Below are 57671 nucleotides of genomic sequence, written 5' to 3' on the forward strand. Positions count from 1 at the left end.
TTCCCCAAAGGCACCAACTTTACCGATGTCACCGACCAAGAGGTCGCCGAGGCGGAAGCATTGCTGAATAACCGGCCACGGGTAGTGCTCGACGGGTTAACTCCCCGGGAGGTAATCTCTGGTGTTATCCATGATGCAATGACCGCCTGACCCTACCTCCCGAAAAATGGCATGAAAGTGTCATAAACTCACACAGTTTCACATTTGCAGCCCGCATTCATGGGTTATTCAACAAACTTGGCGGCAGCCAACAGCAGATACGCGTCAGATACCGCCACAACTAGCCCCCGCCGCCCCGACTACGCCTTGTCCAGCCACTCCTGAGCGACCAACTCAGGGCTGGCGCCACCAGCCACAGCCCGGGTCATCAGCTTTAAGTCCTCAGTGCTCAGCGAACCCGCAATCTCATTGAGTACGCGGACTCGATCATCCCGGTCCAACGCTGGCTTGACGTAGAAAGGCACAAGCCATTGCGGCAAGTCAGCCCCAGCATTGTCAGCTGACACATCTGCGCACCCCTGCGCCATGCCCGCATCGGTGGCCATAACTTCACCTGGCAGCGACCGCGAAAACGCGTCATACACACGGTCCCGCCACTCGCCGCTGAATTGCTTGTCCGGGGTGGAGTCTTCGGCGTACTCTTCAGCCAGTGAAGCCGCCGACGCGGGGTCACTCAGGCCCAGCAGCTCACCCGTGCAACCGAAAGAGACCAGGACCGCTTCACTGCGTACGGCCCGCAACCGGTCGTCAGCATCGCGAATGCCGACGACCTCTGCTTGCCGCCCTATCCTCTCAAAGCTTTGCGCATACACGTACGCAAGAGCTGCTTGCTCAGGGTTGCGTAGGTCTGCCCCGACAGTCACTACCGCTTCCTGCTCGGGAGGAACTGGCATCTGCGGATCCAAATCAGAACATGCGACAAGACTGGACCCCGTTGCCCCAGTGACCAACGCCAGGGCGGTAAAAGTGCACGCAGTAGCCGTGGAGCTACCCTTGCACCCCATTGAGCGGATGTGAAAGTGGAACCCGGCGTTCGCACGTCTAAAATCAATCATCGACACCAGCGTAACCTACGAACGGATTGTGAGGTCACCCAGAATGGGCGAAGAGAAAAGCCGCAACAACAGCGCTTCGGCGAAGGCTCGCGATCCGCGAACTAACTCTGTCAGTAAAAGCCCAACACCGTCGGCCACAGCAAAACCTGGCAAAGCTGCTCGGGCGACGAATGCGGCTAAATCCGCAGCGAAGTCGGCTGTCTCAAAGGTGACGCGCAGCAACGGCTCGTCGTCAAGCACGGGCCAGTCGGAGGCGGTACGCGATGCCCTGCGCGATTGCGGCGTCTACATCAGCGGCAAGCGCTTGCCGGGCACCTACGACCACTTCTCCGGTCTGTCCGAGGTACGCAGTTTTGGCGAAGGCTTCACGTGGCTGTCATTGTCGCGCCCCAACGCGACACAGATGGACGCCATCGCTGAGCTTTACGGGCTGGATGAGCTGACGGTGGAGGATGCACTGACTAACCGCCAGCGCCCCAAGATTGAGATCCACGATGATCACGTGGTTTTTGTAATTCGCTCGATCCACTACTCCCCGGAAGGTCTCGCGGATGACGAAAATGAGATTATTCGCTCTGGCCAGCTGATGATTGTCATCGGCCCGGAGTACGTCATCACCATTCGCATGGGCATGCCGAGCTCGGATATGCAGCGCATTAGCGCACGCGTGGAGAACACCACCGACGCCATCGACTACGGCCCCGCGGGCGTGCTGTGGGCGCTGACGGACAACCTCGTCGATGCGTACCTGCGCATCGCTATGCAGCTGGAAGATCGCGTGGAGATCATGGAAGACGAAGTCTTCGAGCCGAACTTGGATTCGGATATTGAGGACATTTACATCCTCAAACGAGAGATCCTGGAGATGCGCCACGCGATCGACCCGCTGACACCGGCGCTGCGTTCCCTGATGAATCTGCGGGAAGACATCATGCCTAAGGACGTCAGCCGTTACCTTTCAGATGTGCTCGACCACCAGCTCGCCGCCGCGGACCTCGTCTCCGGACTCGACGAACGCCTCTCCGCCCTCATCGACGCCGCCGCCGTGAAAATCCAGCTGCAGCAGAACCAGGATATGCGTACCATCTCGGCGTACGCGGCTATTCTCGCCGTGCCGACCGCCCTGGCTGGTATCTACGGCATGAACTTCGACCGTATGCCCGAGCTGCACTGGGAGTACGGCTACTTCTTCGTCCTGGCCATCATGTTCGCCATCGTGGCGTTTTTGGTGTGGGTCCTGCGCCGCAACAAGTGGCTGTAGACTCTGCTTCTGGCAGGCATCGCTTTACGACGGTCATTGCGACTCATCCCCCGCGTTTAGCTGGGTAGCTTGTTGCCCGCGTTTAGTTGGGTAGTTCGCTAGCTCTGCGCTGATGGTTCCTCTAAGTGGGGAGCTTTCCCCATTGGGGACTGGCCGCGCTGGACAGGTTAGTAAACTTAATTAAGGTTTAAAAAAATTTCTTACTGATTTTAAGGCACCTTAATGAGTAACAACCCCTGGGAGCTCCCACCACCCGAGGAAAATGGTTCCGATTCCTGGGCACTTCCTGCAGATGACCACGATAAGTCGCGTCCGAGCTTCGATTCGGCTGGAACTCGGGACTCTGCTGAGCCGGAGTCGGTTGAGCGGGAGCCGGAGTCAGTTGCGTCGGAGCCAACGCCAGTTGAGCCTTCGGAGCAGCCAGCATCGGAATCGCCGGTCCCGTCAGAATCGCAGGAACCTGTTGCTTCCTCGGAGCAGGCAGCACCCGAACCGTCGGCACGACAGGATGACGCGCCGGAGTTAGCGTGGAGCACGCGCGCTCCCGATCCCGAAACCTTGCAGTTCGCTCCCGAGCGAGCCCAAACGGAATGGACGCAGTGGGGAGAGTTCAATCCGGACCGCCAGATACTTCCGCAGTCGTCTGACCAGTATTCTGACCAATATTCCGAGCAGGCGCCGTCGGACACAGAGCGCGGCAAGAAGAAATCCGGCCTGAGCGGAAAAGTGTTAGCACTTATCGCTGTTGTCGTTTTGGTCATCGCCGGCGGCACCACTGCCTTTTTCCTTACCGGTCGAGGCAAGAGTCTTGCGGCGATGTCTTACATTTCTTCCGAAGACCCTGGACCGAGTCCTTTTATGGATTCCACGGTCAACGAAAAAGCGGTCGCAGCGCCAAACAACTTGAGCTTAGTTAACACTTCTTCTCAAGGTGCTGTCGCCGGAAACGACCCCAACCTCTACGGCGGATCCGGCCAGCTCAGCGTCTGCGATGCCGATGCACTCGTTGCGAACCTCAACGACAACGACGACCTCAACGCCGCATTCGCCGAGGGAATCGGCATCAATGCGTCTGATGTGCCGAGGTACGTTAAGTCCCTGACCCCAGTTGTCCTGCGCCAGGACACGTGGGTCACCAACCACGGCTACGACAACGGCCGAGCAACTCCTTACCAGTCAGTTCTGCAGCGTGGCACCGCAGTCATGGTCGACGCTTACGGCGTACCCCGCGTCCGTTGCTCCTGTGGCAATCCCCTCGCTGAAGCATGGAACGGCTACACCGCGCCAGAGGCTAGTAAGGCCAACTGGGACGATTACGAACCGCGAAGTGTCGTGACCATCTACGAAACCGACATCACCATCAACAACATCAACGTCATCGATATTGAAGATGGCACATCAATCAATATCGACATTGATGATGACGATGTCTCTACGCAGGAAGAGGTCCTTGATGCCGTCACCGAAGACACCCCAGTAACGAGCCCTAAAGACATGGGAGTGCGTCCCGACGGCAAACTCCTCGGCGAGCTAGGCCTAGCCGAGGCCGAAGACGACGCATCCGAGCGCCCCACCGGCGCAGACCGCTTCAACGACTACCAGCAGTGGGCCGAAACCGGCTGGAGTGGAGTTGGTGGTGACCGCGCAACTCGTTCAAACGGCGCCAACGATGCTGACGGAACGATACCAGTAGATCCTGCCGAATTTAAGAAACAGGTTGGATTAGAGCTCTTTGGGGATTACTACATCGAGATTGAAAATCGCGGAGTTGGCTGCTTCATCAACCCAGCCACTAACGGCATATTTTGTTACATCGATGCACTGGCCAATTCTGGCCAACGTGGCCCATATGGTGCCGTTGACGGTGCAGCACCTGACGGCGATGGACCACTCAACTTCCTCGTCTTTAGTGGTCCGCCCGGCGGCTTTACTGCGATGGCATATCAACTTGAGAGCCCACTGAACGGCATACGCCCCGAGCGCCGGCTTCGACCTGGGGAATCCGTGACAATAGGTGACTACACTTGCTTTAATCTGGAAGAAACCATGGGTTGTGAAGCACCTGTAACACGCTTCGATATGGACGCCACGGGGGATGTTTACATCGATAACGCTGAAGTACCTGTTAACAGAAATTAATCCCACGCCAACGAGCGAACAACCTACCCGCGGTTCCCACCGAGAGCCCGCTGCGCCAACAGGTCACGGGCCCGCTCGGCATTGCGGGGATTGCACAGGACATCGTAGCGACGGGCAACAATCTCCGTAGTGCTAGAGAAATCCCGCTTGCCGTTTTGCATTGCGTACGGAACTGCGGCCAGCACGATGCCGAAGATGGCGCCCATACCGAGACCAACAATCAGCGGGCTAACCCAATCCTCCTGGAAAAGGCCCAGAATTAGGCCGAAGAACAGGCCCATCCACAGGCCGTACAGCGCGCCGCCGCCGAGCACCTTCGGCCAAGTCAGCCTGCCGACCACGCGCTCCACCTGCATCAGGTCAACGCCGACGATGGTGAGGTCGGAAACCGGGAACTCATCGCGATCACTGAGCGAATCCACCGCCGCCTGCGCGTCGGAGTAGTTGGTGAAACTGCCCACCGGCCACCCCTCGGGCACCTGGCGCTGAGGCAACCGGGACTTCATGCTCTGTTCCCGGCCGCTCCCCCAACCGCTGCCCGCTTCCCCATTTGCCATCGGTACTCTCACCGTTCCCTTGCAGTTGTTGTCACAGTAAATGGTGACTCAGTTGCTGAAAATATTGCTAAAACTATCGCTATAAAGCGTTCTATCAAGGACAACGTCTGACGGTTGGCAATTGTTCCGCCGTCTGGTCCACCGCCCATTCCACCGCCACCGCGCTTGCCGGAGGGGTTGGTCGCTGTGACCGTCGTAAAGCGGAAAACTGCTGATTTTGTCAGTAGTTCTTTGTCTTACGGGGTCTCACGATAAGATTCACTACATAATGTCTACGATTACTGAAGCTGAAGTTCGCACCGCCCTGGCGCAGGTCGAAGATCCTGAGGTACGTCGCCCGATTACCGAGATTGGCATGGTCAAGTCCATCTCGGTGGCGGACAACAATGACGTGGCCGTGGAGATTTACCTCACCATCGCCGGTTGCCCCATGAAAAACACCATCATCGAGCGCACCGAAGAGGCGCTGAACGGTATCGAGGGCGTTGGCAACGTCACCGTCACCACCGATGTGATGAATGACGAGCAGCGCCGCGAGTTCCGCAACGCCGTCCGCGGCACCGCCTCCGAGCCGGTGATCCCATTCGCCCAGCCGGACTCCCGCACCCGCGTGTTCGCCGTCGCCTCCGGTAAGGGTGGCGTCGGTAAGTCCTCCGTGACCGTGAACCTCGCCGCCGCGCTGGCCGCGAAGGGCCTGTCTGTCGGTGTCCTCGATGCCGACGTCTACGGACACTCCATCCCACACATGATGGGCTCCGAGGAAAAGCCGCACCAGGTCGACGACATGATCATGCCTCCGCAGGCGCACGGCGTGTCACTAATCTCTATCGGACACTTCGTCGACGACAACGCACCGGTTGTCTGGCGTGGGCCAATGCTGCACCGCGCTATCCAGCAGTTCCTCGCGGACGTGTTCTGGGGCGACCTGGACGTCCTGCTATTCGACCTGCCCCCGGGAACCGGCGACATCGCCATCTCCGTGGCGCAGCTCGTGCCGAACGCTGAGCTGCTGATTGTTACTACCCCGCAGATGGCCGCCGCCGAGGTCGCAGAGCGCGCCGGCACCATTTCGCTGCAGACCCGCCAGCGCATCGCCGGTGTCATCGAGAACATGAGCTGGATGGAAATGCCCGACGGCTCCAAGATGGAGGTCTTCGGCACAGGCGGCGGCGAGACCGTTGCCCGTCGTCTTACCCAGATCACCGGCGGAAAGGTCGAGCTGCTCGGCCAGGTGCCGCTGGACACAGAGCTACGCGAAGGCGGCGACAAGGGCACCCCGATTGTCCTGTCCAAGCCGGATTCGGGCGCGGGCGAGGCCCTGAACGCCATCGCTGACAAGCTGGTTGTTCGTCGCGAGTCGCTCGCAGGCAAGTCGCTCGGCTTGGGCGTGACTCCGAAGTAGGCCTTCGCTTTACGACGGTCACAGCGACGCCCCCTCCCCGGTATTTTCGGTGCCGGGAAGGGGGCGTCTGCTTTTGCGGCTGCGGTGTCTGGGGCGTATGTGTTGCTGGTGGTGTTTTCGGTGGTGTATCCGCCGAAGCGGCTGCGTGCACTTACTGACTAGGTTTATGACACTTTCGTGGCAAAATTTGTGCTCAAAGTGTCATAAACCTAGTCAGTAACTTGCGGTCGGGAACGGTTTGCGACCGCTATAGGTTGTCGTCGTCGACCCAGGCCTGCACCCCACGGGGCTGCTGAGGTTGTTGCGGTTGTTGCGGCTGCTGTGGTGTTTGTTGCGCTTGCTGTTGGCGGGCCTGGGCAACTGGATCCTGCCACGTTCCCGGCTGCGGGAGCGGCTGCTGCGACGGAGCCGGCTGCACTGGCTGGTTCGCATTGGACTGCTGGTACTGCTGACCCGCAGGCCCGGCCGCTCCTGCCGCTCCTGCAGCTCCGGCTGCACCAGTTCCGCCACCACCCGCTGCGGGCTTACCGGAGAGCATGTCCAGGTAGGTGTCATCGCCGTCGAAAAGCGTCCTGGTGATGGCGGTCTTCGGGTTGAGACGACGGAGATCGTTGAGCTCCTGCAGCGGCTTGCGAAGATCGTCGAAGTCTTCGCCGAACTCGTCCGAGAGGTTATCGCGTGCGTCATTGATTGCGGTGCGCGCAGCCATAAGCAATGCGCGGACGTCCTCAATTACCTTCGGCAACCGCTCAGGTCCGATGAGAATTAGTCCGAGGATAAAGAGGACAAGAATCTCGCCCCAGCCAACATTAGAAAACACGTTATACCACCTTAGTTACAGTGCACCTCGCATGCAGCATTGCGTGGCCAAATCCACCAAATCTGCTAAATCCGCAGAAACCAGCCGAAACCGGCCGAAACCAGCGCCCCCTTTACTCCGGCGTGATCTTCGCCTCCAGCTCGGCTCCGTGACGAACGATTTTCAATACCGCCTCATTACCAGCGCCAACAGTCCACAGCGCCACCGTGAGCTCATCTGCGGACGATACCGCGCGGTCTCCCACAGCCGTAATCACATCGCCTTCCTGCAGGCCTTCCCGGTCGGCAACGCCTCCCGGCAGGATGCTGGCAATCTCGGCACCAGTCAGTGCGCCATTGGAAACCGTGCGCGCTGTCACGCCAATCCCCGGATGAACCGGCTGCTCACCGGCGATGAGCTGCTCAGCGATGGCAACGGCTGAATTGATTGGAATCGCAAAGCCCAACCCCTGTGAGCCACCCGAACTACTGAAAATCACCGTATTAATACCGATAATAGCACCGCGGATATCCACCAGCGGACCACCCGAGTTACCCGGGTTGATGGAGGCATCGGTCTGAATCGCATCGGCGTAGCCGTCCGTGTCAGTCCCTTCAGCGGCCAGGCGCACCGGCCGATTAAGCGCCGAGACAATGCCCGAGGTCACCGTGCCGCCGAGCCCCTGCGGCGAGCCCATCGCAATCACTGTGTCACCGACCGCAACCGCGTTGGAATCACCAAGCTGCGCCACAGTCAGCCCCGCAACATCTTCGACCTTAATTACGGCGAGGTCGGTCTTCGGGTCGCGGCCAATAATCTTGGCCGGTACCTCTTTCAGCTTTCCGCCGTCCCAAAACGTTACGGAGACCTGCATATCCTGCCGGTCCGCCACCGCCGAAACGACGTGGTTATTCGTCAAAATATGACCGTCACCATCAATGACAAACCCCGAGCCCACGCCCGAGACCTCACCGGCACTGACCGCAATCGACACCACGGCGGGACGAAGAGCCTCCGCCACCTTGCCGATTTCAGTCAAATCACCGTTGCCCGGCCGCCCCTCGATCTGCTGCAGCTCCACACGCTGGTAGTCCGAGCGGAAAGTCTTGCCAGCCCAACCGCCAACAAAGCCACCAACACCGCCAATGAGCAGCACCACGGCCGACGATGCCGCAATCACACGCCACGGCACCTCGCGGCCAAAAATCACTTCCCGCGCGCTGACGCGGGGAGCCGTCTTCGGGCGAGGCTTCTTTTTCGCTTCGGGTTTGCGGGCTGGACGCCCCGTCGTCATGCGTGACGACGAATCCTGCCACGGCGAATACTCTTGGGCGGTGGCACTGGGGTCGTCGTCAAGCTTCTGCCCTGGAGAACGCTGTAACCCGCCAGTTGCGGCGGCACGATCGGCGTCCGGGGCAAACGCGGAATCATCGAAAGAGCGATGTTTGCCCACTAGTGACTACCACCTTTACGAAAACCGCGAACGATCTGCTCCAATGCAGCGCTCAATGACTCCGGCGGACGGTGCGCGAGATGCCGCGCCGACCGATGGGGGTCTGAGTCCTCGCAACTGCCTGCGAAATCAGCAATACGAGCGCGCAGCTCAGCTGGAATGTGCAAGGGCGCACTATCACGCAGACGCCTGGCTGCCTGCCGCTGCTTCGCGACCTCCCGGCGACACTCCGGGCATGCCATCAGGTGCGCCTGCGCACGACGCTCAGCTACGACCGACAACTCGCCGTCAACAAAAGCGGCAATTGCCTCGGTGCCGAGATGCTCCGTTGACAAAAAACGCTTGTCATCGCCCTGCTGAATCACAGACTGCAGCACCTCCAGAAATCGCACCTATTTAACTAGCCCCACAATAGCCGCTCCCGCGGATTGAGTGCGGGAAATCTAGCCTGCGGTGACCGACTCCGGCAGCTCCTGCCGCTCCTTCTCCAGGCGCTCCAACGTCGCCCGCAAGCTGGAACGTGCCCGGTGAATACGCGAACGGACGGTGCCCATCTTGAGCCCAAGGGTGCTGGCAATTTCCTCGTAGGTCAGCCCCACCACATCACAGAGGACAACCACCGCGCGATAATCCGGCTGCAGCTCAGCCAGCGCGATTTCCAAATCCGGGTCGAGCATCGCGTCATCGACGGCCTGCTCCGGGGTCTTCAGCGTACCCGGGACGCGGTCGTAGTTCTCCGGCAACGCCTCCATCCGGATGACCTGCCGATGCCGGACCATATCCAAAAACAGGTTAGTGGTAATCCGATGCAGCCAGCCTTCAAAAGTGCCGGGACGGTATGACTTCAGCGAGCGGAACACACGCATGAATGTTTCCTGCGTCAGATCTTCCGCGTCCTGCTGGTTACCAGTCAACCGATATGCGAGCCCATAAACACTATCCGCGTGGGCCTGAACCAGCTCCGACCACGACGGCATCTCCCCCACACCTGCGTCAAAAGCCGCGGTGCCGGACAGTTGCTCAGTTACGTCAGCGGACGCGGCGTCCTCGCGGCTGGCGCCTGCGCTGACTCGTTCGGACTTGACTCGTTCGGGCATGAGGTTCAGTGTTCCTTACCAACCTTAGGTTTGTAGTGACCTTACCCTGAAAATAGTTTGAGAGTCCAGACAAATTTGAGGCTTGTTTACCCACCTAGTCCGGCACTGACCGGCGCGCCCCGCTACCCTGCCCGAAGTTTTTTCCTACGCTATAAAGCGTGTCCGAAACGAGTTCTTCTGCTACCCCGCTATCCGCACGTGACGCTATTGCACAGCACGTCAACAACACGACCGTAGTCTCCGAGGCCCTTGAAAGCGCCCGAGAGAGCGCTCGCGAATACGGAGTTGCCGTCCCCGATACGATGACCGGCGCCGCTTTGACCTCGCTCATGGCTCTGACCAGTGCCCGCCGCGACGGTCACCCCGCCGCTGTCATCGCATCGCCTGCGGCAGGCGTAGTCGGTTTGCACCTGGCCGCCGGCCTCGGCGATGACGGCGTTCTCACCTGCATCGACCCGGAGCTCGAGCACCAGTCTCTGGCAAAGTCCGCTTTCCGAGCCGCAGGCATCCGCCCCAACCGACAGCGCTTCCTGCCCTCGCAGCCACTGGAGGTCATGGATCGACTGGCCGCCGACTCCTACGACTTGGTCTACTTGGACGTCGCCCCGGCGATCCTCCGCGCCGCCCAGGAAAAGGCCTGGCCGCTGCTTCGCTCCGGTGGCGCGCTCGTCCTGACCGGCGCGCTCCTCGACGGCACTGTCGCTGACTCGTCACGCACTGACCGTGACACCGTCGCTGCCCGCGAAGCCGACGAATACATGCTCCAGCTTGACGACGCTTACGTGATGCGCCTGCCCCTAGCAGCTGGCACCACTGTGCTGGTGAAGAAGTAGTTTTCTACTGTTGGCCGGCCGGCTGGCTGGCGGCGGTGGGCCGAGCCGAGTTACTGACTGCGTTTATGGCTGGTGGCGGCGGGTCGAGCCGAGTTACTGACTGCGTTTATGACAAAAGTGACCCGAAAAATGGCTTGAAAGTGTCATAAACTCACACAGTTTCACATTTGCAGCCCATGCCCGTATTCACATGCGCACCCCATATTCACAGGTGCAGCCCGCAACTTTTAGGGCTGCCAGTTTTGGGGCTAGGTAGCAACTAGGTAGCAAAAAGGGTTAAAGGCAAAAGGCGCGTACCCCACGGTACGTGCCTTTTCAGCCGGTCGGACTCAGACAGTCTAGATAACCTGGTTCTTACCAACGGCCACAACGCCACCAGCGCTGACCTTGAAGCGCTCTGCGTCCTTCTCCGGATCGACACCGATAATGGCGCCGTCGGAAACTACAACGTTCTTGTCCAAAATCGCGTGGCGAACCACTGCTCCGCGGCCGACGCGAACGCCTGGGAAGAGAACCGAGCCCTCCACCGTCGCGCCATCCTCGACCACAACGTTGGTACTAATCACCGAGTTGCGGACCGTACCACCGGAGACAATCGAACCAGCACCGACCATCGAAGCCTGAGCAATACCGCCCTGGACAAACTTGGCCGGAGGCAGGTTCTCCTCCGAGAAGGTGTGGATTGGCCACTTCTTGTTGTAGAGGTTAAACACCGGGTGGACGGAAATCAGGTCCATGTTGGCCTCGTAGAAGGCATCGATGGTACCGACATCACGCCAGTAGCCCTTGTCACGTTCGGTCTCACCCGGAACGTAGCTGTCCTTGAAGTCCCAGACGAAAGCTTCACCCTCCTCTACCAGCATCGGAATGATGTTTCCGCCCATGTCATGGTCGGAGTTTTCATCTTCCGAGTCACGCTTAATAGCGTCGATAAGCGCGGAGGTAGTGAAGATGTAGTTACCCATCGACGCGAACGTCGAGTTCGGGTCATCCGGGGTGCCGGGCGGATCAGCCGGCTTCTCCAGGAACTCGGTGATTCGGTTGTTGTCATCGGCATCGATGACACCGAATGCGCTGGCCTCAGAACGCGGGACGCGGATACCAGCGACCGTCACGCCAGCGCCAGACTCGATGTGGGCCTCCAGCATCTGCTGCGGATCCATGCGATAGACGTGGTCGGCACCGAAGACGATGACGTACTCCGGATCCTCGTCGTAAACCAAGTTCAGCGACTGCAGAATCGCGTCCGCCGAACCGGTGAACCAGCGCTTACCCAGACGCTGCTGAGCCGGCACCGGGGTGACGTACTGGCCGGTGATGCCAGACAGCTGCCACGCCTGCGAAATGTGACGGTCGAGCGAGTGGGACTTGTACTGGGTCAGCACACAGATCTTCAAGAAACCTGCGTTGACCAGGTTCGACAGCACGAAGTCGATAAGCCGATAGCTACCGCCGAAAGGCACGGCGGGCTTAGCGCGGTCTTCCGTCAGCGGGAAGAGACGCTTGCCTTCGCCACCGGCAAGGACAATGGACAAAACATGTGGTTGACTCCTCACACCAACCAACCTATATGCGATTTACGTTCCTCGCTGCCAGTCTCCCCTCCCCGCTACCCACACCCAGGCATATCAAGCGACGGAAATTGTCAAATCTGGTTACGCTGGAACTATGCGTGTTGCCATGATGACCAAGGAATACCCTCCGGAGATTTACGGCGGAGCAGGTGTTCACGTAACTGAACTGACTCGTTTCATGCGCGGCCTCGACGGCGTTGACGTCGATGTGCACTGCATGGGTGCTCCTCGCGATGAGGCGGATGTATATGTCCACGGCGTTGACCCGGAGCTGAAGGATGCCAACGCCTCGATTAAGACGCTGTCCACGGGGTTGCGCATGGCAAATGCCGCCGCGGCAACCGACATTGATGTCGTCCACTCTCACACCTGGTACTCAGGCCTGGGCGGTCACCTCACTGGTCTGCTCAAGGGCATTCCGCATGTGGCCACCGCGCACTCACTGGAGCCGCACCGTCCGTGGAAGCGCGAGCAGCTCGGCGGCGGTTACGACGTTTCCAGCTGGTCCGAGCGCAATGCTATGGAGTACGCAGACGCTGTCATTGCTGTTTCCGCGCGCATGAAGGACGCCATCCTGGATGCCTACCCGCGTATCTCCCCCGACAAGGTCCACGTTGTCCTGAACGGTATCGACACCGAGCTGTGGTACCCGCGCCCGACGTGGGAAGAGTCCAAGGAACAGAACGGCTGGTCTGTCCTGGAGGAGCTCGGCGTTGACCCGTCTCGCCCGATGGTCGCGTTCGTCGGCCGCATCACCCGTCAGAAGGGTGTCGCTCATTTGGTCAAGGCCGCATCGCTTTTCGACGACGGTGTGCAGCTCGTTCTGTGCGCCGGCGCTCCGGACACCCCGGAAATCGCGAAGGAGACTGAGCAGCTCGTTCACGATCTCCAGGAGAAGCGCGATGGCATTTTCTGGGTGCAGGACATGCTGCCGAAGGAGAAGATCCAGGAGATCCTGACGGCCGCAGATTCCTTCGTCTGCCCATCGATCTACGAGCCGCTGGGCATCGTTAACCTCGAGGCTATGGCCTGTGGTACCGCCGTTGTCGCCTCTGATGTCGGCGGTATTCCGGAGGTTGTCGTCGATGGTGAAACCGGCACTCTGGTTCACTACGACGAGTCCGATCCGGAGGGCTTCGAACGAGGCATCGCTGCCGCTGTCAACAACATGGTCGCCGACCGTGACCGCGCTGCCAAGGTTGGCCAGGCGGGTAAGAAGCGCGCTGAGGAAGTGTTTAGCTGGGAGAACATCGCCAAGCAGACCGTCGACGTCTACAAGTCTTTGATGTAACAGGCTGATTGCCGCGCACCGTTTCTATGCCGCGACTGCGCACCGCACGGAGTCTCCTCATAAGGCCCATCGCTTCCAAAGAGGAAGCGGTGGGCCTTTTTAGCCTTTTTACTAACCCCGTTCAGGACATTCACTTATGCGTTTGCCCACTTTTCTGAACCTAATTTGAGTTTTGGATGAATTTATCATTACTGGTCAATAGCATATTGAGTATGAGATTCACTAAGAAGGTGGCAGCAGTTGGTGCCGCCATTGCCATAGCGCTAGCGGGGGCGGTACCGCATCAGGCGCTCGCTACAGAAGTAGCACCATCCCCTAGTACCGCTACCATCACCGAGCGTGGTCCCCTGGGACAGTCCGGCCGCTGGTTTACCGACGGTGATGGCCGAGCTTTCCTCACTCAGGGGTCGAACATCGTCTACAAGCACGATCCCTACACCCCCGAGGCCGGAGGCTTTAACGAGGACGACGCTGACTGGCTCGTGCAGCAGGGCTTCGACTCCATGCGAGTCGGCATTATCTGGAAAGCAGTAGAGCCAGAACCTGGCGTCTACAACGACGAATACCTGGATTCCATTGCCCGCACGATCTCCATGCTCACTGAGCGTGGAATCGCTGTCTTGGTTGATGCCCACCAGGATATGTACAACGAGAAGTTTGAAGGCGAATTCGCCCCGGATTGGGCTGTCGTTGACGACGGCGTTCCCAGCCTATTGAAGGTCGGCTTCCCGGCCAACCAAGCCCTCAATATCGGTCTCATTAGGGCATACGACAATTTCCTGAATAACCGCGAAGGCCCAGGCGGTGTTGGTCTGCAAGACCGTTACGCAGCCATGTGGGGCCATGTCGCCGAACGCCTTGGCGACATGCCGGGGCTGATGGGCTACGACATCATGAATGAACCGTGGCCCGGTTCGGCATACCCACTGTGCTACCTGGCTCTTGGCGACTGCGGCCCGGCTAAGGCAAAGCTCGATGAACTGCACCAGAAGGCTGCCGATCAGATTGTCGCCAAGGACCGGGATGCGATTGTCCACTACGAGCCCTACTCCATGTGGAACACCGGATTGAACACCAATCCGGCTGCCCCGGAAGTTCCTGAAACCGCTGGCACGGCTCTCAGCTGGCATGTGTACTGCACCACGAACGCCCTGTTCAACACCTACACGGGCTGCGATTTCTTCGACGGTCGTACCTTCGACAATGCAGAAATCGTCTCATCCGGTAACGGCTCGGCCACACTGCTTTCCGAGTTCGGCGCAACCGACGATGCCGATACCCTCAATGGCGTAATTTCGCTTGCCCGCCGCCACATGGTCGGCTGGCAGTACTGGTCCTACTGCGGATGCAACGATCCGACGACGCAGAACCAGAAGGAACAGGGCATGGTCTTCGACCCGAAGGATCCAGGACCTGTAGGTGCCGATGCCTTCAACCGCGATAAGATGACCATTCTCGCCGCTCCACACCTGCGAGCGGTCGCAGGCACCCCGCAAGCTACTGACTGGAACCGCGACGCCCGTGTCTACCAGGCCAGCTGGAACAATAGCCGCGTCGATGGCACCGGAGTTTTCGCACCTGGTTCCACCAGCGAGCTCGTTGTACCCTCAATTAACTTCCCGAATGGGTTCACAGTGAATGTCGAGGGTGGCCACGCCACTGTCGCTGCCGATGGCCAGACGGTTCATATCGTCTCCACTGCTGACAAGGTGTCAGTCACCATCCAGCCGAAGTAGAACCAACCGCTCGATTCACCAAATCACGCCCTGTGGATTTTTCCGCAGGGCGTTTTTCGTGCCGCAGAGTCCTCCCACACCATCGGACCAACAACCTGCCCCAGCTTCGGCTACAAATCTCGGGAATATAATGGCTTCCATGACCACTCACGAGAATTTTCCAACGGTCCGACACACAATATTCCAAAACTCACTGATGTCCGCACTACTCGATGGCATCTACGACGGCGAGATGACCATTGGCGAAATCCTTGGTCATGGAAACTTCGGCATCGGCACCTTCGACGGTCTCGATGGCGAAATGGTAATCCTCGACGGTGTCTGCTGGCAGGTGCGTCACGACGGCTCCGCGACCCGGGCCACCATGGATCAGCGCAGCCCCTACACGGTGGTGACCAACTTCGTTCCCCACACGGTGATGGATGCGCCGGAAAACCTGACTCGCAAGGAAATTAGCCCCATCATCGATTCCCTGGTACCGAGCCAAAACTTTATGTACGCACTGCGGATTACCGGCGAATTTGAGTGGGTGAAGACTCGAACCGTCGTAAAGCAGGAAAAGCCGTATCAGAAGATGGTTGATGCGACGGAAGAAGACGCGTCGGTTGATTTTGAGAACCTGCGGGGCACGATTGCGGGCTTCCGCACGCCGGTGTACGAGAAGGGAATTTCGGTGCCCGGCTGTCACGTGCACTTCCTTGCGGAAGGCGGCACCGGAGGCGGGCATGTGCTGGACTTTAAGCTGCGCTCGGGCACTATCGAACTGTGCCCGGGCACTGACCTGCAGCTTCGCCTTCCGCTAACGGCGGAATTCTCGGATGCTGACCTGGATCCGGAAGACCTGGACGAGCAGATTCACAAAACCGAGGTCAAGGAGTAGGCGCTAGTCGCCCGGGCGACCCAGACGGGTGACGTAGGCACGGGCGGTGACGTGCATCTCTGCAGGTAGCGCTGCAATGCGTTCCTGCAGCACCTCCGGGTGAATATGACGTGCCGACGGGCTCATACCGATCTGCGCGGCGATTGCACCCTGGTTGAGGTTCATACCGAACTCCACCAGCTCCGGGTCACCAACAGGCACGAGGTGCCCCTCTGCCTGGGAAATCATGCGCTCGACCTTGCCGCGCTCGACATCGATGATGCCCAGTGGCTCACGAAGCTCGCCCAAATGACCAGTAGTGGCCGTCAGAACCACGACCTGGCCGCCCGGCTTGAGCACGCGAGCGAACTCCTCCGCGTTGCGAGGTGCGAAGACGACTGTAAGCGCATCGATGGAGCCATCACGCAGCGGCAGACGCGCCCACGCATCGGCTACAACGGCGCCGAGGCGCGGGTGGCTCTTGGCCAGGTGCTTGGCGGCCGGCACAGACACATCAATGCCTACGCCACGGGAATTGGGAATGCTGTCCAGCGTGTGTGCGAGGTAGTAACCAGTGCCCGCACCGACTTCGCAGATGACTGGGCTGGCGGCCTCGGACACGTTGGCGTCGTCAAGCACGTCCTGGACGTTGCCTGTAACTGCCTCAACGAATGGAGCATAGTGGCCACCAGAGAGGAACTCCTCGCGGGCGGTAATCATCTTGGCGTCATCGCCGGTGTAGCGCAGACCAGCCCCACCGGCGAGCGTAACGTAACCCTGGCGGGCGACATCATAGCTATGTCCGGATTCGGACTTCAGAGTCATTCGTTCGGCATCACCAAACTTCAAATCAGTGCCATCGATGGGGTCAGCAAGCACATCAATGATGTCAGCTAGCACGTCGGTCACTCCTCAAACTGAGCTAGAAAAATAATTTTCACTATCTTAGCCCGTGACGAGCTCAGCCAAGTAACTCCAATGCGAGTTACTGACTGCGTTTATGACAAAAATTGCCCGAAAACTGGCTTGAAAGTGTCATAAACTCCCACAGTTTCACATTTGCAGCCTGCACTTTTTGTTCATAACCCCTCCATTCGAGCCGTTATCACCTGAAGAAGAAAAGGCGACCTACACCAGTGGTGTAGGTCGCCGCTGGGTCAAAACCGGACAGGCCCGGCCACTACCCCACTACTCTGCTACTCCACTACTGCTACAAGCTCTGCACCGAGCTCCTTGGCTTCCTCCGGGGACAGTTCCACCACCAGGCGCCCACCACCATCTGCGGGGACGCGCATTACAATCTTCTTGCCCTCTTTAACTGCCTCCAGCGGACCATCACCGGTACGCGGCTTCATTGCTGCCATGTGAACTCCTTCGTTCTAAGACAATGTCGATGCAGGAGACGACCAGCCACCCCAGCTCGGCTGTGGTAGCCAGGAGATTGACAATCCCGGTTCAAGACCTCGGTCTACGACCCCGGCTCAAGATCCCGGTTTAGAATCCCTGTCGGCATTTTCGACTACTTCTCTTCATCATAGTCCTTTGTTTCACGCAGCGGCATGGGTGGAGCGCCTCAAACTACGCCCCTTACACCAGCCCACGCACCGGATGCAGTGGCGCAAAATCACCGGAAATAGCCAGAGTCATACGGCAAACATCAAGAGTTTCGGACACCTGATGCGAACGGAACACCGCAACACCGGCAGCTGCCGCATGGGCGGTCGCAGCCAAGGTGCCGGGCACACGCTGCTCGACCGGGCGGTCCAAAGTCTCACCGACGAAGTCCTTATTCGACAGCGCCATGAGCACCGGCCAGCCTGTAGCCACGAGCTCATTGCAGCGCCGCAGAAGCTCGAGGCCGTGGTAGGTGTTCTTACCAAAGTCGTGGGTGGGATCGATGAGGATGCGGTCCTCCGGCACGCCAGCGTCCACTGCCCTCTGGGCGAGCTTGCCGGTTTCTGAGATGACATCGTCCACGACGTCGTCGTAACGCACGCGAACCGGATTGGTGCGTGGCAGTGCTCCACCGGTGTGCGAGCAGACGTAACCCATCCCGTGGGCGCCAGCGACTTCCAGCAGCTCCGGGTCATGGCCTGCCCAAGTGTCGTTGATGAGGTTGGCGCCAGCTTTGATGGCGGCTTCCCCGACTTCGGCGCGCCAGGTGTCGACGCTAATGTGCAGGTCAGGATAGCGTTCGCGAACCTTCGCGATGGTCGGCACCACGCGCTCGATCTCCTCGGCAACAGTTACTTCCGCACCGATACCAGCCTTGACACCGCCAATATCGACAATGCCTGCGCCTGCCGCAACAACTTCGTCGACGCGAGCAAGCGCGACCTCCTCCGCAGCCGTTGCGCCACGGTCATAGAAGGAATCCGGGGTGCGATTGACGATGGCCATCACCGTCGACACCGCGGAGTCCTGATAAAAACTCCGCACAGCGTCTTACCTCTCGCTGAAGCGACGGACTCGGCGGAGCTTTTCGGGAACGTCAGAGGTCGGCTCACACTCTTCCATCAACTTTTCGTGCGCGGCCTCGATGTACTCGACCGCTTCTTCAATGGAGTCGGTGACCAGGAAAAGGTCCATATCAGTCGGAGAAATCAGCTCCATGGCCACGAGTTTCTCGCGCATCCAATCGACCAGCCCCGACCAGAACTCAGTGCCCAGCAGCACGATTGGGTGATTTTCCACCTTCTCGGTCTGCACCATCACCAGTGACTCAAAGAGTTCATCGAGCGTGCCGAAACCACCCGGAAGACAAATAAACGCCTGCGAGTACTTCAGGAACATGGTCTTGCGCACGAAGAAGTAGCGGAAGTTCATGCCCAGGTCGACCCAGTCATTCAAGTGCTGCTCGTGCGGCAGCTCAATGCCCAGCCCAATGGACAGGCCGTCGGCGTCGTAACAGCCGCGGTTGGCGGCTTCCATGATGCCCGGGCCGCCGCCAGTGATGGTCGCGTAACCCGCCTCCGCCAGCGCCTTGCCCAGGTCGAAGCCCCACTGGTAGTACGGGCTGTCCTCCGGCAAGCGCGCCGAACCATACACCGTCACCGCCGGCGGAATCTCCGCCAACGCACCAAAGCCGTCAACGAATTCCGATTGAATGCGCAGCACACGCCAGGTGTCGTTGTGCAGCCAGTCCGTGTTCGGATTGTGTGACAACAGCCTGCGGTCGGTCGTAGACGCCTGCGGTTCGCCCGCCTGTCGAATCGCGATTGGGCCGCGGAGTGCACGGCGCTTAGCTGGGGACGGAGTACGTACAGGTTTCATAACCTCACAATGTATGCCAGCAATGACATACGCGCACCCGCTCAGCGAGGGCAGGGTGTGATTCTAGGCTCACCCAGCCACCGGCGCGGTGGTCAAGTACCGCCGCAGGTCCTCCCACAGTGCCGTAATGCACTCGACCGGAATCTGCTCATCCTTCTTGTGGCAGTACGCCGGATCACCCGGGCCAAAGTTCACTGCAGGAATGCCGAGCGCGGAAAAACGCGCCACATCGGTCCACCCAAACTTGGGCTTTACGACGTCGCCTGCGACCGCAACCAACTCCTTCGCAGCAGCCGCATGCAGTCCCGGTAGTGCCCCAGGGCTCACATCCTCGACATCGACGGTGAGGTCCTCGGCCGCAAACTCGTCGAGTCCCAGCACCTCGCGGAAGTGTGCCATGGCCTCATCGGCGCTGCGGTTGGGCGCGAATCGGAAGTTGACTCGCAGCACCGCCTCGTCGGGAAGCGTATTGGTGGCAACCCCGGCCTCCAGCCAGACGACGTTGAGCCCTTCGCGGTAGGCCAAGCCGTCGATATCCACGGTCTGCGGTTCATAGGCGGCAATGCGTGACAGCACCGGTGCTAACTTGTGCACGGCGTTGTCGCCGAGCCACGCCCGAGCCGAGTGTGCACGTGTGCCGTGCGCGGTCAGACGCAGGCGAATAGAGCCCTGGCAGCCGGCTTCGATGACATTGCCGCTGGGCTCGCCCAGCAAAGCGACATCGCCAGCCAGGAGCTCCGGATGCGACTCACTCAAGTGCCGCAACCCGTTGAACTCCGCGGCGATTTCTTCGCATTCGTACATGATGAGCGTCAGATCGCGCTGCAACTCCTGGCTTGCCGCCAGCGTCGCAAAAGCATGCAGGTAGACCGCGTCACCGCTTTTCATGTCCACAGTTCCACACCCAAACAGTGTGTCTCGCCCCTGCGCGTCTACCCCACGCGTCGAGGGCACATTGTCCGCAGTCGGCACCGTATCCAGGTGTCCTGCCAAAATCACGCGCTGCGGCAACCCCCGATGGGTCCGCGCAATCACGTTGTTGTCAATGCGCAGGACCTCAATCGACTCATCTGCCTGCGCGACCTCACGCAATGCCGCCTCGACGGCATCCGCTATCGCGGTCTCATTGTGGGACACCGATTCGATGTCCACCAGTGCCGCCGTGAGGTCTACAGGATCTTGGAGCAGATTTAACTTCGATTTCACATCAATTAAGCGTACAAACCATTGTGCGCCAGCGAAACCAGAATTTTGTGATGAATATGCGCCGCACGACCATTGATCGCATCTCCATTGGCGGGCGCGCCACCGCCGAGGAACAGCGCCAGCTCATGCGGTTCGGCGGAGGTCACACCAATTCTCCCCTCCGCCGGGCGCTTGAGCCCATCAGCCACCTCAAAGACCAGGGTTTTCGCTCCTTCCGGGAGAGTTTGGGCAATGATTGCCTCCGGAGTTTCGCTTGCCGACGACCCCAGCGCCCGCTCCTCCCCTGCAGAATCGGTCGCCTCTCCGTTTCCGCCATCCTCCTCGACAACGCCCGCGCCGGGACCATAGACCACAGCTACACGGGAGCCATAGACCGCAATTACCGGACGCAGCTCATTCGTGCTGACAATCACCGTAGAACCGGCCAGCGGCTTACAGACGGCCGCGACAATCTTGGCCGTTGCATGTGGCAGCTGCACTGGGGTGGGATCGATGTCTCGTCGATAAGCAGGACGAAGCGTTTCGGCGACATCGCCCAGCTCATCGCGCTCCCACATCGGCAGGGCATCGATGCGTGCCTGCTGATCGCGGTTCTTGCGCTCCAGCAAAAGGCGGGCAATCATGCCACCGCCGAGCCCCACCGCGATGGCAACTGCGATAACCAGCACAAGACGGTTCGGCGCAATGAGCGCAACCACTGCGGCGATAGCCACACCGACTGCGCCAATTGGCATTGCTCGCGGCGGCAGAACGAAACCAAAGAAGCTGGCTACGGCAAGAATCCAGGCACTCAGCAGTGCGAATCCCACGTAGAAGACCACCGGCAAGGCCAGGACGAAGCCGAGTCCGAGCACACTGACAGCAATGATGAGGCTCACTAAGAACCACTGCTTCATTTTCTGTGTGCTTTCAAGGCCAGCTAGGGGCATAGTTCATCCTTCCGCGAAGATTCCTCTAAGGGATACTAATATTAAGAATCATGATTACATCTGGTGCTGTCGCTACGGGAATCGCCAATATCGCAATGGACGGTACAGTTCTCGATACTTGGTTTCCCGCACCTCAGTTAAGCGATGAGGTCGTAGAATCGAGCACTCACCGGCTCGGCGCCGCTGATTTGACCCCACAGTTGCTTCGTCAGGTGATTTTGGACGAGGATCGCCGCGTGGAGCAGGTGGCAGTGCGCACGTCCATTGAGGATTTGTCCAAGCCTGCTGTCGACCCGCACGATGCCTACCTGCGCCTGCATTTGCTCTCCCACCGCCTGGTCAAGCCGCACCAGCTAAACACCAAGGGGCTCTACGAGCTACTCCATGTGGTGGCGTGGACCAATAAGGGGCCATGTCTGCCGGACAACTTCGAGCAACTGCGCACCCACTTGCGCGTCCGCGGTCTGATTCACGTCTACGCCATCGACCGCATGCCGCGCATGGTCGATTATGTGCTGCCCGCCGGTGTGCGCATTGCAGAGGCCGAGCGCGTGCGGTTGGGCGCTTACTTGGCACCGGGTACGTCCGTACTGCGCGAGGGATTTGTCTCGCTGAACTCGGGCACTCTGGGCCCATGCAAGATTGAGGGACGTCTATCCTCCGGTGTCGTCATTGGCGCGCACACGAAGGTGGGACTGTCGGCCTCCATCATTGCCGCTCATGACGATTCCGGTCAGCGTAAGCCGCTCACGGTTGGCGAGCGCTGCCACATCGATATCGCGGCCGGCACCGTCGGCGTCAGCCTCGGCAATGACTGCATTATTGACCGAAGCATCCTCATTGCCCCCGATACGCCCATCGATGTCCCCGCGGAGAACCGCCGTATTCAGGCATGGGAAATTTCGGGCCGCGACAACATGCACTTCTACCATCACCCGGACCACTCGGCGGTGTGCGTCCGCCGCACGGAACGCCCGGGCAATGACGAAGGTGCCGCTGCTTTCGCTCAGCTTGCCGACGTGCCGGATGAGCTGGCCGGATAACCTACTTTCGGTGCTCGTGAAGGCACATTAGTTGACCCCAAAACGGTGAATGGGGGTAAACCCGTAATACGGTTATTGCCCCTGTTATCAGCGAGGTAATGTTTGCGACATGACCGAATCGCAAATTACCTCCACCTCCGGCGAGACAGCTCAGCTGGGCAAGGGGCTGCAGGTTCGACACCTGACCATGATGGGTCTTGGCTCCGCAATCGGTGCCGGTCTTTTCCTTGGTACGGGCGTCGGCATTAAGGCAGCTGGCCCGGGTGTTCTAGTTTCCTATGTCATCGCTGGCTTCATTGTCGTCCTCGTCATGCAGATGCTCGGCGAGATGGCCGCTGCCCGCCCGACACCGGGTAGCTTCTCCACCTATGCCGAGATGGCCTTTGGTTCCTCGGCTGGCTTTGTCCTCGGCTGGCTCTACTGGTTCATGCTCATCATGGTGCTCGGCGCTGAAATTACCGGTGCCGGTGCCATCATGGGTGCGTGGTTCGGTATTCCGGGCTGGATTCCAGGCCTGATCTGTGTTGTCTTCTTCGCTGTAGTGAATTTGGCGAATGTGCGCGGTTTCGGCGAGTTCGAGTTCTGGTTCGCGTTCATCAAGGTCGCGGTGATTATCGCGTTCCTGGTCATTGGCGTTCTTCTTTTCTTCGGTCTGCTGCCAGGCACCAGCTTCGTCGGTACGACGCATATTGCCGAGTCCGGATTCCTCCCGAATGGCGTGTCCGGCATTGCCGCTGGTCTGTTGGCCGTGGCCTTCGCCTTCGGCGGTATCGAGATTGTCACAATTGCCGCTGCTGAGGCTGAAGATCCGCAGCGTTCCATCGCTGCTGCTGTCCGCTCGGTAATCTTCCGCATCTCTGTGTTCTACCTGGGCTGCGTGACCGTCATCATCCTGCTGTTGCCGTACTCCCAGATTGACGGCGCTGACTCCGCAGCTGAGTCGCCGTTCACCCAGGTTCTGAAGCAGGCGAACATTCCGGGTGCCGTTGGCTTCATGGAGGCCATTATCGTTCTGGCACTGCTGTCCGCGTTCAACGCTCAGATTTACGCAACCTCTCGCCTGGTCTACTCGATGTCCACCCGCGGTGAGGCACCGCGCTTCTTCGCCCACACCAATGAAGGCGCAGTTCCGAACCGTGCGGTCATCATGTCGATGGTCTTCGCCTTCGTCTCCGTCGGTCTGCAGGTTGTCTTCGACGGCTCGAGCGTCCTGGTCTTCCTGCTGAACGCTGTCGGCGGCTGCTTGCTGGTGATCTGGCTGGTCATCGCTCTGTCCGAGATTAAGCTGCGCCCGCAGATGGAGGCCAACAACGAGCTTTCCGTTCGCATGTGGGCCTACCCGGCACTGTCCTGGGTAGCGGTCATCCTGATTCTGGGCCTCGCTGTTGGCATGCTCACCGATTCTGGTGCTCGCCAGCAGGTTATCGCCGTTGTGTGTGTCACTGCGTTCCTCGCGGTGCTCGCTGCACTGACTAAGAAGAGCCGCACCGCGGCCCGCGAGGCTCTCGAGTCCAGCGATAGCAACTAGCCGTTAGCAACTGACTGCAGGGCCTAACCACCCTGCTACCCCTATCCGAACATTTCCTTGCTACACATTTGCGGAACACTTTTCATAGATAGGGATATGCCGGTAGCCTGTTTTCCATGAAATTTGGAGCACAAGCTACCGGCATTGCCACTTTTAACAACGATACTGTTCTCGACGTCTGGTTCCCCGCCCCCAAGCTCATCGAAGAGGGCGTGGCAACCTCCACCACGACCGGAACCATCGACGCCGACGCGCTGCCCGAAGATTTCACCTACCTCGCAGACCTGGCCGTAGCCGATGCGGACCGTGGCACCACACGCCGTCTGGTCACAGCTACCATCGCTTCACTCGAAGACGCACCAGTCGACACCATCGATGCCTACCTGCGTCTCCATCTGCTGTCCCACCGCCTGGCCACCCCCAACAGCATCAACCTGGACGGCATCTTCGGCAAGCTCAACAATGTGGTGTGGACGAATTTTGGCCCCTGTGCTGTCGAAGGCTTCGAGGTAACCCGAGCCAAGCTGTCACGCCGCGGGCCTGTCACCGTCTACTCCATCGATAAATTCCCCCGCATGGTCGACTACGTCACTCCCACCGGAGTTCGCATCGGTGACGCTGACCGCGTGCGCCTTGGAGCCCATCTCGCAGAGGGCACCACAGTCATGCACGAGGGCTTCGTCAACTTCAACGCAGGCACGCTTGGACACTCCATGGTGGAAGGCCGTATCTCTCAGGGGGTCGTCGTCGACGACGGCTCCGATATCGGCGGTGGTGCGTCCATCATGGGCACACTATCCGGTGGAGGTAAGGAAGTTGTGTCCGTCGGCAAGCGATGCCTACTCGGTGCGAACGCTGGACTCGGAATCTCGCTCGGCGATGACTGCGTACTCGAAGCCGGGCTCTACATCACTGCCGGCACCAAGTGCCTCGTTGCCCTAGACGGTGTGAAGAAGACGCTCAAGGCCCGCGAGCTCTCGGGCGGATCGAATATGCTCTTCCGCCGCAACTCGCTCTCTGGTGCAGTCGAGGTTGTGCCGTGGGCTGCCGAAAAGGTGAAGCTCAGCGCGGAGCTGCACGCTAACTAAGGGGTGGTCGGCACGTCTGCCGGGGCCGCGATATTCCGCGCGCTCCGGTAGACACGTCGCTCACCAGTGACGGGGTCGACAAAGGCCAGCGCGGTTGCCGTCAATCGCAGCTGCGGCGTGTACTTTGGCGCGCTGCCCGCGCTTGCCGACGGCCCCTGCGCCCCCGCTTCCCGGCCATAGGTATCCTCACCGAGGATGGGATAGCCTAGCCAGTCCATCGTCGCCCGCAGCTGATGCGTGCGGCCCGTATGGGGCTGTAGCCGCCAGTGCCCCACCTGCATGCGGCTGCCGCAATGCCCACAACCACAGCCGACTGCGTGCAGCGGAATGCTGGTGCTGGTCGCACCACCGCCATGGCTGTTCGCCAGCACATCGCCGATGTCCGCGGCTACTCGGCCGAGGAAGGTCACGGTTGTGCGTGCGAGCTTGAACTTGGGATTCTTCGTGGCAGCGCGAGCGAAATCGTCGGTCTCCACGACTTTTACTCCGCGCCCCGCAGGGTTGGGATCGAGCAGAAGCGTGACATCCCTGGTTTCCCCCACATGCCAATCATCGGGCATCACGGTGAGGCATTCGTATTCTTTGGTGATTTCCTGGTTTTGGAAAAGCTGCTGGTAGCGCGCACGGGTAGCCGGATTCCGGGAAAGCAACAGCAGCCCACTGGTCAGAAGATCCAGGCGGTGAACGGCCACTATCTCCGGTTCCCCGAGACTACGTCGCAGTCGCTCCTGAACGGTATTGGCCACGATGCGGCCATTGGGGGTTGCGGGCAGAAAAGGTGGCTTGTCTACGACCAGAAACTCATCGGTGTCGGCCACAATTGCCGGCTCAAAGGGGATGTACTCCTCGCGCTCGTGAGCGGCAGCATCGACTTGCGCTGTCTGACGGTTCTTCTCAAGGCCCCACCAAGCATCTCGGTTACCTGCGGCACGTCCCACGGCACACTCCCTTTTTCATGATTTGGTCTATGCCGATGTCGGCACCGTTTGCAGCATTGGGCCTACTCGGGCCAGCACATCTGGCCGGGCTAGCCGCGAATACGCGCCGCCGCCACTTCGATGTCGTTGAGCGTCGCTGTGAGCCCCACCCGCACGTGCTGCGCACCCTTGGGGCCGTAGAAGCTACCCGGTGCGACCAGGATGCCACGTTCGGCCAGCCAATCAACCGTCTGCCAGCAGTCTTCCCCGCGAGTAGCCCACAGATAGAGCCCGCCCTCGGAGTCGTCGATACGAAAACCTGCGGCTACCAGAGCATCGCGCAGAATTTCACGACGGTCACAGTAGCGCTGCTTTTGTTCGGCCTCGTGGGAGTCGTCGTTAAGCGCGGCGATCGTGGCGTGCTGGATGGGCCCCGGCATCATCAGCCCCATGTGACGGCGCACGGAAACCAGCTCGGCAATGAGGTCCGCGTCGCCGGCGAACCAGCCGGTGCGGTACGACGCCATGTTCGACGTCTTCGACAGCGAGTGGATAGCCAGCAGGTTGGTGAAATCACCGTCGCACACTCGCGGGTCGAGAATACTGACTGGCTGTTCAGTCCAGCCGAGCCCCAGATAGCACTCATCAGAGGCAACAATGACGTCCCGAGAACGCGCCCACTCAACCACCTTGCGCAGGTGTTCAACACCGAGGACCTTGCCGTTGGGGTTGCCCGGGGAATTGATGAACATCAGCGTCGGCGAGGCGGGACCGATTTGCGTCAGCGAGTCGGCACGCAGCAGCTCAGCGCCTGCGATACGGACGCCGACCTCGTAGGTGGGATATGCCAGCTCGGGGATGACGACGGTGTGCCCCGCGCCTACGCCGAGAAGAAAGGGCAGCCAGCCAATCGCTTCCTTGGTGCCAACGACCGGAAGCACATTGCCACCGTTGACCGCTGACTCCAGTCCCGTCACGCCGTAGCGCCGCGCCATCGCTGCAACAATCGCCGCGCGTAGCTCAGGCGTGCCGACGGTCTGAGGGTAGCCCGGCGCGGCAGCGCCTTCGGAAAGGCCCTGCCGGATTATCGGAGCGACTTCATCGACCGGTGTGCCGACCGAGAGATTCACCATGCCCTCTTCATGCGCAGCCGCAGTGGCTTTCGCCTGCGTGAGAGAATCCCACGGAAACTGAGGCAAAAGAGAACCGGGAGTTACGCGCTTGCGGGCAGCTGACATGGGCGGTGATGAAGTCCTTCCCGGGAAAAGAAATAGGTTTAATCCTCTGTGGTTCTAGTCTTCTGCCTGCGGCGGCAGAGCTGCCACGAATGGCACATCGAAGTCCTGGGGGCCGAGCTTGGCGGCACCGCCCGGGGAACCCAGCTCATCGAACCAGTCGACATTGGCATCGATGAATTCAACCCACTCATCCGGAACATCGTCCTCGTAGAAGATGGCCTCGACTGGGCAGACCGGTTCACAAGCGCCGCAGTCCACGCACTCATCAGGATGAATGTAGAGCATGCGCTTGCCCTCGTAAATACAGTCAACCGGGCACTCTTCAACACAGGCACGGTCGAGGACGTCAACACATGGCTGGGCAATGATGTAAGTCATGGTTTTAGGTTTAAGAACCTTTCTCACAAGATATGGGATGAGGCTTTCGCTATCTGTCGATTATGCCGTTCCGACGAGAAACAGAGCAAAATAGACAGAGCGGTATATTCAGATTGGAGTCTACACCCAACGTGGGTGTTGTTATCAACTGGCTCCAGAAAGGGCCACATTGATGCGGGCCTGCCCTGCATCAATTCCTCACCGTCTCCTGCAGTATCCGCTGCAGTTTTCGCTAGAGTGCCCGCAGATGGCGCAGTGGCCAGGCACCGCCCAGCACACCGCAAACAAGCAGCAGCACTGTTCGCAACCACTGCCCCATTGCCAAATCACCACCGAAGGGCAGCACTGCCCACAGCAGAATGCCTGCAAAACCCAGCACCCAGATGACAGTCGGAATTGCAGCTTTGGAGCGATCACGAGTCCACAGCAACGCTGTGTTGGTAATGATCAGATTGGCAATATAGGCCAGCGGAATGGTCCACGGCAACGGAATAGCAACCGAGCCGATGGTAATCCACGCTCCGAGGAAAACTACTTCAATCACCAACGCTGCCAACGCAGCCAGCGACAGCCAGACCAGCGCTACCGTGACCTCGCCCTGATGGAAATTCTCGCGCGGCTGCGAACGTTCCGGATTCCCCCAATAGCGCTCATCCCCGAATGTGCGCTTTTCAATACTCAAGCGCTCGTTCTTCAACTTTCCGCCAGCAGCGTTAATCAAGTCTTCGCTTTCGTGAGGCTGAGGGTTACTCATCGTCCGCGCTCCCCTCCACTGCCAGGTCCGCGCTCGGCACTGAGCCGGCACTTGCTGCCGGGTCCTGCAGCAATCGGACATTCACCAGTTCCCCCAGCTCTTCCAGGGACGCAGCAGTCGCCGTACCAAAACGGTATGCCTCAGTCGGCGTCACCGGCTGACACAGCAAATTGGAAAACGCCCAGACGGCTCGCGCATGACCAGAGCCGTCGGTCTGCCCATAGACAGCATCTGGATTGACCTCACTGACGGAACCATCGGCGAACCACACTTGTGTCGCATGCGCGCGCATGGCCTCAACCTTGGCAGCCACAGCGCCGTCATCCAGCTGAACCTCGAAATGGCCGGTCACGGTAGCGAAGTCGTCGACATCGCACGCCTGCCAGGTCTCCGGCACCACGGTAATGGCATCCAGCCCCGCCACCATTGCCTCACGATCGGTGACCGCCCACAGCGTCGGAAAGCGATTTCCGCACGCCGCGACAGTGATATCGTGCGCGCGAATGTGGTCCGGGTGCCCATAGCCACCATCGGCATCGTAAGTAATGACCACATCTGGCTGCAGCTCATCGAGGATGGTGCGAAGCTGGGCGACCGCCTCATCACCTGAGTTCATGAACGCACGGGGATGCTCATTGCCCTTGTCCCCTGCCATACCGGAATCACGCCAACGCCCGGCACCACCGAGGAAACGTGGCGCATTGTCTGGGCCATTGGCCCCCAGCGCACGCAGCGCCGAGCGCAACTCGGCGACGCGGAAACCGCCCAACTGGTCAGCTTCATCAGCAACTAGCCCCTGGTACGGCGCGCCGATGACCTCGCCCAGCTCGCCCATCGTGCAGGTCACTACGCTTACCGACGCTCCGGAGCGCGCGGCAGCCGCAATCAAACCACCTGTCCAAATGGACTCGTCATCTGGATGTGCGTGAACAAAAAGTAACTTCACGGGCTTTCTTACTTCCCCTTGTTCTCCTGGTCGGCGTTATCGCGGACTTCTTGGTTCTGACCCGAACCGTCCTGCTCAGTATCTTCGCGCGGACTATCTCCCGGTTGAGAATTCTCAGACGATTCTCGAGTCCCGCTTTGCGTCGAGACTCGGCGAACCTCGCCCAGAACACCGAGGCGACCCAACACTGGGTCATCAGTCCACTGCGAAGAGTCCTTCCGCCCGGTAATTGTAATTTCCGGGCTGACGACCGTCAGCAGGCCGTCTTTCACCAAGGTCAGCTCGATACTGTGGCCAGCAATGATATCGGCGAGTTCAGCGGGCAACGCAGAACTGTCGGGAGCGAGCAGCTCATCAACCTGCGGGTCACAAAGGCCGGAAAGATTCTCGCTCCGAGCAGCCGATTTCGGAGCGACAGGTACTCCATTTAGGTCAGCCGGTTCCGCTGAGGTAGAAGATTTGGACCGTTCAGACGGTGTCGTCCCGTCCAGCGAGCTCTGCTCTTCAGCACTCTTTTCCCAATCTCCGCTTGGCGCAGGCTTTGTCGAACTGTCAACGCCCTCAGACTCAGACTCGGATTCTGACTCAGACTCAGACTCAGCAGCCGACTCTGCGCCTGCTTCATCCAAGTCCTTCGGCGGTAGCGAACTGATCGAGCCTTCCGTACACGCATAGCGTTCCCGGGCCGCCTGGACGGAATTGGGCTGCTCTGCCCATGCCACCACGGCATCGACGGTTCCGTAGGGCAACGAAGACCGCAGCATGTCCGCCGGAGAATACGAAACAACGGTGGCGGGGATACCAGCTGCAGTCAACTGGTCAGCGACCGCAAAAGCCGCAGCGCGTGCCGCTATACCGTCGCTAATGATGCCGATTCGTAGCGGATTGTCCTCGGTAAATCCGGCCTGAGGTGCCTCGGATTTCTCCTGGCCACCACCGTCACCAGAACCACCCGCGATTCGGCGTCCGGTGGCCACCTCTGAGACCTGTGCAACGTTGATGGTGCGCAGAATGGCCCGGCGGACGGACTCGTCGGCAAGCCTGCTCGACGCGAGGTTGGTACTGAAAACCAGTTCCCGGTTGGGCTCATGGAAGAACTCAGCAACACCGGGGACCAGACCGTACGTCAGCTCAGAGGTCTCCGTCGGACGGACCTGCACGGCCTGGATCTGCTTCGAACGCAGTTGCTCCGCACCATCGATGGCACTACGCATGGCACGCAGCGTAATAACCTCCGAGGCTGCTGGCTGCTCACCCCAGTAGCGGTCATTTCGAACCAGTCGAATGATGTTGCGGCCGACATCCATCGACTCGACGGTGTACTGCCCACCGGAGGCCGGGAAACGGCTGGCCAGCCCTTCGGAAAAACCATCAGTGTTCGACCGCATCAAATGCGCTGGCAAGAGATGTGCAAACAGGCGCTGCCAATGCGTAATCGGCTGAGTGAACGTCACGTCAATCTGACGGCCACCATCGGAGACATCAATGGATTTAATCAGCTCATAAGTCGCCGTATCCAGCGATCCTGGCGTGGACGTGACTTGGGAAAATAGGTAGCGGAAGTCCTCGCCACTGATTGGCGTGCCATCGCTCCACTGCGCCCCTTTTCGAATGCGGTAGCGGACATGCTCTGCCGCTACCGTCGGATCCGTGATGTCAACATCGGCCGCTTTTCCGTTTCCAGCTCCGTTTCTGGCGTCACTGTCTTTGCTGTCATCACTCTCGATGACCTGCACGGAATCCAGCAAGTCGGAGTTGAGAAGCCATTGGGGAGTTCCTGCCGAGCGAGCGTTGGCAGCGTTATCCACCACTCCGGGAGCTTGCGCGGAGGCACTAGCGTCACCAGCCTCGCCCGCTACCGGCGCAGGGGTGAAAACACTAGGCAGTGTCAGTCGCGCTACCAGGCTGGTCACCGGGGAGACGTCGGCAAGCAAATGCGGATTGAAGCCTTCGACAAACTCGTCGACACCGACCGTGACTTCACGCATCTTTTTGGCCTGGTCAGCGGTGTCTTCCTGTTGCACCGGTGCTTCCTGCTGCCCGGGCACAGTCGGAGCGTCCGACGGGCGAGCCATGCACGAAGACGCCAAAGCCGCCGTCACGCAGAGTGTCGATGCTACGAAAAATCGACGAGAAGCTGCGTGACGACGGCTGCGAATAAACATATTCACGAGATTACTCGACACCTGACCGAGTCAGTTACCCCGAGACTGGTTTCCAGGTGGCCCAGTCCCCTAGCAACCCGAATTACTTCTTATTCATGGCCTTCGCGCGGGAACGAGCGCGAGCGCGATCGGTGGCGCTGAGGATCTGCTTGCGTACGCGAATGCCCTCCGGGGTGACCTCAACACATTCGTCAGCGCCACAGAACTCCATAGCCTCATCGAGGGAAAGCTTGTGCGCCTTCTCCAGAGTCACGGTCGCATCAGCCGAGGCTGCGCGCATATTGGTCAGCTTCTTTTCCTTGGTGATGTTGATGTCCATGTCCTCATCACGCGGATTCTGGCCAACGACCATGCCCTCGTAAGCCTGGTCACCCGGCTCGACGAAGAAGGTACCGCGGTCAGAAAGCTGAATCAGCGCGTAAGCGGTGATCTGGCCAGTACGGTCAGCGACCAACGATCCTGTCGGACGATCCTTAATCTCGCCTGCCCACTCGCCGTAACCGGCCGAGTAGTGATTGGCGATACCGGTGCCCTTGGTCTCCGTCATGAAAGTAGTGCGGAAGCCAATCAGACCGCGGGACGGAATGAGGAACTCCATGCGCACCCAACCGGTGCCCTGGTTACCCATCTGCTCCATGCGCCCCTTACGAGCCGCCATCAGCTGAGTGACAGCACCCAGGTGCTCTTCTGGAACATCGATGGTCAGGTGCTCGTACGGCTCCTGAACCTTGCCGTCGACGGTCTTGGTAACAACCTGCGGCTTACCGACGGTCAGCTCAAAGCCCTCACGACGCATAGTTTCAACCAGAACGGACAGCGCCATTTCACCACGGCCCTGCACCTCCCAGGCATCCGGGCGCTCGGTCGGCAGCACGCGCAGTGAGACGTTACCAATCAGCTCCTGGTCCAGGCGGGCCTTGACCATACGAGCAGTCAGCTTATCGCCACCACCCTGGCCTGCCAGTGGCGAGGTGTTCACACCGATGGTCATGGAAATAGCCGGCTCATCGACCAGGATGCGCGGCAGCGGGTCCGGGTGCTCGACATCACAGAGAGAGTCACCGATCATGACCTCGTCGATACCGGAGATAGCGGCGATGTCACCTGCAATGGCTTCTTCAGCAGGAACACGGGTCACGCCGACGGTACGCAGCAGCTCTGCAACCTTCGCGTTCTTGACATGCTCGTTGCCCTCGGAATCGTAGTGAATCCACGAAATCTGCTGTCCCTTGCGGATACGGCCCTTGTGGATACGAATCAGACCAATTCGACCAAGGAAGGAGCTGGAGTCCAGGTTGGTCACCTGCGCCTGCAGCGGGGCATCGATCTCAGCGGACGGCTCCGGGAGCACCTCGGTGATGACGTCGAACAGCGGCTGCAGGTTCTCGGACTCCGGCAGGTTGCCGTTACCCGGGTTCTCGGTCGAAGCCTTACCGGCACGACCAGAGGCATAGAGAACCGGCAGCTCAAGGTTGCGCTCAGCGACCTCAGCAGCTTCCGGGTCTTCCAGGGTGGAGGCTAGCTCGAGCAGCAGATCCTGTGCTTCCTCGACAACCTCGTCGATACGTGCATCTGGGCGGTCAGTCTTATTGACCACAATGATCACCGGCATGCAGGCAGCAAGCGCCTTGCCCAGGACGAAGCGGGTCTGCGGCAGCGGACCTTCAGAGGAGTCGATCAACAGCACGACGCCGTCAACCATGGACAGTGCGCGCTCCACCTCGCCACCAAAGTCGGCGTGACCAGGGGTGTCAATGACGTTGATGATGAGGTCTTCGCCGTTCTTGCCCTCACCTTTTCGGCGAATAGCGGTGTTCTTCGCCAAGATGGTGATGCCCTTTTCCTTTTCAAGGTCACCAGAGTCCATCACTCGGTCTGCAACTTCTTCGTGGTCGCTGAAAACGCCGGACTGCTCCAGCATGGCGTTCACGAGAGTGGTCTTGCCATGGTCGACGTGTGCGACAATGGCGACATTACGGAACTCGGTATCGCTCACAGGCGGATAGCTCCTAACAAGCTAAGAGGACTAAAAGAAAAAAAGATACGGCCTTGCTCTAAAGAACTGTCTTTACGACTGCCTTTAACGCCCCGCATCAACGCGTAATAAAGCGTTCTACAGTGTACTCCTTCTTAATGGCCCTGCACATCTGGCAGAGATTCTCACAACCCCGAGCACCTATCCGTCATGCAAAGTGGCATTGCCGCACCACCCTTCGGCACAAATTACCCCCTTGCTATACCCCCGCTTTATCGACAGCCATAACGGCATATCCGCCAGCGCCACAACGCTTCACGACGGCAATCTCTCAGCCCGCCATGTGACACATGTGACCAAATGCCATAGTTGTAACCCCACGGGATGAGACTTGACTTCACCCGCTTACGCGCTGCGAAACACCATTAACACCACAGGCATACATGACGTCACAATTTTCACAATCATCTCGTTCTACACCAAAAATCACTCTAATTAACTTGCGACACGCAGGAATCCGTGCGTTAATCTCCTGAGAAGATTCTGAACATTTCTTTTTCAAATCTTTCCAATTCCCGTTGGAGTCGTTCTAAGATGAGCAACGATTCCGAAATTTTGATTCCGACTCCAATAGCCCACGAATGAGAGGTTCTTCACCGTGGTTTCGACTGGACGCTCCTTCCTGCGCCGTGCCGCAGCGACCTTGGGTGCAGCTGCAATTCTCACTGCGGGCATGACTCCCGCCGCTTCTGCTTCCCCGTCGCTGGACTCCCTGAACATCGCTTCGCCGAATCTCTACGGCAACGCGCGCGACATCATTAACTCCCCAGGCGTTCCTGAGGAAATTTCCAGCGCACTGAACAAGGGAATTGACTTCCTGACTGGTGAGGGCGAGGGCGAGCCGGGCTTCAAGGTTCCGGAAGGTGCCCCGAAGACCAACCAGTTCCTGCTGCCTACTGTTGCCGACAAGTGCATCGGCGGCGAAGGTCGTTCCTTCGGCCTGGCCACTACCGTTCCGGGCCCGGCAGACCTGCCTCTGCCAGGTGTTCCAGAAAACCAGCTTGGCTTCATTTTCACTGGCCTGGGCACCAAGCAGCTGGCTAAGCAGCAGGACACAGAGATGAATGTCTACTGGGTCAACGTTGCTAACGGCAAGTACGGCAAGACCACCCTGGAGAACAACGGCATCAACGCCGAGGAGGGCCCGGGTGCTGTCAACGGCACCGCTGACACGGGCAAGGGCGTGGTCATCGCTGTCATGCAGGGCGGTATCACCACTCAGGAAGAGCCTGGTCCGACCAACTGCAGCTACACCCCGACCGCCGGTGTCTTCCCGGTCGGCCTGAACTAAGTTTTTCTAGTTCTCCCCTAGCCCTTTTTGCATCACGTATGCAGAAAGGGCTTTTCTATGCCCAAAAAGGCAACCCCCACACGTTAAGGTATTCGCATGTCCACTTCACCGGCCACTTCGGCTTCGACCGCGGCAGCTCCTGCACTCTCCCCAATTCGCTCGAGTCAGGACACACATCCTCCGAAAGTCGAGACCTTTGACCTACGTGAAATGGTCAACACCGACCCCAAGGGCTTTCAGCGCAATGTCGATGAGTTCCGAACTCTCACACCCAGCCGCCTTTATATGCGCCGTGGGATGGATCATCCAAAGTTTGGATATCTAGAGTCATTCCTGCTTGCCGACGAAGGGTTGCGCATCAGCATTTATCACTTCCGCCCGGGCGTGAAGGTGGAACACCAACGCTACGTCGATATTGTCAGCATCGACCGGACTGATCCGCAGTGCTGGCGTATGACCGATTTGTACCTCGACATCCTGCAGGCACCGACCGATCCTGAGGCCATAGCTCCCATACCTGTCGATGCGACCACACAGATTCGCGTTGAAGATGTCGACGAGCTCGTCGCGGCCCACACTCAAGGGCTGATTAGCGATGAACTCACCGAATTCGCTATCGAGACCACGCTGACTGCACGCGCCGCAATCGCTGCACACGGTGACAACATTGATGCGTGGATGCAGACTTTGAACCTCGATGCGACGTGGGCTGATGCTGTTGAGCTTTCGCCCGCAGCCTAAAATGACCACCTCAACAAGGAGTACCGCCCGTGTTCGATAACTTAACCGGCCCCATTCCTCCCGCCGGCCCTGATAGCAATGCGATCATCAAAGCAGTCCGAGCAGCATTTTCCTCCTACTTTGAAGAGTCCGACCCCGGCGAAGCCCAGCTGACCTTCCTTGGTTCTTCGCCACTGAAGATGCTGCGCTTCGGCCCTGACACAGACCGGATTGTCACCTACGCAACACTCGGTTGCAGTGCCGAAGCGATGCATGATCCTTCCGCAATGGTGGTGGACACCAACTCTGGCCCGCGTGCCGAACTCATCTTGCCTATTCGTGGTGGACTGGACGAAGTCATCCGCCCGCTGGGTATTCTTGCCGCTTCCCCAAGCATCGAAGGCCTCATCCTGACCGAGGGGGCACTTATCGACTTCGGCCAGCCACTGTGGGATCAGTCGCGCTTCACCGGTTTTGTGCTGTTCAAGGCAGAAATCCCGCCGGTCGCGGTGGAGGAAACCGAAGTCACAATCTTCCAGCCGGTCCCCGCCACGACCAATGAATTTGCCCTTGCTCGCGCTAAGGGCGTTGACGAACTGCGTCGCGTGTGGGAAACCCAAGGTGTTGACTTCACCGACCCGCACCGCACCAGCGCTGTATAGAAGTTAGCTTTTGTAGTGGTTGCCGGTTTTCTGCTCGTCGGCAAGCGATAAGTGCAACCTAGCAGTGACGTTTCGCGCCGCGACAGCGTGGTTTAGAGTATGGAATTATGGCAGTCAATTCGGCTAAAGACGTTCCTTTCCATGCGGCGCAGTCCTTTCGGTGGTGGCGGCTGGCGGTATATGTTTACGTCCCAGCACTAATCCTGACCGTGGTCAGTTCCCTATTGAAATGGGATGCGACTGTTACGGAAGCGGCAAAAGCCAACAACATCGAGGTTTCTGCTGCACAGACCAGCTTGGCCGTGAGCTTCGCGTTTGCGATTCTCGCGCAGACGGCAACGGCGATTGCGTGCTGGTGGCTTGCTGGCAAACTCCTTGAAGGATCGACTGCAGCGCGCACGGTGCTGTCCGTGGCGGCGGCAGTTTTTGTCATTAATGCATCAATGACGCTGGTCGGAACGATTTCCCAGGTACGCTCCGGAGACTCGTCGGTGCTCGGTTTGATTACAGCTGGCCTGCTCATTGTTGCCTCTATCATCGCCGCAACTGCAACCGCCCAGTCCTACCGCGGCGAGCGAAACCAGAAGTTCTTTGTGACGACGTAGGCAGCTCTTAAAGGTTTGGGCGGGGCGGGGATGCCTTCCAGGGCCTCCGCCGTCCGTTTTAGGTCGGCGTACATTTTAGGTATGCCCACTAATACTGAGAGCGCCAGAAACATTTTGAATGGTCTCGCGTCCACCCAATCCCAGCGCGAGGAACTGTACAAATATTTCCACCAGCACCCTGAGCTTTCCATGCAGGAGCAGAGCACTGCAGACCGGATTATTCAGGAGCTCGAAGCTTCAGGTATTTCCACACATCGCGTCGGAGACACCGGCATCGTTGCCATTATTGAGAACGGTGCCGGGCCGATTGTAGCTATGCGCGCAGACATTGATGCGCTACCGGTGAAGGAGACTTCCGGCAAAGATTACGCCTCCACAGCAACGCAGATTGATGAAAAGACCGGCACAGAGGTCCCCGTCGCCCACGCTTGTGGCCACGACTTCCACCTGATGTCTTTGCTTACAGCGCTGCAGGCTTTCAACGAAAACCTTGATCAGTGGTCTGGCACATTCATCGGTATCTTCCAACCCGCTGAAGAAACCGCCGAAGGTGCACGCGCAATGCTGGCGGCAGATCTGGAGAAGGCTATTCCGCGTCCCGATGTTTATCTCGGTCAACACGTACTAGCTAGCTTGCCCGGCGGTTATGTGGGAACTCGCCGCGGGCCTGTTCTATCCTCTGCATTCTCGGTCAAGGTCACTGTGCACGGTAATGGCTCCCATGGATCCATGCCGGAGCTCAGTGTCGATCCCGTTGTCTTGGCTTCCACCATTGTGATGCGCCTTCAGACCATTGTCTCGCGTGAGGTAGCGGCCACCGAGACCGCAGTGGTGACCGTTGGCGCGATTCAGGCGGGAACTAAGTCCAACATCATCCCTGACTCCGCAGAGCTGCTCATCAACACTCGTGCCTACAACAGCGCCGTGACCGAACACCTCAAAGAGGCAATCGAGCGCATTGTACGAGCAGAATGTGTTGCTGCCCGCTGCCCTCAAGACCCGGAGTTCACTTACTACGACCGCTATCCCCTCACGAATAATGACGGGGATGCCACGAATACTGTGCGTGAGGCATTCGACGCGTACTTCGGTGAAGAAGTCTCCGACTTGGACGCAGTGGCCGCCTCTGAAGATTTCTCAATCATCCCCGATGCGCTTGGAGTGCCATATACGTACTGGGGGCTCGGCGGTTTCGCGGATGAGAGCAGCGCCGTTGGCAACCACAACCCAGCTTTCGCCCCTGACCTCCAACCCACTCTTGACCGGGGAGCAGAGGCAATCGTTGTAGCTGCCTGTGCTTGGTTGGCGAAATGAGGGTGTGATTAGCGAGGCTGATGTGTGCGGCTGCTGGCGAGCTGGTGGATGGTGTAGTGCCGGACTCGTGCGGGGCTCGTGCGGGACTCGTGCGGGACGGCCGAAAAAACCGGGGGTTAAGCGAACAAGTAGGCCCCGGCGCACGCCGACCGGACATGCTTCTTGCTACTTAACCCAAAAACTTACGGGCTGCAAATGTGAAACTGTATGAGTTTATGACACTTTGAAGCCGTTTTTCGGGCCATTTCTGTCATAAACGCAGTCAGTAACTCGCATCGCCCCACCGCCGCTGGCCATAAACGCAGTCACTAACTCGCATTGGGGTTAAGCGACAAATCCTGAATGATGCGGTGGCATGAAAAAGCCCCCGCCTTGGTAGCGAGGGCTTAGCGTTTACACTGGTGATTAGCGCTTCTGTGCGTCTGCGAGAATCTGGCGACCTGCGACCATGCGGCAAATCTGGTTGGTGCCCTCGTAGATCTGGGTGATCTTGGCGTCACGCATCATGCGCTCAACCGGGAAGTCACGGGTGAAGCCGTAACCGCCGAGCAGCTGCACGGCATCAGTGGTGACCTGCATAGCAACGTCAGAGGCGAAGGTCTTGGCGTTTGCGGCCATCAGACCCAGGCGAGCGCCGCCCTCAGCAGTGCCGCGCTCAGCGTTAGCAGCTGCGGTGTAGACCATGAGACGAGCAGCGTCAATCTTCATACGCATGTCAGCCAGCATGAACTGGGTGTTCTGGAAAGCAGCAATCGGCTTGCCGAACTGCTGGCGCTCCTGCACGTAACCAACAGCGTAGTCGTATGCACCCTGCGCGATGCCCAGTGCCTGTGCACCAATAGTCGGGCGAGTGTGGTCCAGGGTCTCCAGGGCAGTCTTGAAACCGGTGCCCTCTTCGCCGATGATGCGGTCAGCCGGGATGCGGCAGTTTTCGAAGTACAGCTCCGCGGTCGGGGAACCCTTGATACCCAGCTTGTGCTCCAGGCCACCGACGCGGAAACCCTCGTCGTCCTTGTGGACCATGAATGCAGAGATGCCGTTAGCACCCTTCTCCGGGTCGGTGACAGCCATGACGGTGTACCAGGTGGAGCGGCCACCGTTCGTGATGAAGCACTTGGAGCCGTTGAGGACCCACTCATCGCCCTCACGGACCGCGCGGGTCTTCATGGAACCGGCATCCGAACCGGCCTCACGCTCAGTCAGTGCGTAGGAAGCCATTTCACCGTTGGCGATGTCCGGCAGGACCTTGCTCTTCAGCTCGTCGGAGCCCTTGAGGATCAAGCCCATGGTGCCCAGCTTGTTCACAGCCGGGATAAGAGAAGCCGAGCCACAGACACGAGCAACTTCCTCAATGACAATGCAGGCCGCAACCGAGTCCGCACCCTGACCACCGAACTGCTCCGGCACGTGGACGGCGTTGAATCCAGCCTCGTTGAGAGCCTTCAGGGCCTCCTCCGGGAAACGCTCGTTCTCATCGACGTCCGCTGCGTACGGAGCAATCTGCTTCTCCGCCAGATCACGGATAACGGCGCGGAGCTCCTGGTGCTCCTCTGGCAGCTGGAACAGGTCGAATCCTGGGGTCAAAGCCATGTGGGTGTTCCTCCCGATTTAATGATTCCGATGTCGTGTTCGATATCGCGCTCTACGCATTTCTACGCAGCACTATCACCGCACGACGTATTTATCTTCGTTCGATACTAGTGGCTAACGCTTCGCTCTACCCGCGAAATTCGTAAAATTCTCGCGTTGCCGCTCGGCGCCCACAGAATAAACTGCGCGAGGAATTCCCGCAGCAGCGATGTCGCCCAGTACCTGAATGGCGTATAGGCGCCGACGACACACCAGGGTTCCAGCCCCCGTTCGCGCATGAGCTTCGCTACCCGTGGCGCATGAAAATCACTGGTCACAACAACCGTTCCAGCGCTCAACGCACCGTCCATGCCGCGCATCAATTCGCACGCATAGTCAATGTTTTCCGACGTATTCGTCGATTGGTCCTCGGGGATCAACTCGATGTCGCCACGCTTTACGACGTCCCCAGCGTTCGCCTCCAACCACTCCACCATGGCGTCCGCTTCGGAGCAGGTGGCATCTGTCACCGCTTCACTGCCGACCCCACCGGAGCAGATGATTCGCTCGGTACGCTCATCACACGCTGCAACTGCTCGCTGTAATCTTCTGGCCAGCAGGGCCGAAGGCCGATTGTTCTTCAATCCGCATCCCAGCACAACCACGGTGTGTGGCGGCACAGTTGGTTTTTGGGCTGCACATCGAAGACGAACGGCCTCGAAAACGATCGCTGCGGCTCCTGGTACTGCGAGGCCGGCGAGCAGGGGCGTCGTCAAGCGATGTGATGCGCGAGCGTAGTAGGCGCGGCAGCTGGCCAGTGTCCACGCGGCACCTACTGTTGGAAGAACCCACCGCGGAGGTCTGCGATTGGGCAGGCGTGGTGGGCGTAGCTCCGAATTAGCGGCGACGCGTAGTCCGCCGACGAGGAGCATGGAACCGAAGCCTGCACCGAGGCACGCGAGTGTTTTTCTCATCAGAGCTTCCACGTTAACTGTTCTGGGACGTTGATGGTCCAGTCGACGAGCTGTTGCGGATTGTGCTTCGCCATATGCTGGGATTCCTGCTCGGCCCACATGTCCCAGTGTTCCTCGAAGTGGTCGTCGCGAGCCATGGCGCGGGCAAATCGAGTCTGCGTGTCCAGCTCTACCCAGACTCCCCAGGCGTTGCCGTCGCCGATGGCGCGGGCAGCGGCAAGGTTAGCTTCAGTGACAGCGCCACAGCCTTCGACGATGAGCGAGGAGTCCGGTGGCGTGGGGACCCACTCGGCGAATTCACTGGCGTACCAGTCCCAACGGCGATACCCGCGCTTGTCGGCCGGTAGAGCGGGGTTCAAAATGGTCTCCGCGACTTCGGCCGATGCTTTCTGCAGGCCGGACCAGCCCGGATAGACATCCTCCAAGTGGATAACTGGCCAACCGAGGATACTGTGCAACTTTGCCGAAAAGGTGGTTTTGCCACTGCCGGAACGGCCATCGATAAGCAGAATCATCGTGATCGAAACGCCTTTGCTACGCCACACCCAGGAAGCGGAACTCCCCGGCCCACACGGAAATACCGATTGCTGCGACGGCGATGGCAAGGCAGGCGGCCATGGTGACATAGTCACGCGCGGCCAATGTCGAAATGTGCCACCACGTACGCTTAATCGGTGCGCCAAAGCCGCGGGCTTCCATGGCTGTAGCCAGTTTGGTGCCGCGGCGCAGCGCGAACACCAGCAGAGCGAACACCTGGGAAATAGTGCGGCGGATTGCGCCGTGGTCACCCAAACCGCGTGCTCGACGGGCTCGGGTCAGCGCCTGCCAATCGCTGATGAATAGGCCGACGAGCCGCAAACTCGCCACCGTTGCCAGCACAAACCGGCTGGGCAGCTTGAGAATCTGCGCCAGCCCATTGCCCAGATCGGTGGGGTCGATATTGGCTGTCAACACGACAACTGGAGTACCGATAGCCAGCACACGCAACATGATCGCGATGGCCAGGGAAATGGAATTATCCGTCACATGCGCAAGCAGGAAGGAGAAATACTCTTTGCCCTCCGGGTTGCCGTAGAGCGCCATCGAGATGCCCGAGATGGGCGCGGCGATAAGAAGTGGCAGGCTGCGTCCTAGAAAACGACGAAAACCCAAACCCGACAGCGGCACCAAGAAAAGCGTGCAGACAAGCGCAACCACTGCGGAGACCCAGTCGATGGAAATCAGCAGCGGTGTGGTGAGCAAGAATAGGCCCAGTACTCTCGCCACCGGGTTGACCGTCGCGAGGAAAGGCTGCTTACTCGAAATGGCGCTCTGCGTACCTTCAGCCGTACCGGCGGAACCGACTTCAGTCACGATTTCCCTCCTGCTTCGCCCTGGCCGCGCGCACCGCTAGTGCGGCTCGGACCGGCCTGCTCCCCTGAACCACGCTGTCCCGGCGCCGCACGGCCTGACCGCTCCGGATGAAACGAATCCATGTCGATGACGTAGTCCCCCATCGCTTGTACCACCAATGGATCGTGGGTAATCGAGATAACAGTTCGGCCGTCGTCAGCAAGCTGGCGAAGCAAAGTGAGCAGCTCGGTGAATGTCCGGCGGTCTTGGCCGAACGTCGGTTCGTCGAGAAGCACAATATCCGGCGCTGTCGCCAGCATGGTCGCCACCGACAGACGTCGCTTCTCACCGCCCGAGAGTGAGAACGGATTCGCCTTGGTCAGGGCCGTTAGCCGCAGCCGCTCAAGTAATTCCTCGATGCGCTTATCAGCGTTGACACCGACAAGCTTCGGGCCAAGCTGCAACTCTTCCAGCACTGTGCCGGTGACGAATTGGTGCTCGGGGTCTTGGAAGACCGTGCCAATCCGAGTAGCCAACTTCTTCGACGGCCATTTCCACGGCGCACTACCGCTGCCGGCCACTTGAACCGTGCCCGCCATCGGCTCAAGCAGGCCGCCGAGCGTCAGCGCTAACGTGGACTTCCCGCTGCCGTTGTGACCAACGATGCAGGTGGAAGCTTCGGATGGGATAGAAACGGATACTCCGCGAGCAATAGGCTCAACAGTTTCGCTACCCCTGAACCACGACTTCTTCGCGCCATAGCCGATGTCCAGCTCGCGGGTTTCGATCGCGATGTCATCGCTAGGGTGCCCGTCCTGGTCGCAGGCAACTGAACGCGCATCCGGCAGCGCGGGCGGAGCACCCGGAATCCACACCCCAGCATCCGTCAGAGCCTGCCCGTAGTCTTCCAAGACCCGATGCGGTGCACCATCGGCAATCACACCTCCGCGGCCCAGCACGATGATGCGGTCGACCACATCGACCCACGCATCCACTCGATGCTCGACCACAATCAGTGCCGCACCGGTCCTCTCCGCCGCGGTAATCGCAGCATCGCGTAGTACCGGCACACCGGCCGGGTCGATGTTGGCCGTCGGCTCATCCAAACAAATGACCCGTGCGCCCATTGCCAGCACACCTGCCAATGCGAGGCGCTGCTTCTGCCCACCCGAAAGCCTGTGCGTGGGATGATCCAGCGGCAAATCCAGCCCCACCAAATCCAGGCTGGCGCGCACTCGGTTGCCAATCTCAGCTGGGGCAACGCCCAGGTTTTCCGCACCAAAGGCGACATCGTCGCCAACGCGAGCACTAATCGTCTGCGAGTCAGGGTCTTGCAGCACCAAGCCCACCGCGCCCCGTGCGGAAGCAGGAGTACGACCTTCAATCAGGAGCTCTCCGGTGGCTTCGCCATCGGAGTCGTCGCCAAGCACGCCAGCAATAGCGGCGAGCAGCGTCGACTTCCCCACCCCCGACGCGCCGAGCAACAGCACCTTTTCACCACGCTCGACGTCCAGCGTGATGTCATTCAGTACCGCAGTTTTGCGCCCCGCGTGCCGATATCCGAACCCCCGCGCGCTCACCGAAGGGACATTTCCGCTTGACGACGGCCCCCGCGTCAACGCCTCATCTGTCATCGATTTTTCCTATACGTCGCCGTGCCGCTCTCGCCCGATGGCAAACCGATCCAGCGCTCCAGTTGCCGCCAGTGCCTTAGCCAGGAAGTAAGCCAGCAGACCGGCGAGGACGGCACCAGACAGCGCCGTGGAGATCAGGTAGATGATGTTGAATTCGAAAGTCTTGGCCAGGTTGCCGGTGAAAAACTCATAGGTCCACGCGCCGACACCTGCCATGAGACCGGAGATAACCACGGTGGCCAGGTTGTAGCTCTTATACGCCAGAATGAGGAACACCAGCTCCGCGCCGAGCCCCTGCGCCAAACCTGAGTACACGGTAGGGATACCCCACTGGTTACCGATTAGTGCTGAAACTGTCGCTGCGATTACCTCAACGAAGATAGCGGCACCCGGCTTGCGAATGATGTACGCGCCGAGTGGCCCACCGAGGAACCACATACCCGCGACCAAACCGCCAAGGCCAGGAGTAAGCGCGTTGACTGCTTCATAGCCCGCACCGCCGATGATGTTCCAGATAACAAAAATCAGGCCAACGGCCACGCCGATAACAGCTGCAATGATGATGTCAATATTGCGCCACGAGAAGTTAGCGCGCGCTGCACTCGCCGATTGCGTCATCCCACTTGCTCCTATTTTTCTTTAACTCGAGCGGTATTGCTCAAACATTATTGATGTATTCATTAGCGGCGTATGAAGCCTGTGTCGACACGCCCTAAGCACTAACTTTTGCCTACCCTACCGCGCCCAGCAGATGGCCTAGATAACATAAGGAACCATGACTAAAGCCGAGCGGTCATCTACAGGAGATACCCCAACTGCCCAAACCCCTCATACGCCGCCAGTCGGCGATGAGGGGACAGCCGCGGATTCCGCAGTGAAAACTGCCGAGGACCCTGGTGCTGACAACACCGCTGAGCAGGAAAGTTCTCGCCCATACTACATGCCCACATTGACGTGGGGCGAGAGACTTGACCTGTCTGCGAAGCAGTGGTGGCCACTCATCGGAGTTGTTATTGCGATACAGCTTGTCGCTCGCATTCTGGTGCTGACTAGCCATGGTTTTTACTGGGATGACTTCATCATTGTTGGCCATCTTTACGACACCCCACTGCTGAGCAAGGACTACCTGCTTCAGGATCACGACGGGCACCTTGCACCACTGGCCTTCTTGGTGCAAGGCCTCTATCACCTCATCGCACCGTGGAACTGGTGGCTACCGGCTATCACCATGGCCGTGATGTCGGTAGTGCTGACATATGCCACAGCGAAACTCTTTGAGCTTCTCACCGGCCGTACGCTGGTATCGCTCTTCCTCATCACGGTCGTCGCCTGGACTCCGCTGATGCTTCCGGGAGACACCTGGTGGTCGGCCGCGGCCAATTCCCAGCCGTTCCACCTGGCATTCGTGATCTTCATGATTGTCGCCATTCGCACCACTATGCGTCGTTCCTTCGGCCCCCGCCCGTGGGAAGCCGTAGGCCTGTTCGTGCTGCTGGCAGTGGCGCTGGGATTCTTTGAGAAGTCCCTGGCTATCGCACCGATCTCCATGCTGGTTGTCGTCACTTTGGCTTACATGGAGCGCAGAAATATCCTGCAGGTTCTCCGCCGTGGCCTCGTCATCTGGATCCCATCGATGCTGCTGACCGGCGCCTGGGCACTGTGGTACTACTTCGGCCCCGCCGAAACCACCGGCTTCATTTCCGACAAGCTGCAGCCCGAACTGTTCTTCAACGGCCTCGGCCAGATTTTTGCCGGCATCATCGGCGGTCCAACAAGCTGGGAACGCTGGGCTCCGGGACAGCCGTTTGCCTCCGCTTCGTCTCAGCTGATTACTCTCGGCGGCATTATCCTGTTGATTCTGTCTGCCACCCTCATCGGCCGCGATTACCGTGGCTGGGCTCCGTGGACGCTATCGGTGGCGTACATGTTCACCACCTTGTTCGCCATCACCCTGTTCCGCTCGGGAGAGAACACCTCTGGCGTGCTGGCGCACACTTTGCACTACTACTCTGATGTCGCGCTCGTGATCGTAATCTGCGTCGCGATCTCCCTGGCTGGACTCCCACCGAAGGACGAGGCGCCAGCGCTGCTACCGGCTCGTACGCACATTCTGATTTGGTCGCTGGGCATCGCGCTGGCTGTCACCTCCACGATTTCCGTGGTCACTTACCGCAATGCCTGGTCTGATGACATCGCAATGGAGTGGATCGACAACACCAAGGCGTCGCTGTCCGCGCTGCGCGAGGAAGCCGATGCCGCTGGCCCCGACAAGGCGATCGACTACAATCTCATCGACCAGCCCGTCCCCTTCGAAGTTCTCGTGCCCGTCGCCGCTCCGATGAACATGTACTCGCGGGTGTTTGATGCGGTCTCCGATCGCCCGCCGTTTGAGCGCGTCACCGGTCACCCGCGCATGTTCAATACAGACGGTTCGCTTATCGACGCCAAGGTCTCCGAGATCACCCGTGTCACTGATGGCCCTGTCGAGCAGTGTGGCCATCGCATCACAGTTGGCGAGGACGGCACTGCGTCGGAGGACATCAAGTTGGAGAACATCATCAAGCTCGGTGACTGGGTGCTTGAGTTCCCGGCCACCGCCTCCGAGAACATGGATGTGCGCCTGTCGCTCCCCAATCCTTTCGAGACTGAAGAGCAAACCCGCGGTGGTTCCACGGTCGTGAAGATGAACAATGATCTGCGGCCGCGCTATGTGTACCTCAACGGTGGTGGAAATACTCTCCATGTCGATGTGGAAAAGGCGACTCCGGGGGCAACGCTCTGCATCGGCGCGGGGGCGATTGGCCCCTTGGTTCCCGCAAGCCGTTAAGAATCCTCTAAGATATTGCTTTAAGATAATGTGAGAAAAGTTTATTAGCCCCTTGTAGCTATTGTTTTCCGACAGAGGAGCCACATCCATGCGTAACCGCATCGCCGGCGCTATCGCCGCATCCGCCATTGCCGCAGCAGCCCTGGTCGCTTGCTCTCCCCCGAATCAGGTTGACTCGGACGTGAAGGTCGGCGACCAGGCCAACCCGTCGGAGACCTTCGAGCAGAAGGCCACAACTCCGGCATCCTCCGACGAGATGACTCCTGTTGAGACCGCAGAGATGTAGTCACTGCATCTGCGAAAACCGGGTTAGCTAGCAAACATAAACGCAGTCACTACCCCTTGTGCCCACTCATCGATGGGGCGCGAAAGAATTACCGCCTGGACATTGTGTCCGGACGGTTTTGGTTCTCCGGGGCAGCCTAGAGCCGCCTAGAGAGCCTAGGAAAACTCAAATTCCACGTGGTCACCATCACGGATCACCGCGCTGGTTGCGCCGTTTTCCAGGTTCAGCTCGACAACGAGCGAGGGCATCTCGCCGGAAGCTCCAGCCTCACCCGAGGCGCCGGCAGCATCGTCCACGAGCGCCGCGTCAGTCGCGGTCACGCGGTAGCGAAGAAAACCATTGCGCAATTCATCAGTCTCCACGCGAGCGGAGTACAGCCATGGGAAGCGGCGTCGCACTGCAACGAGCTGCTGGTAAGCGCGGTATAGATCTGCGCCAAGCGCAGAGAGTTCCTCCGGACTATCCGGGAACACTGGACGGATCTGGTCGTCACCGCCGATGCGTTCCTCTTTGAGACCGGTATAACCCTGTTCGTCGCCGTAGTAGACCAGCGGCACACCGGCCACGGTAAACAGCACCGTCGCCGCCAGCACGGCCTTGTCGGCCCCTACCTGCGTCGCAATGCGTGAAACATCGTGGTTGCCCACAAACGTCACCGGCACAAAAGACTCCGCGAAGGTGTTATGGCGCTTCAGAGTCCAGTCCAACTCGAAGAAGTTTTCCTCCTTCAGCGCAGACCAGGTCGCTTTCCACAGCTCGTATTCCGTCACTGAGTCCATGCCGGACACCGACACAATCTCCGCATAGTCACCGTGGATGACCTCGCCGTAGATAAAGGCGTGCGGGTGCTCAGCACGCACTCGCGGCAAAACCTTGTGCCAGAACTGTGGGTCCACTGCGTAGGCCGCATCCAGTCGCCAGCCATCGATCCCCCGCGCCAGCCAGTAATTCATCACATTGACGACAAAATCAACAGTCGCGTCACTGGTGTGATCGAATTCGACCAAACTCTCATGGCCCTCAAACACCGGCGCGGTCATGTCGCCATCTGAGTGAGTAAACGCAAAGAGCTGTGCTTCTTCAGAGTCAGGGTTTTCCTTCGCGGTCTTCAACGCGGGTGCCTCTGCCCCGATGTGGTTGAAAACGCCGTCGAAAAGCACTTTGATGCCACGCTCATGGGCAGCTTCGATGACAGCCTTCATGTCCTCTTCGGTACCCAGGCGCGAGTCAATGCGGTAGTAGTCCTCGGTATCGTAGCCGTGGCTAGTCGACTCGAATACTGGCGCCAGCTGCAGCACGTTGAGCCCGAGCTCCTGGACGTACGGAAGCCAGTCAATCAGTTTGTGAATTCGATTGCCCGGCGCGGCGCCTCGATCCTTCTCACGGATGGGCGCTCCCACAAACCCCAGTGGATAGACGTGCCATCCAATCGCCCACTTCGACCACTCAGGTGCGGCAGCGAGCGTCTTATTAGGGGCGTTGGGGGTCGTGGACATTGTCCTATGCATCCTCTCTAGGTGCCTGAGGCTGATTGGAATTATCTGATGCCGCCGCCTCAGGACTCGGTGAGGTCTCCCCCGCCGATTCGCTTGACGACGCCCGCGCCTGGCCCGCATGCGACTGTGGCGTGCCAAGGCCTGCCTTCCGCGGCCGTGGAGGCACGGAACCTGCTGCGGGCATGGTCGGAGATGTGGCAGGGCGCTCCGGCGGATGATTCTTCGACGGGTTCAGTGCGTCGAGCGCGATTTGGATTTCCGTGCGCATGCCATTGACCATGGCTCTCTCCACAATTTTAAACTTGGAATTGTGGAGAAAGAAGGGATTACCCGCTTCCGGGCCACCGGTGCCGAGGAACATGTAACAGCCCGGCGCTTCACGAGAAAAATAGGAGAAGTCATCCGAAGGAGCCCACGGATCGGCGGCGAACACCTTGGAGTTGCCAACTGCCTTCGTCGCCGCATGCCAGGCGCGATTGACTGCAATGTCGGCGTTGACCACCATCGGGTACGGAATCTGCCAGTCAAAAGTCGCCTGTGCGCCGTGAGCTTGGCAGACGCCGTTGACGACGGCCTCGATACGCTGGCAGACAATCTCCCAGTCGGCCTCATCCACCGAGCGGATGGACACTTCCAGGTTGGCCGTATCCGGGATCACGTTGCCGGCCTCACCTGAATGCAGTGAGCCGACGTTGACGATGTTCATGTGCTTTGGATCCACATCGCGGGAGACAATCGTGTTCAGCATGAGAGTCACCTCGCTGGCGATGAGCACCGGGTCAATCGACAGCTGCGGGTTCGAAGAGTGTCCGCCACGGCCACGAATCGCGATGGAGACGATGCCCGACATGGTTGTCACTCGCCCAGCGCAAATTCCCACATGCCCTACCGGATGCGGCGCGACGTGGAAGGCGTAGACCTCATCCAAGTCATCGGCGGCACCCTTGTCGACCAGCTCACGAGCACCGCCCGGCAGCATTTCTTCGGCGTGCTGGAAGATGCACAGCACCTTGCCGTGCAGTTGATCGCGCATTCCAGAGAGCACCTTCGCCGTGCCCAGCAGCATCGCCGTGTGAACATCATGCCCACAGGCGTGCATCACACCTGGCGTGCGCGAGGCGTACGGCAGTCCCGTTTCCTCCTGAATCGGCAGGGCGTCAATATCCGCGCGGTAGCCAATCACACGGCCAGTGCTGGGGTCGCCCGCTGTTCCCTCGATGACGCCAATTACGGACGTCGGGGTCAACCGGTACGTCGGGATGTCCCACTGATTGAGCAAATCCTCAATCATGTCCGAGGTCCTGTACTCCCGGAAGCTCAGCTCCGGATTCTGGTGCAGTTGGCGACGCCATGCCACCGCCTCTTCGATAGGTACTTCAAGGCGGTGCGACGGCAGGGTGTCGTTAGCATCAGTCATGGTTCATAGCATGACAGAAAATAGGCTCCACGACGAGCAGCTACGGAAATTCCCTCACCCATTTTCGCTTCACGACGGCCACAGCGCCCCAACATCTCCACTGCTAGAGACGACTTCAGCGCTGCCAGCGAGCTGCTAGTGTCCGGCACCCCAGAAATCCACGGTGAGTTCGGCCAACCACCATGGATCAATCGTGCCGCACATCTCACGCGCCGAGTGCATGGAGACCATCGCAGCTCCGATATCGATGGTGTCGATACCCAGTCGCGTTGCAGTGATCGGGCCGATAGTGGAGCCGCATGGCTTGTGGTTCGCAGATACAAAATACTGCACCGGCACTTCCTGGCCAATGCGCTTGGAGGTTTCCGCTGCGATTCGGACAACCTCGGCCTGACCAACCGCCGTGGTGGCGTAGCGCTGGTTGGCATTGATCTTTACCACTGGGCCAGCATTGAGTTCCGGCTGGTGCCCCGGCTCGTGTTCGCCTGCATAGTTCGGGTGCACACCGTGTGCGCCGTCGGCCGAGAGACAGATGGAACCGCGGTAGAGCTGCTGGGTGCGTTCCAGGTCAGCGCCTGTAGCCGCTGCGATGCGGGACAGAATGTCGGCAAGCAGTGGCCCTGCAGCGCCCGTAGTGGAGGCGGACCCAACTTCCTCGTGATCGAAAGCGACCATGACGGGGATGGTGGTTGACGTGCTCCAGTTTTGACGGAGCAAGGTCTCGAAGGCGACCAGGGAGGAGTGGACGCTGAGCAGGTTGTCGAGTCGACCTGAAGCCAGGAACTCATCGTGAGCACCGAAGGTGCGCGGCTGCTGGGTGTCGAAGGAAATGAGGTCCCAGGCGACGATGTCGTCGATAGACAGTCCCGCAGCATCGGCGATGACCTGGTGCACATCGGTGCCGAAGGTATCCAGTCCGATGATTGGTGCAGTGTGATTCTGCTTGTGGAGCTTCAACCCCTCTTCGTTAACCGCACGATTGAGGTGGATAGCCAACTGCGGGATGCGCGCGACCGGGCCAGTGCGAGCAAGGTGCTCATTGCCGCTTTTATCAATTACCCGACCGGCGAACTCAATTTCGCGGTCGGTCCAGCTTCCCAATAACGCGCCGCCGTAGACTTCAACGGCGACCTGCGCATAGCCTGCGGCGGAGGTGCGCGCGTTGGGCTTCACACGAAAACCGGGCGAATCCGTGTGGGAACCCACAATACGGAAACCGGTGAAATCGGCAGCCGGCGTCTCCGGGACGATCCAAGCAACGGCAGCGCCATCGCGACGCAGGACGTAGGCACCGGGTTTACTTGGCCACTGTTCGTGCTCATCGATGACCGTGGCACCGGCTGCACTCAGACGGTCAACGACCTGTTGTGCCGCATGAAATGAGCTTGGCGACGCAGCCACAAAATCAATTAAATCCTCAACGTGCCTGAGCGCTGCCGCCGGAACTCTGCGCGATGCCGCTTCCGAGGTATCCGCCGAATCCGGGGACTCAGGGGTGGGTGCCGAAGAAATAGCCATAACCAAACTCCTACTTCACATTTGATTCCGGATTTCATTGTATTGGAGCCCACAACTGACCGTGACCGAGCATTGAGCCGGTCCACAGTGTGATGCAGCTTTCATGTTGGGAACGGTATCCACTTAGTCACTTTTGCCCGTTTTAACTCGATATCGGGCATATTCAGACATATAGTGGCAACCGCATCAAAGAAAACCATTTGAATACAGAACCTCTCAAACCGGAGTCCCGACCGGATTCCGACCACAGAAAGGGTTTATACCGTGAGCCTTGAAAACCTGTTCCCCCGCTCTTTCACTACCAAGCGCGCCTTTTTCTCTCAGCCGCTGCGCGAGGCTCTTACCCGCGACACCAGCAGTGACGCTAACGCAGTCCACTTCGGACACCAGGTTAAGAGCGCCCGGAACGAGATTTACAGCGACATGTCTGCCCGTGACATCGTCTCTATGCTGAGCCGCTAAATCTAGCGCTTCCTCAAGTCGAATAAGACCATTGGCTCTGGCTGAGGAAATTTCAACGTCTCCGCGGCAGCTAATTCACTGCCAAAACCAGCTCCAACCTCGCCTGCATCACCATCGCCGTACCGATGTACCGCAAACGCGTGGCAGCCACCAATAATGAGCATCAATGCCAGCGTCAAGAGCATCGCAGTAATCCCCGAGTACACAAATCCGCCGGTATACGGCGTAGCAGCAATCGGGTTTGTCACAGGGAACGTCAGCAGGACCACTAGCAACGCAATACCGATATACGGCCACTGTCTGGTCAATCGGGTCCGCGCCATGGCGGCCAAACCGAACACAGGCGTGACCAGCATCAACATGTAGTGGGTCCAAAGAATCGATGAGAATGTGGCTGCAATAAGCCACGCGCCGGTGATTAGAAACTCAAACCGGTAGACCGGGTTCAACCACGCAACTGCCGTGACCATCAACACCACGCCAAGCGCAATACACAGTGGAATCGTTTTCACGTGACTCGGATAATCACGCACCACTGTTACTAATAAATCAGGATTGCCCAGGTCTGTGGCTAAAGTCGATGCCAACGACTGATTCGCACCACCGACCAAGACCGACGCACCAATGTCGTCGATTCGGTCAATCCAGTCCGAAATAACCGGCATGTCAATGCGGATAAACATCCAGACCGCCAGTACCGCCGTGGTGGCCAGCGACCAAAAGGCTGCGCGCCGTCGATAAGCGAAAAAGAGCATCACGGCGATGAGCGCATACGGAGTCAATTTAATGGATGCGACGATGCCGAGGACGATGCCCGCGAGCCAAGGACGAGTGCGCGAGGCAGCAAGCCCATAGGCGACGCCCGCGACAATCAGCGGTGTCGTCTGACCAATCCAGAACGAATTAAGAGTGGTCGGCAGGGCGAATACGCATGCGGTAACCAGCGCTGCGATACCCCAGGGCATGGTCGACCGAAACCACAGGTGGTAGGAAGCGGCGACCAGGACCACGACGGCCATTCCGGAAAGAAACAGCAACCAAGCAACCGAGGTTTCAAAGCTCATGACGTGGGATATCGCTCCCAGAGCCTTTGCAAACAAAGGGTTTTGCACAAAGGGATGCGTAAATGGCGCAGACACTTCCTGCGCCAGGCGTGGCCAGACCTCTCCGCTCATGGCGGTGAAATCGATTGGATCGGCATCATAGAGATGGGACTCAAGTCCCCTGTCCATCAGTAGCCCGCCCACCCAGAGCGACGCCCAATCGTCCGGCTGGGTGCGGCCATTCCAGGCCAGCAGCGAGGCAAGACCACCGAGCAGCGAGACCAGCATAAGAGGCCAGCTCATCACAGGCGATTGCGTCAGCGCAGGGGCCTGATTGGGTTTGCGAACCCATATTTTTCGCGAGGCCCGCGACGGAGACTCCGCAACAGCACGTTGCGACTCCGCAACCTGTGACGATGCCCCATCCTGTGACACCGGTCCTTCTGCCCGACTATGCCGTCCCACGTTCCTCCTCATCGCTGGTAAGCGCCTCTATCTAATGTAGTGATTCCAATACGGCAGTGGTTACAACCCCACAAGAACCCGCAAGGTATGACGGCTTACTTTGAACGAAGTGCCAGGTGGACAACAATTGGCGGCCATGATGACCGGAGGGACTACCGGAACTGCGAGATAGTGCCGATGGTCGTGATCAGCTGATCGCCATCACTGTTGACAACAGCGGCTATGGGCATACGCTCCATCTCATCCGGACCGACATCGTAGCCCTGCGAGACCTCTGCCGTAATAATCTTTCCAGTCGGGCCGTCCTCAATGCGCGGATTACGAACGACCACATGAACCAGACTGAACTTCGCGGTGAAGTGAACTTCTCCGCGGTAGCTCTCCCCTTCGGCATCGCTGTTGTCATTGTCGCGGGTGAATGAGACAACACCGTCCTCAGGCTCTAGAGCACCGTTCTTAGCAGTGACTCCGCCACCCAGTGCGCCGAATACCTTCTCCAGCGCAGATACAGAAATTACTAAATCCTCGCTGGAGGGAGCCGGGGCATTCTTGCCCGGAGCATCCGAATAATTCAACGGAATATAGATTTCCTCGGCCTCATTAATAGAGCCGGCTGCCGGATAGACGTAAATACCCCAGTTATCACCAGCTGGGGTCTCTGGCGGGTCAACAACAATGCGGGCTTCAAAACTGCCGTCATCTGTCATCGGGGTAGCCTGACGAGCGATAGAACGCCGCATATCGACGCCCTGGTTCGGTATCGCCTCGAGAGTTCCAGCCGGCGTGACCCAGGCAATGTTGTCGTGCGGATGTTTCCGCGACGAGGACGGAGCACCTTCACTCGGCTTCCACGAGTCCGGGAACGCACTGTAGAGAACGTAAACACCATTGGGCACACCCGGAGGAATTGGCAGCGGGTAACCACCACGGTTGGCCGACGGATTGAAACCACTGCCGCGAACAATAAGAACATCGCCGCGATGAACCGTGGCACCTTCAGCTGGTGTGCCGTCCTCAAAAGTAACGGTAACTTCCGGAGATTCGGCATACTGCGAATCCTGCGGCTGGAAGTTCTCCGCTGGATTAATCACATTGGGAAAATTGTCCGGCACGATTGGCTTCGCAGTGTCAGCCATTGCCGGAGACACAAACGCCGAAAGGACCATGGCGCCGGACAGCGAAACCGCAGTAGCAGCTCTGCGCGCACTCCGCCCCACCGGTCGACGCACGTCTTCTCCAACCGTGGATGATTCAGAGCTGAATGAACGGCGAGTGTTGCGAGTGTTGCGAGCACCTGCGAGATGGCGGTGGGAATTATCGAAAGTCAGGAATCTCAGGCTGTGCATATAAGCAATGTACATCCCACTAGTTAGGGTTCCCTAATCCCTTAATTAAGGCGTGCCTTACCCACCCCCATTTGAGGCTCAACACTGAGGCCGGCAGAAATAGGTGAGATCAAAAGAAAACCGCGGCCAAGCCCAATAGAGCTAGACCGCGGCTTACTTCAGCATCTTCTAAGACAACCAACTACTCCGCGGTAATCGGCAGGTAGACGCGGCTGCCCTGATCAGCGAACTCCTGGGACTTCTCAGCCATGCCGGCCTCGATCGCTTCAACGGAGTCCAGGCCGTGTTCCTTCGCGTAGTCCTGTACGTCCTTGGAAATACGCATGGAGCAGAACTTCGGACCACACATGGAACAGAAATGCGCGGTCTTTGCCGGCTCTGCAGGCAGGGTCTCATCGTGGTAATCCAGCGCAGTGTCCGGATCCAGAGCCAGTGCAAACTGGTCATGCCAACGGAATTCGAAGCGGGCCTTCGACAACGCGTCGTCACGCTCCTGAGCGCGTGGCAGGCCCTTTGCCAGGTCAGCGGCGTGCGCAGAAATCTTGTAAGTAATCACGCCGACCTTGACGTCGTCGCGGTTCGGCAGACCCAGGTGCTCCTTCGGCGTGACGTAGCAAAGCATGGCGGTGCCAGCCTGCGCAATGATGGCCGCACCGATAGCCGAGGTGATGTGGTCATAGCCCGGCGCGATATCGGTTGCCAGCGGGCCGAGGGTGTAGAACGGAGCTTCCTCACACCACTCCTCTTCCCACTTCACGTTGTCGGCGATCTTGTGCATCGGAACGTGGCCTGGACCTTCGATCATGACCTGGCAGCCGCGGGACTTGGCAATCTTGGTCAGCTCACCGAGGGTGCGCAGCTCAGCCAGCTGAGCCTCATCGTTAGCGTCGGCAATGGAGCCCGGACGCAGGCCGTCACCGAGGGAGAACGTGACATCGTACTGCGCCAGAATGTCGCACAGCTCAGCGAAGCGCGTGTAGAGGAAGCTCTCCTGGTGATGCGCGAGGCACCATGCGGCCATGATTGAGCCACCGCGGGAAACAATGCCCGTCACGCGATTGGCGGCCAGCGGCACGTAGCGCAGCAGCACACCCGCGTGAACGGTCATGTAATCCACGCCCTGTTCACACTGCTCAATGATGGTTTCGCGGTAGATTTCCCAGGTCAGCTTGGCCGGGTCACCCTTGACCTTCTCCAGCGCCTGGTAAATCGGCACCGTACCAACCGGCACCGGGGAGTTACGCAGAATCCACTCACGGGTTTCGTGAATGTCCTTACCAGTGGACAGGTCCATGATCGTGTCCGCGCCCCAACGGGTTGCCCACACCATCTTCTCCACCTCTTCAGAGATGGACGAAGTCACGGCCGAGTTGCCGATATTTGCGTTGATCTTGGTGGCAAAACGCTTGCCGATAATCATCGGCTCAGTCTCCGGGTGCTTGTGGTTCGCCGGAATCACGGCACGACCCGCAGCGACCTCTTCGCGCACAACTTCCGGATCCACATCTTCACGAGCAGCAATGAAAGCCATCTCCGGAGTGACAATTCCCGCGCGCGCCCAAGCCAGCTGCGTCTTGACCTTCGGGGCGTCCTCAGAGCCTGCAACCGCCGGCACTGCCGGAGCCTTCGGCCACGAGTCACGAGTCTTAGCCAAACCCTCCTTCAGGTTCAGCTCCGGGTTTTCCTCGGTGTAGATACCCGAGGTGTCGTACGCATCGAAGTGAGTACCGTCCGTCAGATTGATTCGACGAACTGGAATCCGCAGGTTCGCCTCACCGAAATCGTTGCTGAACGCAACCTCGTCGTAATGCTTGTTGCTGCGGTAAATCGGGCCAGTTGTAACCTCGCCCTCTTTCGGCGGAGCGGATACAGATACACGTGCGGCCATGAAGCAACACATCCCTTTCCTACGCTGGTATTACCCAGATTCAGGTTCGTCCGGTCGACGCTCGATCCCTAGCGTCCTCTCAGTGCCGGAATTTCGGTTGGCACTCCCGTGGTTTTGTAATGCGCCTCATAGTCTAACCAATCGTTCGGATTACTTCGGTCATTACACCCACGTTTGCCGCCAACGCTTAACGACGGCACGGAGAACACACTCTAAAGGTGCAGGTTGCGGCTGTGCAGCGGCGCTGTTTTTCGCGGCGACCGCGTTGTCCACACCCCTAAAAAGTTATCCACAGTCGGTCTATTTTTTCGGCTTCTCAGCAAGCGCAATTGTGAACGCAGTGTTATATCTTTCTCACACAAATTCTTTGGGGAGGGAAAATTGAAAAAGGCGACTACTGCCGCCCTAGTGTCAGCACTTCTATGGGGAGTAACGGGGACTAGTTGCGCATCGACCAAGGCTTCCGGCGAGGACGTTCAACCTGTCGGCGACAATGCGACAACCATCACTACTGACTCGGGCGTGACGTTACCTGCGGGTGTGCTTCCACCCAACAATCCGCCGGAGCCCGGTGATGCTCCACTTGGCCCCGATGGGCACTACAACTACGACGCACCCGAATTCGTCCTGACCAATCCGTGTGACGACCCCGAGATTATGGGGCGCTTAGACAGGCTGGGGTTCCGGGAGCAGACGTACATGGAGGGCCGAATCGAAGGAAATAAACAGATTGGCTGCGTTATTGAATCCGATGCTTCCGGCCTGCTGAGCATCTGGCATGCTGCGGTCGCTCACTCACAACTCGAACGCTACAGTGCCGAGCCTTTGGCTCATCACGAAGGGATTTTCAATTGGGTGACATTCACTCAAATCAATCCGCTCGGAAGTTCCGCCTGTATTGCTTCTGTCGAAACAGAACAAGGAGCTCTCGGATTCGTTATCGACACAACCGGACAAGATAGCCCTGACCCACAGCACCGGCTGTGCGCTCCAGTAAATGAGCTGTTAATTGATTATTTGGGGGAAGAATCATGATGCATGCCGTAATTCCAACAATCGACTCTGCAATTCAGAAGTTCCATTCCACGAATTTGCTGGCAAATAATGCCATCCATATCCAGCCAAACTTGGCCGGCTACTCACAGGTTCCGTCACTCCAGCTGGTGGCGACAGAACACAGTCTCGCAATTTCCGGCAGCTCAGGAAGCTCTGCTGCCATCGGATTGTCTCTGGGCAAACAGCTCACGTGGGCGCAAACAAATCTCG

General features: G+C 59.0%; 52 protein-coding genes and 1 riboswitch (1 of these 53 running past the window's edge). Of the genes, 20 read left to right on the forward strand and 32 right to left on the reverse strand.

Annotated elements, in window-relative coordinates; all coding sequences use genetic code 11:
* Positions 1–299: 299 nt before the first annotated feature.
* Entirely contained in the window at positions 300–1055 is a 756-nt protein-coding gene (locus QP981_RS07205; protein WP_284857715.1) for a type 2 periplasmic-binding domain-containing protein, read from the reverse strand.
* 43 nt (positions 1056–1098) lie between these two features.
* On the opposite strand from QP981_RS07205, the gene QP981_RS07210 reads away from it, so the two are divergent.
* Both QP981_RS07210 and QP981_RS07215 read left to right on the forward strand, forming a co-directional pair.
* Entirely contained in the window at positions 1099–2316 is a 1218-nt protein-coding gene (locus tag QP981_RS07210; protein ID WP_284857716.1) for a magnesium and cobalt transport protein CorA, read from the forward strand.
* A gap of 222 nt (positions 2317–2538) precedes the next feature.
* On the forward strand, positions 2539–4455 hold the full coding sequence (locus QP981_RS07215; RefSeq protein ID WP_284857717.1) for a DUF6777 domain-containing protein: 1917 nt from the start codon (positions 2539–2541) through the stop codon (positions 4453–4455).
* 23 nt (positions 4456–4478) lie between these two features.
* On the opposite strand, the gene QP981_RS07220 is transcribed toward QP981_RS07215, so the two are convergent.
* Positions 4479–4961, reverse strand: coding sequence for a YflT domain-containing protein (locus tag QP981_RS07220; protein ID WP_042388577.1), 483 nt, complete (start codon positions 4959–4961; stop codon positions 4479–4481).
* Positions 4962–5280: 319 nt separating this feature from the next.
* Between QP981_RS07220 and QP981_RS07225 the strand changes: the two genes are divergently transcribed.
* On the forward strand, positions 5281–6414 hold the full coding sequence (locus tag QP981_RS07225) for an Mrp/NBP35 family ATP-binding protein (protein WP_049190060.1): 1134 nt from the start codon (positions 5281–5283) through the stop codon (positions 6412–6414).
* 247 nt (positions 6415–6661) lie between these two features.
* On the opposite strand, the gene tatB is transcribed toward QP981_RS07225, so the two are convergent.
* From tatB to sigE, 4 genes are all read right to left on the reverse strand, one after another.
* Positions 6662–7234, reverse strand: a complete 573-nt coding sequence (gene tatB, locus QP981_RS11250) for a Sec-independent protein translocase protein TatB (protein WP_016422412.1) — start codon at positions 7232–7234, stop codon at positions 6662–6664.
* Positions 7235–7346: 112 nt separating this feature from the next.
* Positions 7347–8666 (reverse strand): S1C family serine protease, encoded by a 1320-nt coding sequence (locus tag QP981_RS07235; protein ID WP_284857718.1) that lies wholly within the window; start codon positions 8664–8666, stop codon positions 7347–7349.
* Complete coding sequence (locus QP981_RS07240; protein ID WP_284857719.1) at positions 8666–9058, reverse strand: anti-sigma factor family protein; 393 nt, start codon at positions 9056–9058, stop codon at positions 8666–8668. Before QP981_RS07240 ends, QP981_RS07235 begins: the two co-directional genes overlap by 1 nt.
* A gap of 51 nt (positions 9059–9109) precedes the next feature.
* The gene (gene sigE / locus QP981_RS07245) at positions 9110–9763 is read right to left on the reverse strand and encodes an RNA polymerase sigma factor SigE (protein WP_049193704.1); all 654 of its coding nucleotides are present in this window, start codon (positions 9761–9763) and stop codon (positions 9110–9112) included.
* 158 nt (positions 9764–9921) lie between these two features.
* Here sigE and QP981_RS07250 point away from each other — a divergent pair, with 158 nt between their 5' ends.
* On the forward strand, positions 9922–10596 hold the full coding sequence (locus tag QP981_RS07250; protein WP_049193703.1) for an O-methyltransferase: 675 nt from the start codon (positions 9922–9924) through the stop codon (positions 10594–10596).
* 338 nt (positions 10597–10934) lie between these two features.
* Here the strand turns inward: QP981_RS07250 and glgC are convergent, their stop codons facing one another.
* Positions 10935–12152, reverse strand: coding sequence for a glucose-1-phosphate adenylyltransferase (glgC, locus tag QP981_RS07255; RefSeq protein WP_042388575.1), 1218 nt, complete (start codon positions 12150–12152; stop codon positions 10935–10937).
* Between the two features lie 112 nt (positions 12153–12264).
* Between glgC and glgA the strand changes: the two genes are divergently transcribed.
* The 3 genes from glgA (at position 12265) to budA (ending at position 16077) form a co-directional block, all read left to right on the forward strand.
* The gene (gene glgA, locus QP981_RS07260) at positions 12265–13461 is read left to right on the forward strand and encodes a glycogen synthase (RefSeq protein ID WP_197914232.1); all 1197 of its coding nucleotides are present in this window, start codon (positions 12265–12267) and stop codon (positions 13459–13461) included.
* Positions 13462–13673: 212 nt separating this feature from the next.
* Positions 13674–15197 carry a cellulase family glycosylhydrolase gene (locus tag QP981_RS07265; protein ID WP_284857720.1) on the forward strand — a complete coding sequence of 508 codons (1524 nt, stop codon included), beginning with the start codon at positions 13674–13676 and terminating at the stop codon, positions 15195–15197.
* A 139-nt stretch (positions 15198–15336) separates the two neighbouring features.
* The gene (gene budA, locus QP981_RS07270; RefSeq protein WP_049171946.1) at positions 15337–16077 is read left to right on the forward strand and encodes an acetolactate decarboxylase; all 741 of its coding nucleotides are present in this window, start codon (positions 15337–15339) and stop codon (positions 16075–16077) included.
* Positions 16078–16080: 3 nt separating this feature from the next.
* On the opposite strand, the gene QP981_RS07275 is transcribed toward budA, so the two are convergent.
* The 6 genes from QP981_RS07275 to QP981_RS07300 form a co-directional block, all read right to left on the reverse strand.
* Complete coding sequence (locus tag QP981_RS07275; protein ID WP_048732862.1) at positions 16081–16956, reverse strand: methyltransferase domain-containing protein; 876 nt, start codon at positions 16954–16956, stop codon at positions 16081–16083.
* A 296-nt stretch (positions 16957–17252) separates the two neighbouring features.
* Complete coding sequence (locus tag QP981_RS07280; RefSeq protein WP_005509573.1) at positions 17253–17420, reverse strand: DUF3117 domain-containing protein; 168 nt, start codon at positions 17418–17420, stop codon at positions 17253–17255.
* A gap of 223 nt (positions 17421–17643) precedes the next feature.
* Entirely contained in the window at positions 17644–18456 is an 813-nt protein-coding gene (folP, locus tag QP981_RS07285; RefSeq protein WP_149420937.1) for a dihydropteroate synthase, read from the reverse strand.
* Between the two features lie 45 nt (positions 18457–18501).
* Positions 18502–19329 (reverse strand): LOG family protein, encoded by an 828-nt coding sequence (locus QP981_RS07290; protein ID WP_048732866.1) that lies wholly within the window; start codon positions 19327–19329, stop codon positions 18502–18504.
* A gap of 69 nt (positions 19330–19398) precedes the next feature.
* Entirely contained in the window at positions 19399–20535 is a 1137-nt protein-coding gene (dapE, locus tag QP981_RS07295) for a succinyl-diaminopimelate desuccinylase (protein WP_187400438.1), read from the reverse strand.
* 5 nt (positions 20536–20540) lie between these two features.
* Entirely contained in the window at positions 20541–21413 is an 873-nt protein-coding gene (locus tag QP981_RS07300; RefSeq protein ID WP_284870005.1) for a hypothetical protein, read from the reverse strand.
* Between the two features lie 101 nt (positions 21414–21514).
* Between QP981_RS07300 and QP981_RS07305 the strand changes: the two genes are divergently transcribed.
* The 3 genes from QP981_RS07305 (at position 21515) to dapD (ending at position 25123) form a co-directional block, all read left to right on the forward strand.
* On the forward strand, positions 21515–22507 hold the full coding sequence (locus QP981_RS07305; protein ID WP_049193666.1) for a 2,3,4,5-tetrahydropyridine-2,6-dicarboxylate N-succinyltransferase: 993 nt from the start codon (positions 21515–21517) through the stop codon (positions 22505–22507).
* A 124-nt stretch (positions 22508–22631) separates the two neighbouring features.
* A complete protein-coding gene (locus tag QP981_RS07310; protein WP_172620259.1) occupies positions 22632–24035 on the forward strand; it encodes an amino acid permease in 1404 nt (467 codons plus the stop codon).
* A gap of 116 nt (positions 24036–24151) precedes the next feature.
* The gene (dapD, locus tag QP981_RS07315) at positions 24152–25123 is read left to right on the forward strand and encodes a 2,3,4,5-tetrahydropyridine-2,6-dicarboxylate N-succinyltransferase (protein ID WP_187404251.1); all 972 of its coding nucleotides are present in this window, start codon (positions 24152–24154) and stop codon (positions 25121–25123) included.
* Here the strand turns inward: dapD and QP981_RS07320 are convergent.
* From QP981_RS07320 to typA, 7 genes are all read right to left on the reverse strand, one after another.
* On the reverse strand, positions 25120–26061 hold the full coding sequence (locus QP981_RS07320) for a pseudouridine synthase (RefSeq protein WP_284857721.1): 942 nt from the start codon (positions 26059–26061) through the stop codon (positions 25120–25122). The genes dapD and QP981_RS07320 overlap by 4 nt on opposite strands.
* Before the next feature lie 89 nt (positions 26062–26150).
* On the reverse strand, positions 26151–27278 hold the full coding sequence (gene dapC / locus QP981_RS07325) for a succinyldiaminopimelate transaminase (protein WP_187405281.1): 1128 nt from the start codon (positions 27276–27278) through the stop codon (positions 26151–26153).
* 54 nt (positions 27279–27332) lie between these two features.
* A complete protein-coding gene (gene fdxA, locus QP981_RS07330) occupies positions 27333–27656 on the reverse strand; it encodes a ferredoxin (RefSeq protein ID WP_005509435.1) in 324 nt (107 codons plus the stop codon).
* A gap of 232 nt (positions 27657–27888) precedes the next feature.
* Entirely contained in the window at positions 27889–28410 is a 522-nt protein-coding gene (locus tag QP981_RS07335; protein ID WP_049172726.1) for a hypothetical protein, read from the reverse strand.
* Positions 28403–29356: an N-acetyl-1-D-myo-inositol-2-amino-2-deoxy-alpha-D-glucopyranoside deacetylase gene (gene mshB, locus QP981_RS07340; protein ID WP_149420931.1), complete on the reverse strand. Its 954-nt coding sequence runs from the start codon at positions 29354–29356 to the stop codon at positions 28403–28405. The genes QP981_RS07335 and mshB overlap by 8 nt, the downstream gene beginning before the upstream one ends.
* An 8-nt stretch (positions 29357–29364) precedes the next feature.
* On the reverse strand, positions 29365–31521 hold the full coding sequence (locus QP981_RS07345) for an ABC transporter family substrate-binding protein (protein ID WP_284857722.1): 2157 nt from the start codon (positions 31519–31521) through the stop codon (positions 29365–29367).
* 82 nt (positions 31522–31603) lie between these two features.
* A complete protein-coding gene (gene typA / locus QP981_RS07350) occupies positions 31604–33517 on the reverse strand; it encodes a translational GTPase TypA (RefSeq protein ID WP_070429521.1) in 1914 nt (637 codons plus the stop codon).
* Positions 33518–34154: 637 nt separating this feature from the next.
* On the opposite strand from typA, the gene QP981_RS07355 reads away from it, so the two are divergent.
* The 5 genes from QP981_RS07355 (at position 34155) to QP981_RS07375 (ending at position 38148) form a co-directional block, all read left to right on the forward strand.
* Positions 34155–34847, forward strand: a complete 693-nt coding sequence (locus tag QP981_RS07355; protein ID WP_016422388.1) for an Rv1157c family protein — start codon at positions 34155–34157, stop codon at positions 34845–34847.
* 96 nt (positions 34848–34943) lie between these two features.
* Positions 34944–35588: a ribonuclease FAU-1 family protein gene (locus tag QP981_RS07360; protein WP_284857723.1), complete on the forward strand. Its 645-nt coding sequence runs from the start codon at positions 34944–34946 to the stop codon at positions 35586–35588.
* A 29-nt stretch (positions 35589–35617) separates the two neighbouring features.
* Positions 35618–36229: a suppressor of fused domain protein gene (locus QP981_RS07365; protein ID WP_284857724.1), complete on the forward strand. Its 612-nt coding sequence runs from the start codon at positions 35618–35620 to the stop codon at positions 36227–36229.
* A 107-nt stretch (positions 36230–36336) separates the two neighbouring features.
* A complete protein-coding gene (locus QP981_RS07370) occupies positions 36337–36834 on the forward strand; it encodes a hypothetical protein (protein WP_187404257.1) in 498 nt (165 codons plus the stop codon).
* An 81-nt stretch (positions 36835–36915) separates the two neighbouring features.
* Positions 36916–38148: an amidohydrolase gene (locus QP981_RS07375; protein ID WP_284857725.1), complete on the forward strand. Its 1233-nt coding sequence runs from the start codon at positions 36916–36918 to the stop codon at positions 38146–38148.
* Between the two features lie 405 nt (positions 38149–38553).
* On the opposite strand, the gene QP981_RS07380 is transcribed toward QP981_RS07375, so the two are convergent.
* The 6 genes from QP981_RS07380 to QP981_RS07405 form a co-directional block, all read right to left on the reverse strand.
* Positions 38554–39738, reverse strand: a complete 1185-nt coding sequence (locus tag QP981_RS07380) for an acyl-CoA dehydrogenase family protein (RefSeq protein ID WP_016422383.1) — start codon at positions 39736–39738, stop codon at positions 38554–38556.
* A gap of 107 nt (positions 39739–39845) precedes the next feature.
* Positions 39846–40691, reverse strand: coding sequence for a YdcF family protein (locus QP981_RS07385; RefSeq protein WP_284857726.1), 846 nt, complete (start codon positions 40689–40691; stop codon positions 39846–39848).
* Complete coding sequence (locus QP981_RS07390) at positions 40691–41206, reverse strand: nucleoside/nucleotide kinase family protein (protein WP_016422381.1); 516 nt, start codon at positions 41204–41206, stop codon at positions 40691–40693. Before QP981_RS07390 ends, QP981_RS07385 begins: the two co-directional genes overlap by 1 nt.
* Before the next feature lie 19 nt (positions 41207–41225).
* On the reverse strand, positions 41226–41996 hold the full coding sequence (locus QP981_RS07395) for an energy-coupling factor transporter transmembrane component T family protein (protein WP_284857738.1): 771 nt from the start codon (positions 41994–41996) through the stop codon (positions 41226–41228).
* 44 nt (positions 41997–42040) lie between these two features.
* Positions 42041–43657, reverse strand: a complete 1617-nt coding sequence (locus QP981_RS07400) for an ABC transporter ATP-binding protein (protein ID WP_284857727.1) — start codon at positions 43655–43657, stop codon at positions 42041–42043.
* Positions 43658–43666: 9 nt separating this feature from the next.
* Positions 43667–44275 (reverse strand): ECF transporter S component, encoded by a 609-nt coding sequence (locus QP981_RS07405; RefSeq protein WP_049180869.1) that lies wholly within the window; start codon positions 44273–44275, stop codon positions 43667–43669.
* Between the two features lie 157 nt (positions 44276–44432).
* Between QP981_RS07405 and QP981_RS07410 the strand changes: the two genes are divergently transcribed.
* Together QP981_RS07410 and QP981_RS07415 are read left to right on the forward strand one after the other, a co-directional pair.
* Positions 44433–46484, forward strand: coding sequence for a DUF2339 domain-containing protein (locus tag QP981_RS07410; RefSeq protein WP_147765776.1), 2052 nt, complete (start codon positions 44433–44435; stop codon positions 46482–46484).
* Between the two features lie 88 nt (positions 46485–46572).
* Entirely contained in the window at positions 46573–46770 is a 198-nt protein-coding gene (locus QP981_RS07415; protein WP_048732925.1) for a hypothetical protein, read from the forward strand.
* Between the two features lie 155 nt (positions 46771–46925).
* On the opposite strand, the gene QP981_RS07420 is transcribed toward QP981_RS07415, so the two are convergent.
* The 3 genes from QP981_RS07420 to QP981_RS07430 all read right to left on the reverse strand — a co-directional run bounded on the left by QP981_RS07420 (position 46926) and on the right by QP981_RS07430 (position 51201).
* A complete protein-coding gene (locus tag QP981_RS07420; protein WP_284857728.1) occupies positions 46926–48266 on the reverse strand; it encodes an alpha-amylase family protein in 1341 nt (446 codons plus the stop codon).
* A 4-nt stretch (positions 48267–48270) separates the two neighbouring features.
* Positions 48271–49683 carry a M20 metallopeptidase family protein gene (locus tag QP981_RS07425; RefSeq protein WP_048732929.1) on the reverse strand — a complete coding sequence of 471 codons (1413 nt, stop codon included), beginning with the start codon at positions 49681–49683 and terminating at the stop codon, positions 48271–48273.
* A 135-nt stretch (positions 49684–49818) separates the two neighbouring features.
* A complete protein-coding gene (locus QP981_RS07430) occupies positions 49819–51201 on the reverse strand; it encodes a M18 family aminopeptidase (RefSeq protein ID WP_284857729.1) in 1383 nt (460 codons plus the stop codon).
* A 264-nt stretch (positions 51202–51465) separates the two neighbouring features.
* On the opposite strand from QP981_RS07430, the gene QP981_RS07435 reads away from it, so the two are divergent.
* Positions 51466–51663 (forward strand): hypothetical protein, encoded by a 198-nt coding sequence (locus QP981_RS07435; RefSeq protein WP_048732933.1) that lies wholly within the window; start codon positions 51466–51468, stop codon positions 51661–51663.
* A 2-nt stretch (positions 51664–51665) separates the two neighbouring features.
* Here the strand turns inward: QP981_RS07435 and QP981_RS07440 are convergent, their stop codons facing one another.
* The 3 genes from QP981_RS07440 to thiC all read right to left on the reverse strand — a co-directional run bounded on the left by QP981_RS07440 (position 51666) and on the right by thiC (position 56405).
* A complete protein-coding gene (locus tag QP981_RS07440) occupies positions 51666–53009 on the reverse strand; it encodes a glycosyltransferase family 87 protein (RefSeq protein WP_284857730.1) in 1344 nt (447 codons plus the stop codon).
* A gap of 314 nt (positions 53010–53323) precedes the next feature.
* Entirely contained in the window at positions 53324–54517 is a 1194-nt protein-coding gene (locus tag QP981_RS07445; RefSeq protein WP_246822225.1) for an HtaA domain-containing protein, read from the reverse strand.
* Between the two features lie 181 nt (positions 54518–54698).
* Entirely contained in the window at positions 54699–56405 is a 1707-nt protein-coding gene (thiC, locus tag QP981_RS07450; RefSeq protein ID WP_239271876.1) for a phosphomethylpyrimidine synthase ThiC, read from the reverse strand.
* A riboswitch (TPP riboswitch) is annotated at positions 56404–56525 on the reverse strand. (Overlaps the previous gene by 2 nt.)
* Before the next feature lie 261 nt (positions 56526–56786).
* Between thiC and QP981_RS07455 the strand changes: the two genes are divergently transcribed.
* Together QP981_RS07455 and QP981_RS07460 are read left to right on the forward strand one after the other, a co-directional pair.
* Positions 56787–57440, forward strand: a complete 654-nt coding sequence (locus QP981_RS07455; RefSeq protein ID WP_284847090.1) for a hypothetical protein — start codon at positions 56787–56789, stop codon at positions 57438–57440.
* Positions 57437–57671, forward strand: the 5' end (the start) of a protein-coding gene (locus QP981_RS07460) for a hypothetical protein (protein ID WP_284857731.1). The gene runs 1613 nt beyond the window's last position; 235 of the gene's 1848 nt are visible here — the first part of the coding sequence; its start codon is at positions 57437–57439; its stop codon lies off the right edge, out of view. Before QP981_RS07455 ends, QP981_RS07460 begins: the two co-directional genes overlap by 4 nt.

This window comes from Corynebacterium sp. MSK047, from assembly GCF_030232285.1.
Classification (GTDB): Bacteria; Actinomycetota; Actinomycetes; order Mycobacteriales; family Mycobacteriaceae; genus Corynebacterium; species Corynebacterium jeikeium_D.

Bases quoted from the DNA above. Each gene is read 5' to 3' on its own strand.
- QP981_RS07205 (WP_284857715.1), bottom strand. From the start codon at position 1,055: ATGATTGATTTTAGACGTGCGAACGCCGGGTTCCACTTTCACATCCGC.
- QP981_RS07210 (WP_284857716.1), top strand. From the start codon at position 1,099: ATGGGCGAAGAGAAAAGCCGCAACAACAGCGCTTCGGCGAAGGCTCGC.
- QP981_RS07215 (WP_284857717.1), top strand. From the start codon at position 2,539: ATGAGTAACAACCCCTGGGAGCTCCCACCACCCGAGGAAAATGGTTCC.
- QP981_RS07220 (WP_042388577.1), bottom strand. From the start codon at position 4,961: ATGAAGTCCCGGTTGCCTCAGCGCCAGGTGCCCGAGGGGTGGCCGGTG.
- QP981_RS07225 (WP_049190060.1), top strand. From the start codon at position 5,281: ATGTCTACGATTACTGAAGCTGAAGTTCGCACCGCCCTGGCGCAGGTC.
- sigE (WP_049193704.1), bottom strand. From the start codon at position 9,763: ATGCCCGAACGAGTCAAGTCCGAACGAGTCAGCGCAGGCGCCAGCCGC.
- glgA (WP_197914232.1), top strand. From the start codon at position 12,265: ATGCGTGTTGCCATGATGACCAAGGAATACCCTCCGGAGATTTACGGC.
- QP981_RS07265 (WP_284857720.1), top strand. From the start codon at position 13,674: ATGAGATTCACTAAGAAGGTGGCAGCAGTTGGTGCCGCCATTGCCATA.
- budA (WP_049171946.1), top strand. From the start codon at position 15,337: ATGACCACTCACGAGAATTTTCCAACGGTCCGACACACAATATTCCAA.
- QP981_RS07280 (WP_005509573.1), bottom strand. From the start codon at position 17,420: ATGGCAGCAATGAAGCCGCGTACCGGTGATGGTCCGCTGGAGGCAGTT.
- folP (WP_149420937.1), bottom strand. From the start codon at position 18,456: ATGGCCATCGTCAATCGCACCCCGGATTCCTTCTATGACCGTGGCGCA.
- QP981_RS07290 (WP_048732866.1), bottom strand. From the start codon at position 19,329: ATGAAACCTGTACGTACTCCGTCCCCAGCTAAGCGCCGTGCACTCCGC.
- QP981_RS07305 (WP_049193666.1), top strand. From the start codon at position 21,515: ATGATTACATCTGGTGCTGTCGCTACGGGAATCGCCAATATCGCAATG.
- dapD (WP_187404251.1), top strand. From the start codon at position 24,152: ATGAAATTTGGAGCACAAGCTACCGGCATTGCCACTTTTAACAACGAT.
- dapC (WP_187405281.1), bottom strand. From the start codon at position 27,278: ATGTCAGCTGCCCGCAAGCGCGTAACTCCCGGTTCTCTTTTGCCTCAG.
- fdxA (WP_005509435.1), bottom strand. From the start codon at position 27,656: ATGACTTACATCATTGCCCAGCCATGTGTTGACGTCCTCGACCGTGCC.
- QP981_RS07335 (WP_049172726.1), bottom strand. From the start codon at position 28,410: ATGAGTAACCCTCAGCCTCACGAAAGCGAAGACTTGATTAACGCTGCT.
- QP981_RS07345 (WP_284857722.1), bottom strand. From the start codon at position 31,521: ATGTTTATTCGCAGCCGTCGTCACGCAGCTTCTCGTCGATTTTTCGTA.
- QP981_RS07360 (WP_284857723.1), top strand. From the start codon at position 34,944: ATGTCCACTTCACCGGCCACTTCGGCTTCGACCGCGGCAGCTCCTGCA.
- QP981_RS07370 (WP_187404257.1), top strand. From the start codon at position 36,337: ATGGCAGTCAATTCGGCTAAAGACGTTCCTTTCCATGCGGCGCAGTCC.
- QP981_RS07375 (WP_284857725.1), top strand. From the start codon at position 36,916: ATGCCCACTAATACTGAGAGCGCCAGAAACATTTTGAATGGTCTCGCG.
- QP981_RS07380 (WP_016422383.1), bottom strand. From the start codon at position 39,738: ATGGCTTTGACCCCAGGATTCGACCTGTTCCAGCTGCCAGAGGAGCAC.
- QP981_RS07385 (WP_284857726.1), bottom strand. From the start codon at position 40,691: ATGAGAAAAACACTCGCGTGCCTCGGTGCAGGCTTCGGTTCCATGCTC.
- QP981_RS07390 (WP_016422381.1), bottom strand. From the start codon at position 41,206: ATGATTCTGCTTATCGATGGCCGTTCCGGCAGTGGCAAAACCACCTTT.
- QP981_RS07400 (WP_284857727.1), bottom strand. From the start codon at position 43,657: ATGACAGATGAGGCGTTGACGCGGGGGCCGTCGTCAAGCGGAAATGTC.
- QP981_RS07405 (WP_049180869.1), bottom strand. From the start codon at position 44,275: ATGACGCAATCGGCGAGTGCAGCGCGCGCTAACTTCTCGTGGCGCAAT.
- QP981_RS07410 (WP_147765776.1), top strand. From the start codon at position 44,433: ATGACTAAAGCCGAGCGGTCATCTACAGGAGATACCCCAACTGCCCAA.
- QP981_RS07415 (WP_048732925.1), top strand. From the start codon at position 46,573: ATGCGTAACCGCATCGCCGGCGCTATCGCCGCATCCGCCATTGCCGCA.
- QP981_RS07420 (WP_284857728.1), bottom strand. From the start codon at position 48,266: ATGTCCACGACCCCCAACGCCCCTAATAAGACGCTCGCTGCCGCACCT.
- QP981_RS07425 (WP_048732929.1), bottom strand. From the start codon at position 49,683: ATGACTGATGCTAACGACACCCTGCCGTCGCACCGCCTTGAAGTACCT.
- QP981_RS07430 (WP_284857729.1), bottom strand. From the start codon at position 51,201: ATGGCTATTTCTTCGGCACCCACCCCTGAGTCCCCGGATTCGGCGGAT.
- QP981_RS07440 (WP_284857730.1), bottom strand. From the start codon at position 53,009: ATGAGCTGGCCTCTTATGCTGGTCTCGCTGCTCGGTGGTCTTGCCTCG.
- QP981_RS07445 (WP_246822225.1), bottom strand. From the start codon at position 54,517: ATGCACAGCCTGAGATTCCTGACTTTCGATAATTCCCACCGCCATCTC.
- thiC (WP_239271876.1), bottom strand. From the start codon at position 56,405: ATGGCCGCACGTGTATCTGTATCCGCTCCGCCGAAAGAGGGCGAGGTT.